This is a genomic window from Caulobacter sp. DWR3-1-2, assembly GCF_049896225.1.
In the GTDB taxonomy this organism is placed as follows: Bacteria; Pseudomonadota; Alphaproteobacteria; order Caulobacterales; family Caulobacteraceae; genus Caulobacter.
Window position 1 is genome coordinate 55,190 of record NZ_JAFCTW010000004.1, and the last position, 55,366, is coordinate 110,555.

The following is a 55,366-nucleotide window of genomic DNA, read 5'->3' on the forward strand; positions in this document are numbered from 1 at the left end:
CTGGTTTCCCAAAACGGCTGCAGGTCGGTGGCGCCCTCGGCGTCGGTGTAGCCGATGCGGGCGTGGAACGTCCAATCGTCGGCGGGACGGTAGGTGGTGTCCAGGTCGACCGAGCGGACCTGGGTGTGGGCGATGCGGTCGATGGCGTCGAACACCACGCCCTGCCCGCCAATGGCGTTGAAGGTGCCCTTGGTCGCGGTGCCGTTGCTGAGTTGCTGGATGTTGAAATTGGCGCCGGGCGTGCCCAGGCCAGAGATCTTGTTGGTGATCCAGGCCATGTAGTTCTGGTTGATATTGTCGGCGTCCATCTTCGAATAGAGGCCGGTCAGGTTCACATCCAGCTTGTCGGTCGGTGACCACTGGACGCCGATGTTGGCGCCGCGGCGTTCGCGGGTCTGCTTGAAGAAAGACGAACCGATCAGGCTGGGGGTCACCGCCGTCTGGCCAGCGGGGAGGCCCGTGACATTGCCCGAGGCGTTGGTGACATTCTCGTAGCCCAGCACCTCGATACCGTCGCGGCGGATCTCGCGCTTGTCATAGATCAGGCCGCCCAGGACGCCGAAGGTCTTGGCGTCGTTGTGCCAGCTGAGCATGGCCGAGGCGGTTGGCGTCTTCTTGTCCGACTTCTCGTCCCACACGCCTTGCACCGAGCCCGAGATCGAGAGCGGCGCCAGGTCCAGCGGGTTGCGGGTGTGCACATTGACGGTCGCGCCCACGCCGCCTTCGTCGATATCGGCGACCGGGCTCTTGAAGACCTCGACCTTGCCGACGATTTCCGATGGCAGCATCAGGTAGTTGAAGCTGCGGCTGGCCTTGAACTGGTCGAGAATGAACCAGTCGGCGGTGGCGACCGCGTGGCCGTTCAGCAGGGTGCGATTGAGGGTCGGGGCGGTGCCGCGAACCGAAATCCGCTCGCCTTCCCCGAACTCGCGTTGAATGGTGACGCCGGGAACGCGCTGCAGCGACTCCGCCACGTTCTTGTCCGGGAACTTGCCGATGTCTTCTGCGGTGATCACGTCGATCACGGCGTCGGCGTTGCGCTTGGCGTCGACCGAAGCCTGGAGTGAAGCGCGAATGCCGGTGACCACGACCTGGTCTACGGTGGTGGTTGTATCCTGCGCGAAGGCGGGCGCTGCGACCATCACCGCCAGCACGCTGGCGGACGTGGTTAGAATTGATTTGTGGAAATTTCTCATACTCGGCCTCTCCCCTTTTTCCAGGCCCTCAGGCCTGGAGCCGAACCCCAAGCCCAATCCGATACCAATTATTCTGCAGACATCCGCAGAACGCGGTACTTCTCAGGCCTCGGAGGTGAACTGTGACGAAAATTTATCGGATGACAAGGCCAAAAAAGAACCAATTACAGACCATGTTCTTATTGGTACCAAAATGGTCATATGCTATCTCGGTGACCACGGGGTGGCGCGGTTTTGCGCGGGGGTGGCGAATTGACGATGTTTTCTGAAAGGATCGGGGGGCTGGACGGAAACGGCCAGGGTCACGCCCCGCTCTATAAGCAGTTGCAGCGCGCGCTCCGGGACGCCATCCAGAAGAAGATCCTGGGGCCCGACGACGCCCTGCCGGCCGAACGCGACATGGCCGAGGAATTCAGCATCTCGCGAATCACCGTTCGCAAGGCGCTGGACGGCCTGGTCAGCGAAGGCCTGCTAACCCGTCGCCAAGGGGCCGGCACCTTCGTCGCCGCCCGGGTGGAAAAGAGCTTCTCCAAGCTGTCGTCCTTTACCGAGGACATGATCTCGCGCGGGCGCACGCCACGCAGCGAATGGATCAGCAAGGCCCAGGGCACCGTCACGCCGGAAGAGTCCATGACCCTGGGCCTGTCGCCCGGCACGCCGGTCTATCGGTTCGCCCGTATCCGCTACGCCGACGGCGCGCCGATGGCGGTGGAATACACCACCGTCGCCGCCTTCGCCCTGCCCTCCGCCGAGGCGGTGGGCACATCGCTCTATGAAGCGCTGGAGGCCACCGGCCACCGGCCCGTTCGCGCCCTGCAGCGGCTGCGCGCGGTGCTGTTCAACGCCGAGCACGCAGAGCTGATGGGCGTGCCCGTCAAGGACGCCGGCCTGCTGATCGAGCGCCGCGGCTTCCTGAAGGATGGCCGGGCCGTCGAGGTCACCCAGTCCTACTACCGCGGCGACGCCTATGACTTCGTCGCCGAACTGAACGCCATCGCCTGATTGGAAGGGGCCCCAAGCGGGTCCTTTGCCAGCGCTCTGATCTAAAGGAACGCCTGCCTTGGAGGCTAACGTCTTGACCCGACCCGCACCCCCCGCCGAGCACTCCACCGGGCATGGGCGGCTGACGGCGGAATCCACCCGCATGTTCCTTGAGGCCGGCCAGGCCTCGCACGTTGTCGCCGCCCAGCTGGGGGCCAACGCCGCCCGGGCCGAGAAGATCGCCGCCCGCCTGCGCGCCAGCCCGCCGCGCGCCGTGGTGACCTGCGCCCGGGGCAGCTCGGACCACGCCGCCACCTTCGCCAAATATCTCGTCGAAACGCGCACCGGCGTCCTGACCTCGTCGGCCGCCCTTTCGGTCAGCTCGGTCTATGCCGCGCCCCAGGGCCTGGATAGCGCGCTCTACCTGGCCATTTCGCAGTCGGGGCAGAGCCCGGACCTGCTGTCGGCCGTGCAGGCCGCCAAGAAGGCCGGCGCCTTCACGATCGCCCTGGTCAATGACGTGAACTCGCCCCTGGCCGCGCTGGTCGACGAAGTGCTGCCGCTGCACGCCGGACCCGAACTGAGCGTCGCGGCCACCAAGTCCTATATCGCCGCCCTGGCCGCCATCGCCCAGCTGGTGGCTGCCTGGACCGAAGACGCCGAGCTGACCGCCGGGCTCGCCACCCTGCCCGCCTTGCTGGCCCAGGCCTGGACCCTGGACTGGACCCCCGCCGTCGAGCGCCTCAAGCTGGCCCGGAACCTCTATGTGCTGGGCCGGGGCGTGGGCTATGGCGTGGCGCAGGAAGCGGCCCTGAAGTTCAAGGAGACCTGCGGCCTGCACGCCGAGGCCTTCAGCGCCGCCGAGGTGCTACACGGCCCAATGGCCCTGGTGAAGCAGGGCTTTCCCGCCCTGGTGTTCGCCCAGAACGACGAGAGCCGGGGCAGCGTCGACGCCATGGCCAAGGGCCTGGCCGCGCGTGGAGCCGACGTGCTCCTGGCCGGCGCCGGTGAAACGGGCGCCGGGGTCCTGCCGGCGCTCGCCGCCCACCCGGTGATCGAGCCGATCCTGATGATCCAGAGCTTCTACCGAATGGCCAATGCGCTGTCGGTGGCGCGCGGCTACGATCCCGACAGTCCGCCCCACCTCAACAAGGTCACAGAAACCGTCTGATGCAGCTTGTTCTCGTTAATGGCCGCATCCTGACGGAAGACGGGATCGTCGATGGCAATGCCGTGACGATCCGCGACGGACGGATCGAAGGCGTCTTGGACAGCGCTGACACGCCAGTCGGCGTGACGCGCCACGACCTGGACGGCGGACTGCTGGTTCCCGGCTTCATCGATACCCAGGTCAATGGCGGCGGCGGGGTGCTGTTCAACGACCACACCACGGTCGAGGCGATCGAAGCGATCGGCGCGGCGCACAGGCCCTATGGCACCACCGGCTTCCTGCCGACCCTGATCAGCGACGACCTGGCCGTGGTCGACGCGGCCATGCGCGCCACTGAACAGGCGATCAAGGCGGGCGTGCCCGGCGTGCTGGGCATCCATATCGAGGGGCCGTTCCTCAATGTGAAGCGCAAGGGCATCCACGACGCCGGCAAGTTCCGGATCCTCGACGACGAGGCCGTGGCGCTGCTGAGCTCGCTCAAGCGCGGCAAGACCCTGGTCACCCTGGCGCCCGAGACCACCACGCCCGACATGGTCCGGCGCCTGGCGGCGGCCGGCGTCACCGTGGCCGCCGGCCACACCAACGCCGCCTATGGAACGGTGCGCAAGGCGCTGGACGCCGGCCTGACCGGCTTCACCCACCTGTTCAACGCCATGTCGCCTCTGACCAGCCGCGAGCCTGGCGTGGTCGGGGCGGCGCTGGAGAGTCTCCACGCCTGGTGCGGGATCATTGTCGATGGCCGCCACGTCGATCCCGTCGTGCTGCGCATCGCGCTGCGCACCCGTCCCTTGAACCGCTTCATGCTGGTGACCGACGCCATGCCGACGGTTGGCATGATCGACAAGAGTTTCGACCTTCAGGGCCGCCACATTCGCGTGGTCGATGGCGTCTGCGTCGATGATCATGGGACCCTGGCGGGCTCGGACCTCGACATGATCGGCGCGGTGCGCAACGCCATCTCGATGATGGGCCTGACCCTGGAAGAAGCGGTGATGATCGCCTCGCGCACTCCGGCCGACTTCCTGGGCCTGGCGGACGAGCGTGGGACCATCGCGGCCGGCATGGTCGCCGATCTCGTGTTGCTCGACGACGCCCTGAACGTGCGCGAAACCTGGATCGACGGGGTCTCCAGCCTCTAGTCCACTGTTCTGGACGGGCTCCCAAGTTTTCCACAAACGCAAAAAAAAGGCGCCGGTTTTCACCGGCGCCCTTGGTCGTTTTCGGGGAGGAAAGGCGACCTAGAACTTGTAGCGCACGCCCAGATAATACTGGCGACCGAAGTGCACGTACTCTTCCGGGCTCATGCGCGTCGAGTCGTCGACCTTGCTGTCTTCCTGATCGGTCAGGTTGATGGCTTCCAGGGTCACCGTGAACTTGTCGAACGAGTAGCTCACCTGGCTGTCGAGGTTGAAGGTCTTTTCCTTGATCCGCACGTCGTTGTTGTTGGTCGCCGTAGGGGCCACTTGGATCAGGTAGGCGTCGCGATAGGAGCCCGAGATCCGAGCCTTGAAGCCGGCGTTTTCATAATAGAGCGTGAGGTTGTAGGCGTCGGGCGACAGGTTGACCAACGGCTGGGTGACCATCACCGCCGGCGTCAGCAGGGTTCGCGGCGTTCCAGCCGGAGATCCAGCAGGCACGCCGTAGGTCGGAGCCCTGATGATGTAGGCGATGTCGCTCTTGACGTGGGTGTAGTTCGCGATCGCGCCAAACTTGTCGAACGGGGCCGGCAGGAAGGTGAACGGACGCTGGGCGCTGAGTTCGAAGCCCTTCAGCTTGCCGCCGGGGCTGTTGACATTGGTCGTCACGGTGAACGGGGTCGAGGTGGTGTTGCCGTTGGTCAGCAAGCTGGCCGGCAGCCCCGTTTCCGAGAACGGCATCACTTCGGCCGTCTGCTGGATGTACGACTTGATGTCCTTCTGGAAGAAGCCCGCCGACAGCAGGGTTTCCTTGTCCGGATACCATTCGAAGCTCAGGTCAAGATTGTTGGCCAACATCGGATCGAGATCCGGATTGCCGCGGGTCAGGGTCTGGGCGGTCTGGCTCTGGGCGGTAAAGCCCGGCGTCAGGTTCTGCAGTTGCGGACGCGTCATCACCTTGGCGGCGGCGAAGCGGATGAAGAAGTTCTCCATCGGCTGAACCGAGACGTTCAAGGCCGGCAGGGTATTGTGGTATTCGCGGCTGACCGACTGGACGGCGTCCGTCGCGAGCTGTTCGGACAGGTTGCCGATCGGAGTGGCGACCGTGACGGGGACGTTCCCGGCGTTGTAGTGGCCGAGCGCGGCCTGGTCGGTCTTCACATAGCGGACGCCGAGATTGCCGCGCACCGGCATGTTGAAGAGGTCGTAGTCAAAGTCACCCTGGATGTAGAAGGCGGTGTCCTTCTCGGTGATTTCACGCAGCGCGCCCAACTGGTTCAGGACGCTGAGACGGAAGTCGCCGTTGGCGTTGATACAGTTGCAGTCGTAACCGATCACCTTCTTCAGCTTGTCGAGGTCGGGCGCGATCCAGGAGGTCGGGACGCCGGCCGGCACGTCGAGGCCACGGCCGAAGCCGGTGATCAGGCGTGAGACGTCGGCGACGGTGACGCCGGCGGGCAAGGCGAAGCCGGCTTCGGCCGTAAAGGTGGTGCCCACGCCCGGGGTCAGATTGCGCGAAAACAGGCGCTGCTCCGACGAGGAGAAGCCGTATTCCTTGTAATCGCCGCCGTAGCGCAGCTTGAAGCCGTTGAAGATCTCGTAATCGACGTCGGCGCGGAGGGTCTTGAAGGTATTGACCGCCTTGCTGGGACGCAGGCGCAGCAGCGAGGAGTCGCCGAGGGTATTTCTGGAGCTGTAGACGAAGTTGGCTGGATTGGTCGGGTCGAAACCGTAGTTCAGGGTCGGGAGATTCTGATCGGCCGAATAGTCGTAGCTATAGCCGTCGGTGTCGTAACGATCGAACGAGAAGGTCGTCTGGACTGGGTTGTCCTGGATTGACCGCGACTGGCCATAAACGACGTTCAAGTGGCCGGCGTCGCCGAACTTGGTGTCATAGGTCAGGGTGAACTGGTTGAACTCGGTCTTCAGGTCGTCGTGGCGATACTCGACGCGCGCGTCGACATCGTCAAACGTGCCCTTGATCAATTGACCCTTGTTGTCGGCCTGGAAGCTGACCACGTCAGTCTGGGGCAGGCCTTGGCCGCTGCGGCTGAACGAGATGGTTTCCAGATAGGTCTCGTCGCGATTGTTGGTGAACTTGGCCAGCAGGGCGTCGAAGCTCAGGGTCGAGTTCTCGGTTGGGCGCCATTGCAGCGAACCGGTCACGCCCAGGCGCTTCTGGTCATATTGCAGGCGACCATAGCGCGGAATGCGTGGGTGCCAGAGGCCGTTGGCCTGCGCGGCCGTCGGCAGGGCTCCCGTCACAGCGCTAATGGTGCCGCAGGCCGCAGAGGTGGCTGCCGTCGGGCCGCCGGGCACGAAGCCGGGGGTCCGCGGATTATAGCCCGAGGTGATCGGCGGCGCGCCCCCCGGCTGGGCCGTCGACACGGTCACGCAGGGGAACGACGTCGCGCTGTTGAAGGCGACGCTGGGGTTTTCCCAACGGCCGGTCGAGGAGCCTTCTTCCAGCGTCTTGCGCTCGGCATAGGCCACTGAGATCAGGGCGCCGATTTCGCCGATGCCGGTGTCCCAGCGATTGCTGGCCAGGAAAGTGAAGCGCGGGTCCTGCTTGCGCGACAGGTCGTTCCAGCCAAGCTTGGCGCCCATGCTCAGGGCCGAGCCGCTGAAGTCGAACGGACGCGAGGCCTGCAGGTCGATGATCGCGCCCAGCGAGCCTTCTTCATTGATGGCCGAGGTCGACTTGCGCACGGTGATGCTGTTGAACAGTTCCGAGGCGAAGATGCTGAAGTCGAACTGGCGACCGCGGTTGGCGCCGCCCGAGCTGTCCTTGCCGCCGGTGGTGGCCAGGGCCTCCAAGCCGTTCAGGCGCACGACGGTGAAATCCGGACCCAGGCCGCGAACGGTGATCGAGCGGCCTTCGCCGCCGTCACGATCGATCGACACGCCCGGCACGCGCTGCAGCGACTCGGCCAGGTTCAGGTCGGGGAAGTCGGCGATATCCTGGGCCTTGATGACATCGACGAGGTCGTTTTCACGACGCTTGATGTCGAGGGCGTTGGCCAGGCTGGCCCGGAAGCCGGTGACGACCACTTCCTCGACCGCCGTATCGTCGGCGGGGGCGGCGGCCGGAGCCGTTTGAGCGGCGGCCGCGCCGGCCATGGCCAGCACCAGGGCGATGGCGCTCGTCGAGACACCGAACTTGAGAGCGCGAGCGCGCCCCTTAAAAACCTGAGACAATGGTTCCTCCTCCCGTAACCACTTTTTTTAAACGACGCTTTCGCGTCGCCCGGCCGAAGTGTGCAATCGCGCTTCCTTCCAGCGCGGCTGCTTCCTCGAGCCGTCTAATTCTGACACCGGTGTCACATCAGCATGTGACGTTGTCCTGACACCGGTAGCAATGAAACCGGTACCAAATGAAACCACCCTCTACAAGATGGCTAGAAGGTGGCGCTGTGTCGCAGCGTGGAAACGTGTCGTTTCGGTCACACGACCCGTAAATGGCTAGTTCGCGTCGTCGAGGCGGTGCTGGCTGACCTTGTTGAGTCCGGCGATCACCGCCTGTCTCTGGTCGGCGGTCAATCCTGCCGTGCGCAGCAGACGCAGGGCGTTGATGTGGACGTCGATCGCGTCCCAACGCCAGGCGTTGGCCTCGATGCAATTGTCCACCAGCGCACAGAACGAGATCGCCGCCTGATCGACGCAGGAACCCGGGAGAAAGCCCGAGACGTCGATGATGCGCAGCGCCAGGACATACAGATCCTGGAAGGTTTCGCCGGCGCGGGTGGCCGAGGCTGGCTTGCCGTAGCGGGCGTCGATCTCGGCCAGGGCGGCGTCGAGCACCGCCATGGACTCGGCCCGCAGGGGCTCGAGCGCCGCCTCGGCCGCCTTCAACGCGTCCTGAGCCATCGGACCGCCGGCGGCCTTGATCAGCATGGACAGGCGGTTGGGGGCGCGGAACTTTCGGACGACGCTCATGAAACGACCTTCGCGGCGGGCGCCGAACCATCGGTCGGGGCTTGGGATTCAGCGGGCGGGCGGCGAGCTTCGGGCGGGTCGTCGCGACGACGGCCCTTGGTGTCAGCAGGCGGTCCATCGTTCTTAAAGCGCCGGTCTGGCCCAAGATAGCTGTCGCATTCTATGAACTGGCGCTCTTCCTTGGCCGCCCAGAGGATGCGCTCAAGCAGCACCTTGGGCGCGATCGGCTTGGCGACCGTGAAATTGGCGCCGGCGTCGCGCGCCTTGAACACCTGGGAGGGCGGCGTGTGGCCCGAGACGAGGATGACCGGCAGGTAGCGGTTGGCCTCCAGCGCGCCGCGCCGCAGCCAACGGACCAGTTCGTAGCCGTCGATCGCGGCCATGTTGGTGGCGCTGATGATCAGGTCGAAGGTGCGCTCGCGCAGCAAGGCCTGAGCGGACTTCGCGTTGTCGGCCCGCTGCAGTTTCTTGATGCCGAACCCAAGGATGATCTGGGCCAGCAGGTTCAGCGACGCGGGGCTGTCGTCGACCAGCAGGACGCCGACCTTCTCCAGATTGATCCGGGCCGAGGCCTTAAGCGCTTCGGGCATGATTTTAGAAGAAGTCGAGTTCGCCGGCTTCGGCGACCCAACCCTTGTGCGGCTCGGCGTTGCGCAGACGGACCACCAGGTCGGCCAGGCCCAGGCCTTCCAGCAGGGGCTCGATGGCCATGTTCCACTCCCCCGAGGCGTGCTGGCTGATCCGCGACAGCACGTCCGACAGGCCGTGCAAGCGCTGGCTCAGCTCGTCGAGGGCCTGCAGGCGCGACAGGCTCTCGAGGGCCGCGCCGCCGCTGGCCAGGTCGCCGGCGATGTGTTCGCAGTCCCGGCAGATCGCCGCCGCCGCCTGCAGTTCCGCCGCCAGCCGACGCGAAAGCTCGCCCACCGGGAGCTGATGGTCCGGGATGACAAGACTGTCGGATAGGGGCAGCGGCTGGGCGATCATGAGGTCAGAACAGCTCCAGGTCGCCGCCGCTCGCGGCGGGCGCGGGGGTGGGACGACGGACTTCGGTCGGGGCGTTGTCGACGGCGACCAGGCGCTGGCGAACCCGGCCGGACGCGGGCCAGAACTCGACCCGCCGGGCCGAAAGCCCGCCGGTGCTGGACGAGACGATCGGAATGCCTTCGTCGCGCAGGAAGCGCTCGGCGAATTCGGCGTTGCTGGCGCCGACGTCCGAGAGGCCGTCGAACAGCTTGCCGCCGCCGAAGATCTTGGCCTCAAGGCGGTCGCGGCGCGCGCCCTTCTTCAGCAGACCGTTGATCAGCAGTTCCATCGCATAGGCGCCGTAACGGACGGCGTCGCCGTTGTCGTTATTGGCCCGGCCGCCGGTATCGGGCAGCAGAAAGTGGTTCATGCCGCCGATACCCGTGGTCGGGTCGCGCAGGCAGGCGGCGATGCACGAGCCCAGCACGGTGGTCATCACCACCGACGGATCGGACGACACATGGCTTTCGCCCTGGGTGACATGGACCTTGATCGCGGGTCCGGAGTCTTCAGCGTGAGCCTGCGCCATCATGTCAGTTGCCCGAAGACTTGTTCGATCTTGTCCCGCAGGCCTTGGACCGTGAAGGGCTTGACGCAATAGTTGTTGACGCCGAACTGCACGGCGCGCTGGACCAGCTCGCGGTCGGCCCGGCCGGTCAGCATGACGAAGGCGGTCTGGCGGATCGGCGGGTGCGAGCGGACCGCGCGCAGCAGGGCCAGGCCGTCCATCTTCGGCATGTTGAAGTCCGAGATGACCAGGTTGGCAGGCTTGGACAGGAGTTGCTTGAGCGCCTCCTCGCCATCCGGCGCTTCGCGGATGTCCTTGAATCCGATCTGCTGCAAGGCGTTGCGGATCAACGCCCGCATGGTCAGCTGGTCATCGACGACGAGAACGGAAATGGTGTTTGCTAGGGGCATGGGTTCATCGCCTCGCGGAGGCCAGATCGAGGATTGTTTGGCCCATGGAGGACAGGGAAACCTGCTTCTCCACCGAGCCGAGCTCAAAAGCCGTTCTGGGCATGCCGTAGACGACGCAACTTTGCTCGTCCTGGCCCAAGGTGCGGGCGCCGGCCTTGCGCATGGTCAGCAGGCCCTGCGCGCCGTCGCGGCCCATGCCGGTCAGGATCGCCCCGACCGCCTTCTCGCCGACGGCCTGGGCCACCGAGTTGAAGAGCACGTCGACCGAGGGCCGGTGACCTGTGACCGGGTCGCCCTGGGTCAGGCGGCAGCGCAGCCCGGCGGAACGGACGACTTCCAGATGGGTGGCGCCGCCCGGAGCGACATAGACCTTGCCCGGCTCCAGCAGGGCGCCGTCGACGGCTTCGGCCACCTTGGCGCCGCTGGCCCGGTCGAGCCGCGCGGCGAAGCTGGCGGTGAAGGTCGCCGGCATGTGCTGGGTGATCACTGTCGGGGGGCAGGTTTCGGGAAACAGGCTGAGGATCGACAGCAGGGCTTCCACCCCGCCGGTCGACGAGCCGATCGCCACGATGTCGCCAGAGGGCACGTAGTCCTTGCGCCGCACGGCCGGCTTGTCGTCGGGCTTGGTGCGGACCGAGGCCCGCGCCGCGGCCTTCACCTTGACGGCGACCTCGTTGAGGGCGTCGGCGGTGTTGGTCGCCAGCGTCGGCTTGGCCACGCAGTCGACCGCGCCGAGCTCCAGGGCCCGCAGGGTCATCTCGGCCCCAGCCTGGGTCAGGCTGGAGACCATGACCACCGGCATCGGGCGCAGGCGCATGATCTTCTCGAGGAACTCAATGCCGTTCATGTTCGGCATCTCGATGTCGAGGGTGACGACGTCAGGGTTCAAGGCCTTGATCATGCCGCGGGCCTCGAACGGGTCGCCGGCGGCGCCGACCACCTCGATGTCGGGGTCACGGTTGAGAGCGGCCGTGATCAGGCCCCGCATGGTGGCGGAGTCGTCGACGACGAGAACGCGAATCTTGGGCATCAGCGAGCTCCTGCCTTGCGATAGGCGGTCAGGCCGGCGCTTTCAAAGGCCGTGACCGAAGCGCCGACGCGCTCGGAATGGCCGACATAGAGCTTGCCATGCGGGGCGACCAGCGGCGCGAAGCGCTGCCAGACCCGCTCCTGGGTGGGCTCGTCGAAATAGATCACCACGTTGCGGCAGAAGATCGCGTCGAACTGACCCTTCATCGGCCAGCTCGGGCCATTGAGGTTCAGCTCGCGGAACGACACCATCTGGCGCGCAGCCTCGCAGACCCGGAAGCTGCGGCGGTCGCTGGCGTCGCGCTCGAAATACTGGTTGCGCATGTTGCCCGGAATGCCTTCGAGGAGTGTCTCCTCGTAGACTGCGGCCCGACCGGTCGCCAGGACGTTGGTGTCGATGTCGGTGCCCAGGATCCGGATGTCGAGGTCGGCCGCGTTCGGCCAGACCGACAGCACGGTAAAGGCCATCGAATACGGCTCCTGGCCCGACGAGCTGGCCGCCGACCACAGGCGCAGGCGGCCGCCGGCCCGCACCTTGTCGGCCATGGGCTCCAGGATGTTGGCGCGCAGGTCGTCGAAGTGGTGGGGCTCACGGAAGAACCGGGTGACGTTTGTCGTCAGAGCCCGCAGCATGTGCTGCTGCTCGTCCACATTGCCGTCCTGCGCCACGAAGCTGCAGTATTCGGTGAAGGTCTTCAGACCCAGGGTGCGCAAACGCTTGGCCAGGCGCGAATAGACCAGCGTCGCCTTGCTGTCGGGCAGGCTGATGCCCGCCTGATCATACAGCAGGGCCGCGATCCGCTTGAAGTCGGCGTTCGTAAAGGCGAACTCGCCATCGACGAGGGCCTCGCGGCGATCCGAAAAGGAGGTTGAAGGCGTGGTCATCTAGGCGGCCAGGGCCTCGCGTTCGGGGAGCAGGCGTTCCAGCGAGATTTCGCTGATCATCCGGCCCTCGATGGAAATGATGTTGCGCACGAAGTGGCGGACGTTCTCGCAGGCGATGTCGGGCGTCGGCTGGCACATCTCGTCGGTGATCGACAGGATGTCGGACACCGCATCGACCAGCAGGCCGACCGTGCGGTCGCCGGCCTGAACCACGATGAACACGCTGCGGACACTGGGCTCGGTGGTCGGCATGCCGATCCGGCAGGCCAGGTCCATGATCGGCAGCACCGCGCCACGCAGGTTGATCACGCCGCGCATGTAGCTGGGCGATTGCGGCAGCGTGGTCGCCGGGCTCCAGCCGCGGATCTCGCGGACGGCCATGATGTCCACGCAGTATTCCTGCTCGCCCACGCGGAACGAGATCAGTTCGCGGGTCGCGGCGCTGGGGGTGGTGTGGTGCTCGTTCATCGGGCTCATTCTGCGGCGATGAGAGTGGGATCGGACGGCAGCGGCGGGCTGCGACGGCGCAGGTTGATCACCGCGTCGACGTCCAGGATCAAGGCCACGCGGCCGTCGCCCAGGATCGTCGCGGCGGCGACGCCCTCGACCTGCTGGTAGTTCTGCTCCAGCGACTTGATGACCACCTGGCGCTGACCGTGGATGGCGTCGGCCACCAGGGCGGCGCGCGAGCCGTCTTCACCTTCGACCAGCAGCACCACGCCCTCGGTCGGCGACGGCGACTTGCTACGGTAGTTCAGGGTCAGGCCCACATCGATCAGCGGTACGAAGCTGTCACGCACGGCCAGGACTGAGCCGGTCGGACCCAGGGGCCGGATTTCCTCGGCCTTGGGCCGCAGGCTCTCGACGATGCAGGCCAGCGGAATGACCAGGGTCTCGCCCGCCACGTCGACCACCATGCCGTCGAGGACGGCCAGGGTCAGGGGCAGGCTGAGGGTGAAGGTCGAGCCCAGGCCGGGGCGCGAGGTGATCGAGATGCGGCCGCCCAGCGCCTGGACGCTGCGCTTGACCACGTCCATGCCGACGCCGCGACCCGAGACGTCCGAAATCTTGTCGGCGGTCGAGAAGCCCGGCAGGAAGATCAGGTTGTCGATCTCCTCGTCGGTCAGGGTGATGTCTGGAGAGATCAGGCCCTTCTTGACGGCGATCGACAGCACCCGCTCGCGGTTGATGCCCTTGCCGTCGTCCTGGACCTCGATGACGATCCGGCCGCTGCGGTGCAGGGCCGCCAGGCGCACGACGCCTTCGGGATTCTTGCCGGCCGCCTTGCGCTCCTCGGGGCTTTCCAGCCCGTGGTCTATGGCGTTGCGCAGCATGTGGGTGATGGGATCGGCCAGACGCTCGATGACCGTTTTGTCGACCTCGGTATTCTCGCCGTCCATCACCAGGCGGGCCTGCTTGCCCGTCATGTTGGCGACTTCGCGGACCAGGCGCGGCATGCGCTGGAATACCGACTTCACCGGTTGGGCGCGGATGGCCATCACGCTGTCCTGGATCTGGCGGGTGAGCTGTTCCAGCTCATCCAGACCCATGGCCAGGTTGGAGGATGGGGCGATGCCGTATTCGCCGACGCGTTGGGCCAGCATGGCCTGGTTGATCACCAACTCGCCGACCAGGTCGATCAGGTGGTCGATGCGCTCGGGATCGACGCGGATCACGGACTGGCCGGGACCGGGCACGTCGATCTGGGCCGGCTTCGCCGCCGAGGGGGCGGCCGCCGGGGCGTTGGCGGCCACGGGCGGCGCGGCGGGCGGCGGCGCGGAAACGGAGGCCGGGGCAACGACGGGGGGAGCGACCGCGACCGGCTCCGGGGCGATTGGCTCAAAAGCGGGCTCTTCAGCGATCGGCGCCGGGGCGTCGATGTCCAGCAGGCCGGCCAGCACGTCGGCGACCGGCGATTCGCCGCGGGTGATTTCCAGTTCGCAGTCGCCGTCGACGAATTCGAAGACTTCGCGGATCGCCTCTTCGCCCTGGTCGGTCTCGACCCGGACGCTCCAGGTGATATAGGCGGCTTCGGCGTCGAGGAATTCCAGGGTCGGCAGGGCGCTGTCGTCCAGGGTCGCCTGGATCGGGCCGAGGCGCGCCAGCTCGCGCAGCAGCAGGCCGGTCTCGTTGGCCTTGCGATAGAGGTCGGACTTCGGGCGGATCGACACGGTCCAGACATTGTCCAGCACGGCGGCGTCCTCGGCCTGGGCGTCCAGGCTGATGGTCATCGGCTGAAAGCCGAAGTCCATGTCGTCGTCGTCCATCCCGTCGTCGGCGCCGACGACGAGGGGGGTGAAGGCGATGCCCATCTCGTCGTCGACCGGGGCGACCAGCGCGGCGACGACGGCGGGGGCCGCCGACGGATCGGTGACAGCCTTCAGCTCAGCGGCCATGGCGGCCGAGGCGTCCATGTCGACCACGCCCAGGCCGCGAGCGGCGTTGACATGGTCGGCCAGCACGTCCGAGGCGCGCAGCAGCAGGGCCGTGAGGTCAGGGCTGCTGGGAATCTCGTTGGAGCGCAGCGCGTCGAGAAGCGTCTCGAACACGTGGGCGAAGCGCACCAGCGGTTCAAGGCCGAAGGCTCCCGCCCCGCCCTTGATCGAGTGCACGGCGCGGAAGACGGCGTTGACGGTGTCGCTATCCTCGTTGCCGTCCTGCATGGTCAAGAGTCCGCCTTCAAGATCCGCGAGGAGTTCCTCGCATTCCTGAAAGAAGGTGACCTTGATGGCCTCTAGCTCGTCCATTCCCCGACTTCCTACAAAGCGTCTTTAGTACCTAGAGCTCGACGATCAGGCCGCGACGCGGCGGATGGCTTCGACCAGCTTCTCGGGGTTGAAGGGTTTGACGATCCAGCCGGTGGCGCCGGCTTCACGGGCCCGCTGCTTCTTGCTGGGGTCGCTTTCGGTGGTCAGGACCAGGATCGGGATGGCGCGATAGTCGTCATCGACCCGCACCGCCTCGATGAATCCGAAGCCGTCCAGCTTGGGCATGTTGATGTCGGTGATGATCACATCGGGTCGGTGGGCCGCGAGGACCTCCAACCCGTGCTCGCCGTCGACGGCTTCGACGACATTGAACCCGGCTCCGGCGAGAGCCATGCGCAGCATGTCCCGCATCGTGCGCGAATCATCGACCGTGAGGACAGTACGCGTCACGATGCAGCTCCTTGGAAATCGGCCTCGAACAACGCCCCTTGGGCGCCAAACAGGCGGGTGGTTTCGATAAAGACCTCCGAAGGGGCCGTGATCGAGAAGGGTTTTCCGTCTTCCGCCCAGGCTTTCCGGGCGGCGATCAGGACTTGTAGGCACAGGCCGCCGAGACGGCGAACCTGGTCGGCGTGGACTTCGATGTCCTGGCCGCGGCGTTCGACGAACGCCTGCTTGAGGGGGCCCGAGGCCTTGAGATCAAGGGTTTCGGGCAAGGCGATGGCTGTCGACATCAGAACTCCTCCCAGCCGTCTCTGGCCGGGGCCGCCGCGCTGGCGGCTCCGCCACGACCGGGTCGTGCGAAGGTGTTGAGGCGGGCCCGCTGCTCGGCCACCGGATTGGCGGCCGGCGCGTGGTAGGCGGGATCGGCCATCTGCGGACGGCCGGTCTGCTGGCGGCCGTCGCCGACCCGGAAGCGACCGATCAGCCGCACCAGCTCGCCGGTCTCGCCCTTGAGAGAGTGGGTGGCGGCGGTCGATTGCTCGACCATCGCGGCGTTCTGCTGAGTGACCTGGTCCATCTGGTTGACGGCCGTGTTCACTTCGTTGAGGCCGGTCGCCTGCTCGGCGGCCGAGGCGGCGATCTCGGTGACCAGGGCGTCGATTTCGCCGACCTTGGTGACAATGCGCTGCAGGGCCTCGCCGGTCTGGCCGACCAGGTTGACACCCGAGGCGACCTGCTGGGTCGAGGAGGAGATCAGGGTCTTGATCTCCTTGGCCGCTTCGGCGGAGCGCTGGGCCAGGGCCCGCACTTCCTGGGCCACGACCGCGAAGCCTCGGCCCGCGTCACCGGCTCGGGCGGCTTCGACGCCGGCGTTCAAGGCCAGAAGGTTGGTCTGGAAGGCGATCTCGTCAATCACACCGATGATCTGGCTGATCGACTGCGAGGACTTCTCGATGGCGCCCATGGCCGAGACGGCCTCGTGCACGACCTGGCCCGAATGGGTGGCTTCACCGCGGGTGCTGGAGACCACTTCCGAGGCCTGCTTGGCTCCGGCGGCGGTGCGGCGCACCGTGGAGGTCAGCTCGTCAAGGGCGGCGGCGGTCTCTTCCAGAGAGGCGGCTTGTTGCTCGGTGCGGCGCGACAGGTCGTCCGAGGCGTGGGCGATCTCGTCGGCGCCGGTGCGCAGGCCATCCGTCGAGGCCGCGATAACCTTGATGGTTTCCTGCAGCTGGGCGATGGCGGCGTTGAAGTCGTCCTTCAGCTTGCCATAGTCGCCCGGGAAGTCGGCGGCCACGCGGAAGGTCAGGTCGCCCTTGGCCAGGTGCTCCAGCGCCTCGGCCAGCGACGACACCACCAGGGCGGTCTCGCGGGAAGCGGCGGCCGTGGACTCTTCCTTGGCGCGACGCTCGTTGGCCGTCATGGCGGCGTTCTTTTCCTGCTCGGCGCGCATCTGCTCCAGATGCAGCTGATTGTCGCGGAACACCTTCAGCGAGCGGACGATGGCGCCCAGCTCGTCGCCGCGGGTCATCTTGTCGAGGTCGATGCTGTTGTCGCCTTGCGAGAGCTTCTCGGTCGCGCCGGCGATGTCGCCGATCGACTTGCGGGTGGTCATGACGGTCAGGAAGGCCAGCGTGCCGACGGCGAGCAGGGTGATCAGCGACATGATAATCGTGGCGCTCATCGCGGCGGCGGCTTCGGCCTGGCGCTTGGTGGCCTGCTGGGTGGCGCGGCCGGCGGCGTCGTCGACGACCTTCTGCAGCTGCGCGGCCATCTTGACATAGGTATCTTCGAAGCTGCCGGCGAAGCTCATGGCCATGCCGGTGTCGACGTCGATCATGCCGCTGACGGTGTCGATGGCGCTGCGGCATTCGTCGAGCGACTTGACCAGCGAGGCGATCTTCGGACGTTCGGAGGCGGGCAGCCGCGCCGAGAGGGCCTTCATTTCCTTGCTCAGGCCATCGAACTCGGCGAGCAAGGCGGTAATGCGCGGTCCGGCCGGCGGCGCCATCGGGTCGGCCTTCGAGGCCAGGATCTGGTAGAGCGTGCCGTGCGCCTTGGTGATGCGACGCGACAGCGACTGGATGTCGCTGTTGATCCGCATGTCCTGCTCGACGACCTGCTTGAGCGCTGCCGACTGGCTCTTCTGCACGACGATCGCGCCACCGGCCATCAGGGCCAGCATCAACAGGGCGAACGCCGGCGCGAAGCCGATTTTGATGATCAATGGAAGATCGACGAGCCGGAAGCGCTTCATCGCAGTTGTCCCCTCTTGCGGTGATCCGTGCGCACGGATCACCAACATCTAGGGGGATCATCACGGTATAATCCTAACAGTTCCTGACTTTGGTTAAGCCTGATTAGCCGCAGGGGGTGTCGCACCCCCGAAAAACACCTCCGACGCCTTTTAAGGAATGGGACCCCACGCCCGCATGCGAGAGTCTTTTAGAGAGTTGTTTCAAGTGAAATCACAGTCGCTGTTGCATTAGACTTGGTTACCGAGAAGTAAAAGAAACATTCTTTCGATGACTCAGAATATTTTAACTCGCACCTGCGAAAAACCTAAGGCGTCCAGACGGACGCGACCGTCCGAAGGGCGTGACAACTCTATTAGGAGCAGCGGGATGAAATATCCGATCGCTTTTGCCGCAGGAATCGCTGGCAGCTTGTTCGTGGCTCAAGCGGCTTCCGCCGCCGGTGGCTTCGAAGACCAAATGGGCCGTTGCCTGCAACAATTCGCCAACACCCGCGACGCCGCCCAGGTGATGCTGGAATGCACCGCCGACGCCGGCAAGCTCTCGGCCTGCAAGGTCGTGGACAACAGCGCCGCGGGCAAGGGCTTCGACAAGGCCGCCATGTGCATCGCTGAAAAGCTGCCGATGGGCGCCAAGACGGGCACCGTGAAGGTTCCTTTCCGCTTCCCGGGCGGCGCGTAACTTCAAGTTCCCTTCCAGCTTTCCGGGGGGATCTGAAACACGCCTCTGCGGGCCCTGCGCGGAGCGTCCTTACCGGGGACGCTCCGCGCAGGGCCCGCAGAGGCGTTTCGCGTTTCTGGGGGGTGTATCAGGCTCCGCCCCGGATGGGGGCGGACAGGCGGCGAAGCCGCCAGGTGGTAGCAAGTGTCTCTCACCGTGCAGCGAACACTTGCCCCCTCCGGGCCTACGGCCTTCCTCCCCCAGAGGGGGAAGAGCTAACCGCCCCGCTTGAGCGTCTCGCGGGCGACGATCAGCTGCTGGATCTGGCTGGTGCCTTCGTAGATCCGGAAGATCCGCACATCGCGATACAGGCGCTCGATGCCGTAGTCGGCGACATAGCCGGCCCCGCCGAAGATCTGCACCGCGCGGTCGGCCACCCGTCCCACCATTTCAGAGGCGAACAGCTTGGCGGCTGCGGCCTCCAGGGTGACGTTGTCGCCGGCGTCGCGCTTGCGGGCTGTCTCGAGAACAAGAGCTCGGGCCGCCAGGGCTTCGGTCTTGCTGTCGGCGATCATCGCCTGGATCAGCTGGAAGCTGGAAATCGGCTGGCCGAACTGCTTGCGCTCGCTGGCATAGGCCACGCAATCAACCAGCAACCGCTCGGCCACGCCGACGCAGACCCCGGCGATGTGCAGCCGCCCGCGGTCCAGCACCTGCATGGCCACCTTGAACCCCTCGCCCTCCTCGCCCAGCCGGTTCCAGGCCGGGACGCGGACATTGTCAAAGGTGACGTCGTGGATATGGGCCCCCTGCTGGCCCATCTTCTTCTCGGGCTTGCTCACGGAAAGACCAGGCAGGCCGCTGGGCACCAGGAAGGCCGAGACGCCCGAACCGCCCTTGGCGTCAGGATTGGTGCGGGCCATCACCGTGAACAGCGACGCCTTGCCGGCATTGGTGATGTAGCGCTTGGAGCCGTTCAGGATGTAGTCGTCGCCGTCGCGAGTGGCGCGGGTCTGGACGGCGGCGCTGTCGGAGCCCGCCTCGGGCTCGGTGAGGGCGAACGAGGTGATGATCTCGCCCGACGCGATGCCCGGCAGCCACTTGGCCTTCTGTTCATCCGTGCCGAACATCACCAGCCCCTGGCTGCCGATGCCGACATTGGTGCCGAACACCGAGCGGAAGGCCGGCGAGGCGCGGCCCAGCTCGATCCCGACCAGGCATTCCTCTTCCATGTTGAGGCCCAGCCCGCCGAAGTCCTCGGGGATCGACAGGCCGAAGAGGCCGAGCCCCTTCATCTCCTCGACGATCTCGGGCGGAACAGCGTCGTCCTCGGCCACCTTGGCCTCGATCGGCCGCAGCCGCTCGGTCACGAAACGGCGGACCATGTCGATCAATTGGTCGCGGGTCTCGAGGTCCATGGCCATGGCGCTTCCTTCCGGCTTCAAACACTTGTTTTGAAGCGACTGTAGCGATGGCGGGGCGGAAGGGAAGAGGTGGGTGCTAACCCGCCCGCGCCAGCACACTCTTGCGCATGCCGTAGGCCACATAGACCAGCGCCCCGATGACATGGGCGCCGAGGAAATAGACCTGGGTCTTCTGAGGCAGGCTGTAGAACAGGTACAGGCAGCCCAGGATGCCCGCCGGCGCCACCACCTGCCACAGGGGCGTCGAGAACACCCGGGGCCGGTTGGGTTCGCGGCGGCGCAGGATGATCACCGAGGCGCCCACGGCGATGAAGGCCGCCAGGGTGCCGGCATTGGCCAGTTCGGCGATCTCCTTCAGCGACAGGAAGCCCGACAGCAGGGCCGACAGGGCGCCGGTCAGCAGGGTCATCAGCACCGGCGTGCCGGTCTTGGCGTTGACCTTGGCCAGGCCGGCGGGCAGCAGGCCGTCGCGGGCCATCACGAAGAAGATCCGGCTCTGGCCATACATGAAGGCCAGGATCACCGTGGGCAAAGCGACCACCGCAGCCAAGGCGACCAGTTGGGCCATCCTGGGATGGCTCAGGGTTTCGAGGATGAAGACCAGCGGGGCCTCGCTCTTGGAGAACACCTCGGCCCGCGACGCGCCGATCGCCACGCCGGCCACGACCATATAGATCAGCGTGCAGATCAGCATCGAACCGACGATGCCGATGGTCAGGTCGCGCTTGGGGTTCTTGGTCTCCTCGGCGGCGGTCGAGACAGCGTCGAAGCCGTAGAAGGCGAAGAAGATCAGGCTGGCGGCGGCCATCACCCCCACCTTGGCGCCGGCCGGCCCGGCGTCCGCCAGGGTGTGGGCGGCGAAGCCGTTGGGCATGAAGGGCGTGAAGTGGCTGGCGTCGAAGGCCGGCAGGGTCAGCACCACGAAGGCCGCCAGGGCCAGGATCTTGATGGCCACCAGCACCAGGTTGACTGTGGCGCTCTCCTTGGTCCCCAGGGCCAGCAGCCCCGCCACGGCGAAGGAAATGATCACCGCCGGCAGGTTGACGATCCCGCCCTGGTGCGGTCCGGCCAGCAGGGCGTGCGGAAAGCCGGCCGCCTGGAACAGGCCCTGGGCGTGGGCCGACCAGCCGACCGCCACGGCCGCGCAGACCAGGGTATATTCAAGGATCAGGCTCCAGCCGACGAACCAGGCCACCGGCTCGCCCATCGCCACATAGCTGTAGGTATAAGCGCTGCCCGAGGCGGGAATCATGGTCGACAGCTCAGCATAGCAGAGCGCCGCGCAGGCGCAGACCGCCCCGGCGATCAGGAAAGACAGGATCACCCCCGGTCCCGCCAGCCCCGCCCCGACGCCGGTCAGGGTGTAGATCCCGGTGCCGACGATGGCCCCGACGCCCAAGGCGATCAGGTGGTACCAGCTGAGCGTCTTCTTCAGGGCGTGGGCGGGATCGCCGGCGGCGGTGTCGATCGCCTTGCGGCGCGTCCAGATGCTCAAGGTGTTCTCCCGACTCTTGGCGGCGAGGATGGGTCAGCGCGGCGGGCTCGCCAAGGGGGAGATTTCGCCGCCGCCAGCGACGCTTTCTGACAGGCCCGTGCAGCGGAAGTCACAAGTCCTCCCCTCGTGGGGGAGGACGTCAGATCACCGCGTCGAAGGCGGCCCAGTTGGGGACCTGCACCTCGGCCCCCGCCTTGCGGCCCCGGTTGGCGATGCGGGTGTAGAGCAGCTTCACGCAGCGGCTGCCGGTGGTCTCGAACAGGAACGGGAAGATCCCGTGGGCGAAACAGGCCAGGCCGCCCAGCAGCATGGGGAAGGCGAAGCTCCAGGCCATGGCCATGTGCTCGCCATAGGTCTCGTCGACCGAGCGCGGATGGCGGGTGAAGGCGTCGAACATGGAAGGTCCCCGGATGAGTCGCCCCATGATCCTCGATTTGCCGAGAATGACATCGTCCCAGATCACCCGTCGTGGCACTAAAGGAGAATTTCGTTCTCCTGATAGGCATGTTTGAAGAATGACCTCACTAGATCAGATCGATCGCCGACTGCTTGCGATCCTGCAGCAGGACGCCACCGTCCCGATCGCCGAACTGGCCGAGCGGGTCGGGCTGTCCCAAACCCCGTGCTGGAAGCGGGTCAAGCGACTGCAGGACAGCGGGGTGATCACCGCCCGCGTCGCCCTGATCGACCGCGAGGCCCTGGACCTGTCGCTGACGGTGTTCGTGGCGGTGAAGACCGGCCGCCACGACGATGACTGGCTGGCGACCTTCGCGGCCGGGGCAAAGGCCCTGCCCGAGGTGGTCGAGTTCTACCGGATGAGCGGCGACGTCGACTATCTGCTGAAGGTCGTGGTCCGCGACATCGCCGCCTATGACCGCTTTTACCGCCGCCTGATCGCCACCGCGCCGCTGACCGACGTGTCGTCGAGCTTCGCCATGGAGCAGATCAAGTTCACGACGGCCCTGCCGATCGCGACGGGATAAGAGTTATCCACAGGGCTGGCGTTGTTCAGCCTCCGTCCCCGTTTGCGGACAGGCCAATGGGCCTGTCCGCCGCCGTCGCACGACACTCTATCCCCAGGCTTCGCGCAACAGACTGTAACGAATCCGGTTACTTACACAAAAACGCAGGTTTCCGATGCTCACCCCTGCGGGATGACCGCATTCTAGGGTCATGACCCAAACCGACATCCCCGCCTGGCGCCAAGCCCTGCAACTCAAGCTCATGGCCGCCCTCGACGCCGCCTGGGCGATCCTCGACTCCAGCGACGACCCGGCGGAAATCCGCCGGGTCCGCGAACGGGCCAAGGCCCTGGGCGACCTGGCCACCCTGGCCCGCAAGGTGGCGCTGATCGTGCCGACGCCCCGCGCCAAGCCGGCGGCGGCCGGCCTGGGATCCGTCTGGGAGGAGGCGAAAACCGTCCTCGCCCCGGTCGCGGCCCAGGCCGAGATCGCCCGGCGGGCGCTGGACAAGCTCAAGGGCGGGCGCCGCGGGCGGATTTAGGCGCGGCGGCTCACGCCCTTGCCCCCCTACGGATCGCTCCGCGATCGTCTTCCCCCATGGGGGGAAGAGCTCAGCCACCAGCGCTGGCGCGAGGCTCCGCCCCCAATGGGGGCGGACAGACCGCGAAGCGGTCAGGTGGGGGCAAGTGGGTGTGATCCCACGCTAAACTTCGCACCCCTCCACCTCCGCCCGCGTCGGCGAGGCCGAGCCTTAAAACCTTTATGGCGAGCTTGCTCTGGCGTCTGGCCGAGTCAAGGACGGCCCGAAGGGCCGCCGCGTGCGGCGACGCGAGAGCGTCGTCCTTGACTCGGCCAGACGCCAGAGCTCCGATCCACCAAGGGTTTAAGGCGCAGCCACATCCGGGGCGGATGGTGGGCTTGCGCCGGGAAGCGGGCGTTCCGAAGGGCTGAGAAGGGTGGGAAGCGGACATCAGCCCTCAAGCGAAGGCCAGTGGCCACGCTTCTGGGTCGTTTTGAGCACAGCTCTGACGCTTACGCTTCGGCCGATGCTGGCGAGTGCGCGAAGAGGGTCGGAACAGCCCGCTTGCGAGCTGTCTCGGCTGGCTCAATACAAATCGGCGCGCAACACCTGTCCAACTGCTGGCGCGGGCCACAAACACAAGGGCCGCAAGTTCAACAGCAAGCGCGAAATCGACTGCCGCCGCCAACGGAATGAGTTCGGGCGCCACGACCGCGAAACCAGCAAGCATCAATGCCGCGACCACATACGCAGCCACGGCAATCGGACCCCGATTTAGGCTTTCCGCAGGCCTCTCCACCAAGGCCTTGTAAAGCGCATCGCCAAGCCACGTGCCCCTGCCGGACAGCACAAGGCCGAATGTCATCGCGAAAAGTAGGGTCAGGATGATCATGGTCGAGCTCCCTAAGCAGCAGGTGGTGATGAAGCTTTGCGTTGCAAGGGAGGCGTATTCCATTCCTAGCATTGACCATTGACGCCCGTCGCCGTGCCTTCAACCGGCTGAAGCGCGAAATGGCAACCTGTTTGGCGGCAGCCAAAGCGGCCTCATTCTCAGGTCCGCAAAGGGTCGAAAGCGGGAATTGGCTCCTAATCCGGCCACAGATCCTGCACATCCCCCTTGCGGTTCAGCATGTGCGTCGCCCGCTTGATCAGCATCAGCAGCCGCTCGCGCCGTCCGTCGCCGTCATAGGTCAGGGTGCTGCGCGCCAGTCCCTCCAGCATGAACCGCGCCAGATCCCGGCTGGCCTGGAAGCGCGGCCCCGCCCCGGCGTGGAGGATCTTCAGGAAGTGGTCCCCCGCCTGGGCGCGGTCGAACTCGGCCTGGGCCGGGGCCAGCAAGGCCTGGACGGCGGGGTCGGTGCGGCCGGCCAGTTCGAGCTCTGCGAAGGCCATGAATGGGATGCTGTGCAGCAGGTCCCAATAGGAGTCGATCGCGTGCTCGGTGACGTCGGCGCCGGACGGCAGGGTGTCGGCGGCGGCGCGGAACAGGGTCGAGCGCTCGGCCTGGACATGGGCGACGGCGGCCTCGACCAGGGCCTCGCGGGTGGGGAAGTGGTAGAGCATCGCCCCGCGCGTCAAGCCGGCCGCCTCGGCGATCACGGGATTGCTGGCCGCGTGGTAGCCCAGCTCAGCGATCAGCCGCATGGCGCAGTCGAGAATCCGCGCCCGGGTCTTCAACGACTTGGGCGTATCCTTGGCGAGGCGGGCGGCGTCCATGGCCTTTGATCTAGTCAAACGGATGTTGCACCGCAACAGCCCATCGCCCCTAGGCTGGGCCTTGTCGCGGAAGATTTATCCGATGGTGAAATTCCAGGCGTTGCTGCGACGCGGCGTTACGCGGGCCCATGCATTCGGGTGGTTTCATCAAAGCGACATGCAATCAGCTTAATCGCCGCAGGTGCTCGCCTTGGTCGCGATCGGTCCGGGGGCGGACCGTTCGGTGAAGGCCATGGGCGCCGCTTGGGACCCCGCTTGGGGCAACCGCTTGAGGGGCAAGCCATGGTCACCGACACCGACATCGAAATTCGACGTTACCGCTCGATCTTCATCAGCGACGTGCACTTGGGCACCCGCGGTTGCCAGGCCGAGCTGTTGCTCGACTTCATCCGCCACGTGGAATGCGACCGGCTCTATCTGGTCGGCGACATCATCGACGGCTGGAAGCTGCGCAGTGGCTGGTACTGGCCGCAGAGCCACAATGACGTGGTCCAGAAGATCCTGCGCCTGGCCCGCAAGGGCGTCGAGGTGATCTACATCCCCGGCAACCACGACGACCGCATCCGCGACTTCTGCGGCACCCACTTCGGCGGGGTGGTGGTGGCCCGCGACGTGATCCACGAGGCCGCCGACGGCAAGCGCTATTTGGTGGTGCATGGCGACGAGTTCGACGGGGTGGTGCAGCACGCCAAGTGGCTCGCCTTCCTCGGGGATTGGTCCTATAGAACCGTCCTGATGCTGAACACCTTGCTGAACCGCGCGCGTCGCAGGATGGGTTTCGGCTATTGGAGCCTGTCGGCCTATCTGAAGGTCAAGGTAAAGAACGCCCTGCAATTCATCGAGAATTTCGAGGCCGCGGTCGCCGACGAGGCCCGCCGGCGCGGCGTCGACGGCGTCATCTGCGGACATATCCACAAGGCGGAGATGCGCGAGATCGACGGTGTGCTCTATGTCAATGACGGTGACTGGGTGGAAAGCTGCACCGCGCTCGTGGAACATATGGACGGACGGCTCGAAATATTGGAATGGTCCAAGCTTAGGTCCTGGTCGGTGATCGATCGGGCGCGGGCGCTCTCCTTCGAGCCCCCTCTTGCGGAGCCTGCCGCCGCCTGATGCGGATACTACTTGCCACCGATGCTTGGGAACCGCAGGTCAATGGCGTGGTTCGCACACTCACCAAGGTGATGGGCGAGCTGAAAGCCATGGGCCATGAGGTCGATGTCGTCAGTCCCGACCAGTTCCCCACCTTCCCGCTGCCGACCTATCCGGAGATCAAGCTGGCCATCGGCGCCTATGAGCCGGTGATGGAGCGCTTCAAGTCGTTCGAGCCCGAGGCGATCCACATCGCCACCGAGGGTCCGATCGGCCTGGCCGCCCGCCGCATCTGCCTGGAATGGAAGCTGCCGTTCACCACCAGCTACCACACGCGGTTTCCCGAATATGTCTCGGCCCGCCTGCCGTTGCCGCTGTCGGCCGGCTACACCTACATGCGCTGGTTCCACAAGCCGTCGGGCCGGCTGATGGTGGCCACCCCCACCATGCGCGACGAGCTGATCCGCCACGGCTTCCGCAACATCTCGCCCTGGACGCGCGGCGTCGACACCGACGTGTTCAAGCCGCGCCAGCCCGGCGAGCCGGACGTGTTCGAGGGGATGCCGCGGCCGATCTTCCTCAATGTGGGCCGCGTGGCCGTCGAGAAGAACATCGAGGCCTTCGCCGGCCTGGATCTGCCCGGCACCACGGTGATCGTCGGCGACGGCCCGCAGCGCGAGGAACTGGCCGAGAAATACCCCGACGTGGTGTTCGCCGGCGCCAAGTTCGGCGAGGAGCTGGCGCGCTATTTCGCCTGCGCCGACGTGTTCTGCTTCCCGTCCCTGACCGACACCTTCGGCCTGGTGATCCTCGAGGCCATGGCCGCCGGCGTGCCGGTCGCGGCCTTCTCGGCGCCGGGGCCGATCGACATCATCCCCGGCTCGGGGGCCGGCATGCTGGCGCCGGGCCAGACCGACGGCCTGCGCGAGGCGTGCCTGGCGTGCCTGGACCTCGACCACGCGGTGGTGCGAAAGTTCGCCGAGGGCTTCTCGTGGCGGGCGTGCGCCGAGGAGTTCTTCAAGAACCTCCAGCCCTATCCGGAGCCGGAAAAGACCCGGTTCTGGCGGCGGCTGCGACGGCTGGCGCGGCTGCGGCGTAGGCCGGCGGCCTAGGCGGCTCACGCCCTTGCCCCCCTACGGGTCGCTGCGCGACCGTCTTTCCCCATAGGGGGAAAAGCCTGATGCGCGGGGCTCCGCCCCCTTGGGGCGGACAGACGGCGTAGCCGTCAGGTGGGGGCAAGTGGGTGTGATCCCGCGCCCTCCCGCCACCGCAGGATCAGCGTCCGATCCCGCACCTCGAACGACGCCAGCTCGTCCAGGAAACTCATCCCCAGCAGAGAGCCGCCCATCGGGGCCTTGTTGACCACCATCGGGAAGGCGCCGAGCTCAAGGCCTCCCACGGCCAGGCGATCGGCGGTCCAGGCCGCGCCAGAACCCAGGCCATTGGCCGTCTCGGCGGTCTGGTCGTAGTTCAGATGCTCGACATCGATCCCCACCCGCCTGGCGTCGGCCGGGCTGAGCACGGTGTCCGTAGCGCCGGTGTCGACCATGAACAGCACGGGCTGGCCATTGACCTGGCCCACGATCACGAAGGCCCCGCCCTCGGTCTGGGCCACGCGCAGCTCCCGCTCCCCCGTCGCCACCGGCGCCCCGACGTTCAGGGCCATGCGCAGGCGCAGCGGCGCCTCGGCCAGTTCGGCGCGGTAGAGGTAGCCGAAGGCCAGCAGGCCAACGACCGCCACCCAAATCGCCGCATGGCTGACGCCCTTGAGAATGTCGCCGCGACGGGCCGTCATCAGACCCAGCGACATCAGCAGCAGGAAACCGCCCCACATCACTACGAATGTCCAGTCGTATCCGGTGCGCAGCGCCCAGGGCGCGACGTATAGCAGGATCGCCGCCAGCGCGCCGCCGCCGATCACGAAGACCAGCCACAGCAGCCGGCGGCGCCAGGAGGCGGGCGGCGCGTGCGCGGGCTTGGCCGGAGGCGGCGGGGCGCCCCAGGGGCCAGGATCGGTCATCGGGTTTTCCGTGGTGGATTTGCGGCGAAGCTAGGGGCGCGGCGGCGAGGGCGCAACTTGGGATCTTTGGTCAGCGGCTCACGCCCTTGCCCCCTACGGATCGCTTCGCGATCGTCTTCCCCCATAGGGGGAAGAGTTCCAGGTGCGCGAGGCTCCGCCCCCTCGCCGCTGACAGACGGCGAAGCCGTCAGGTGGGGGCAAGTGGATGTGATCCCACATCCGAAGCCGCGCCTTTTCACGAACTGCTCGCCTCGGCAAGGCCCCGCCCGGAAACCTTGATGGCGAGCATGCTCTGGCGTCTGACCGCGTCAAGGACCGCCCCCGGCGTCCGCGTCGCGGCGACGCTACGCGTCGTCCCTGACCCGGCCAGACGCCAGAGCTCCGATCCACCAAGGGTTTAAGGCGTGGCCCATCCGGGGCGGATGCACGGCCTGTCCAACCGCTCTACTTGCGATCCGGCAGCTTGGCGATCGCCAAGAGACATAGTCCACCAATCAGGAATACGGCTGCGAGCCGAAGCCAAATCGAAAGATCGACACCGGCTTCCTGCGCCCACTCCCACGCCGTCTGATGCCGATTGCCGAAGGCCCATATGAACATGCCGGCGCCTGCGCTCATCAAGATAACCGCTGCCCAGCCGCCAACCTTTTTCGTCACGCCCTTCATAGACACGGGACCCTTTAGTTCGGCCGGCTCAACCTACTCCCCCTTCACCGGCACGCACCGCAGGATCACCTTGTCGATCCGCGAGCCGTCCATATCCACCACCTCGGCGTCGAAGCCGCCCAGCTCGACGATCTCGCCCTCGCGGGGGATCCGTCCCAGCCGGTCGAGCAGCAGGCCGGCCACCGTGTGATAGCCGCCCTCGGCCTCGAAGTTCTCGCCCAAGGCGTCGTTGAGCTCGAGAATGTCGACGCGGGCGTCGACCAGCCAGGTGCCATCCTCGCGGCGCAGGATGCGGGTCTCGGTCTCGTCGTGGTCCTCGGGGAAGTCGCCGGCGATCATTTCCAGCAGATCCAAAGGCGTGATCACCCCCTGGATCGAGCCGAACTCGTCGACCACCAAGGCCATGTGCAGCGGCGTCTGCTTGAACACCGCCATGGCCCGGAGCAGCGACATGGTCTCGGGAATGGCGATGGGCTGCTGGATGTGGCCGCGGATGTCGATCTCGGCGCCGCCCAGGCAGGCGTCCAGCAGGTCCTTCTTGAGGATCACGCCGATCTCGCCGTCCAGATCGTCCTCGCTGGCCACCACAATGCGCGAATAGGGGCAGGCGCGGATTTCGGCCAGGATCTCTTCCTGGGTGTCGGACAGCGAGATCCAGAACAGGTCGCGGCGCGGGGTCATGGCCACGCGGACCGGGCGGTCGCCCAGTCGCATGACCTCATTGATCATCGCCCGCTCCTCGGGCTCGATCAAGCCGGCGTCGGCGCCCTCGGCCAGCACGGTCTCGACCTCTTCGGCGGTCATGTCATTGGTCCGCTCGTCGCGCACGCCCATCAGCTTGAGGATGGCGGCGGTCGAGACGGTGAGCACGGTGACGAATGGGCGCAGCACCGTGGCCATCAAGGCCAGGAACGGCGACATGCGGCGGGCGATGACGTCCGGGAACAGCAGGGCCAGGCGCTTGGGCACCAGCTCGCCGAGGATCACCGAGACGTAGGTCAGGCCGATGACGACGAGGGTGGTGGCGATAGCCTCGGAATGGGGGCCGACGACGGGCTTGTCGTGTAGCCAGACGTCAAGCGCTCCGGCGATGGTGGCCTGGCCATAGGCGCCGGCCAGGATGCCGATCAAGGTGATGCCGACCTGCACGGCCGACAGGAACCGCGTGGGGTGCTCGGCCATGGCCAAGGCGAGCCTGGCGCCCTTGTCGCCCCTGTCGGCGAAGGTCTGGAGCCGTGCGCGGCGGGCCGACACCACCGCAAGTTCGGACATGGACAGAACCCCGTTCAACAGAACGAGGAAGAAGACGACGACGAGCGCGAGGAGGATCATGGTCCCTGGGCGGGTGAAGCGGCCGGGCAGGCCGCGATCCCCCCACTATACAAAAGAAAACGCCGCGGCCCACTGGGGACCGCGGCGCTGTCTTGTTTAAGCTCGGAGCGCCTGGTGACAGGCGCCTCGAAGCCCCGCTCATACAGAGCCGGCTTACAGAGCCGGCTTACAGAGCCGGACGCGGCATCGTCGTCTTGTTGTTGCCGACGGCCTTCTGGGCTTCGTGCTGGCCGGGGGGCAGCGGGATCAGGCCGCGGCCTTGCAGATAGCCGCCACGACCGGTGGCCGCATCCGAGGTGAACTCGGTCACGAACTCGGCCAGGCCCGGCGTCACGCCGATATTGGCCTTCTTGACGTAGATGTAGAGGCTACGCGACAGCGGGTAGGAGCCGTCGGCGATGGTCTGGGGCGAGGGACGCACGCCGTTGACCGAGGAGCCCTTGATCTTGTCCATGTTCTCTTCGAGATAGGACCAGCCGAAGACGCCCAGCGAGCCGGGGGTCTTGGTCAGGGTGCCGACGATGGCGTTGTCGTTCTCGCCAGCGTCGATCCAGCCGTCGTTCCGCAGCGGATCGACCAGCGACTTGAACTTCTTTTCGTTGTCCGAGCGCAGGGCGTCGGCGGTCGGGAACTTGCGGGCGCCGGCTTCGATGGCCAGTTCCACGAAGGCGTCGCGGGTGCCCGAGGTGGGCGGCGGGCCATAGACCTGGATACGGTTGCCGGGCAGGCCGGCCCCGACGTCATCCCAGTTGTGATAAGGGTTGGCGACGAACTGGCCACCCTTCAGCACGGTCTTGGCCAAGCCCATATACAGGTGCTCGGTCTTGAAATTGTAGTCGGCGCCGTCCTTGTCGGTGGCGATGACGATGCCGTCGAAGCCGACCTTGATGGCGACGATGCCCTTGACGCCCTTGGCGGCGCAGGCGTCGAATTCCGACTTCTTCATCGGACGCGACGCGTTGGCGATGTCGGGGAAGCCTTCGCCCGTGCCCGAGCAGAACAGCTTGATGCCGCCGCCGGTGCCCAGGCTTTCGACCTTCGGAGCCTTCTTGCCGGACTTCTTGGCGAAGTTTTCGGCGGTGCGGGTGGCGAACGGGAACACGGTCGACGAACCGGCGGCCCAGACATAGTCACGGGCGGCGAAGGCGGGGGCGGCGGCGAAGCCCGAGAGGGCGACGGCGGCGGCCGCGCAGGAAAGCAGCTTTTTCATGGAGGACTCCTGGAAGTCTCAAGTGCTGAAAAGGAAGACGGGCCGGCCTGGCGGCCGGCCCGTCGGTCTTAGAAGTCCAGCTGGGCGCGGAACTGCAGTTGCTTGATGTCCGAACCGCGGCCGACGACGACGGGGTCAACCGAGCCGTCGGTGTAGTTAGCCATGAAGCGCACATAGGCGGTCGGGTAGTAGTTCACGCCCAGGGTCCAGGCGGTGTACTTGCCGGCGTCTTGCGACAGGGTCCGACCGGCGGCGGTCGAAGCGGTGTCGTAGGCGTCGTTCAGGTCGGCATAGTCGTAGCGCAGGCCCAGTTCCACGCCGCCGAAGCCGCCAGCGGTGATCGGGTTGAGGATCTTCGGACGCTTCATTTCGCCAGCGGCCGGATCGTAGTTGCGGGTCTCGCCCGTCGGCCAGAAGCTGACGAAGGCGTAGCCGACCTTGATGTCCGCGTTCGAACCCGGAGCCACCGTGGCCAGACGCTTGACCTTGATGTCCGAGAATTCGCTCTGGATCGACAGGTTGTTGTGGATCCAGGCGCCTTCGGCGGCGAAGGTCTGGTCGGAGTCGCCGATCGCGCCCGTGCTGTAGTAACGGCCCGAGTTGCCGTAGTTGGTGTCGGTGCGGCCTTGATAGGCGAAGGCGGCTTCGTTGCCGTGGTTGCGGCTGCGGGCCGACAGGGCCAGGTGGACCTTGTCGGTGTCGGTCAGGATCGGGGCGTAATGGCCGCGAAGGGTGAAGCCCAGACGCTCGTTGGAGTTCTGGTTGGTGGTCAGGCTGGCGGCGGTGTTATTGATGTCAGCGTTGTTGATGCTGTCGCCCTGGACGGCGCCGGTGACGCTCCAGTTGGGACCATTGACCTTGCCGACGACGCTGAGCAGGTAGCTGTCGACGCCGAAGTCACCATAGGGACCGCGGTCCATGAAGGTGGTGAAACGGGTGGAGGTCAGGTTTTCGAGGCCGGCGGCCTTGATGTTACCAAACAGGATCGAGCTGAACTCGGTCGGCTTGAGCTCGATGACCACGTCGTCCCAGGACCAGCCGCCGCCGTTCACCGCACCGCCTTCGGCCTTGTAGGCGATGGCGTTGTTCAGCTTGCCTTCGACGCCGAGGAACACCTGGCGACCGCGAATGTTGCTGGTCTTGTAGTCGGTGGCCGCGCCGTTGCGATTGACGTCCTGGAACACGCCGTCGAGCAGGATCCGACCGCGGACCTTGAAATAGACGTCGTCATTGGTCCATTGCGGCGCGCCCTTCCAGGCGACCGTGGTGTCTTGCGCGTGAGCCGCGACGCCGAGGCCGCAGGCGAGCATGGCGCCCAGCGCCGCGCCACTGACCAGCGAGGTCTTGATCCGCATGTGAGAAATCCCCTTAGGCTTTGCCCCCTGTCCGTTGGTCCGGATCAGGTAGGAGCGCTTTACGGGGGACCCGTGACGGTTCCGCCACCCTTTGATGACAGCTGCGTGACACGGCTTTTCAAGGTGTTAACTGTTGCCAGAGGGCCACAGGATCGGACGCGGCATCGTCCGTTCACGGGCGGGTTTTCTGATCGCCCCGCCCTCCAAATTCCGCTCATCCCGGCGAATGTTGGGACCCAGATCCCAGCGCGGTGTGGATGATTGGAAGGACTCAGAGCGCCTGGCGTAAGCCCCAAAGCCATTCCAGCTGGGTCCCGACTTTTGTCGGGATGAAAGGATATAGAGGAAGCCTACAGCAGCCGTGTGCGGATGATCTGCGACAGCAGGTCGATCAAGGATACGGCCACCACGATGACCAGTACGATGCAGCCGGTCTGGTCGTACTGGAAGCCGTTGATCGAATCCAGCAGCACCTGGCCGACACCCCCGGCGCCGATCAGCCCCAGGACCGTCGCCGAACGGCTGGAGGACTCGAAGCGGTAGAGCGCATAGCTGGTCCACAGCGGCGCGACCTGCGGGATCACCCCCCAGACCACTTCCTGCAGCTTGCCCGCTCCGGTGGCGCGCACGCCCTCGACCGGGCCCTTGTCGATCGACTCGACCGCCTCGGCGAACAGCTTGGCCAGCACGCCGCCGGTATTGAACATCAGGGCCATGACGCCCGCGAAGGGACCAAGGCCCACGGCGGTGATGAAGATCAGCGCCACCACCAGGTCGGGCAACGAGCGGATGATGTCGAGCAGGCGGCGAACAGGCTGCTGGATCCACCATGGGCTGATGTTGCGCGCGCCCAGCAAACCGAGCGGGATGGCGACGATGATCGCCAGGGCCGTGCCCCACAGCGCCATCTGGATGGTCTGCCACATCTTGCCGATATAGAGGGGCCAGTCGGCGGCCAGAAACGCCTGGCGATCAACGAACGGCGAGAAGAAGCCACGCCCGAACTCCTGCATCTTGCCGGCTTCGATGAAGAGTTGCGGGAACTTGTCGATTTCGGCCGGCTTGAAACTGATCACCAGCAAGGCGATGACGCCGCCCCACAGCAGGACGTCGAAGGCCCGCGCCGAGATCGGCTTGCTCGGCGGCGGGGGAACGGCGCTCATCGCGGTGTTGGACATTGGGCGATCAGTTGGCCGGGGCGGAGACGCCGGCCTTGCCGTCGGCGATCACGCGCTCGGCCTTGATGCCTGCCAGCGTCTTCTCGGCGGCCGCCAGCTTGGCGGGATCGCCGGCTTCGCGGGCCAGGCCGACGTTTTCCAGGGCTTCCATTTCGCGCACCACAAGCAAGTGGCTGTCATCGGCGGCCTTGAAGCCGCCCATGCTAAGGCGCTTGAGATTGGCGCGTTGCTGGGCCGCGGCCGGAGTGTCGCCCTGGCCATAGGTCAGGAAAAACTGACGCAGCTTTTCCTTGATCACTGGGTCGAGGTCCTTGCGCCAGACGATGGGGTCTTCCGGCAAGGTGGGTGACTCCCAGATCACCTTGACCTTGTTGGCCTGGGCGCCGCCCTTGGCCAGGCGGTTGAGGCCCAGCGCGGTGGAGTTGTTTGTTGAGGCGTCCAGCTTGTGATTGGCCACCGCGAACAGATTGGCGTCATGGCTGGCGCTGAGCACGGTCTTGAAACAGGTCTCGGGCTTCTTGTTGGCCGGGATGAACAGATAGGTCATCGGGGCCAGGGTGCCCGAGGTCGATTTCTTGTCGCCGATCCCGAAGTTCAGGGTCTTGTCGCATTTAAGCAGCCCCTCGACGGTGAGATTGCTGTCGGCCGGCACGATGATCACCGACTTGTAGCCGTCGACGCCCGACGGGTCGAAGGTGCGGGCGAAGACCTCGCCGTTCGAGCGGCGCACGGCCTCCAGGCCCGACTGGTTGGAGAACCAGCCGACGTCGGTCTGTTTGGCGCCCATGGCGACGATCAGCGACGAATAGTTGGACGAGAAGAACGGCTTCACCTTCATGCCGGTCGACGTCTCCATGTCGGCCAGGATGGGCTTCCAGTAGCCCTCCATGTTCTGGGCCGACTCGGTGGACAGGATCGAGAAGGTGATGGTGTCCTTGGCCTTGGGGACCTCGGATTTCGGCGCGCAGCCGGCCAGGGCCAGGGTGGCGACAGCGGCGGCGAGGCCGGCCATAGCAGTGCGGCAGCGGATCATTGCGGAGCTCCTTCCCAGAATACGTCCTCGAATTCCGGGCCGTAAATGTCGATGAGTTTGGCGCGGTCAAGACCGTCGGTCGGGCCGTCATAGACCTTTTGGCCGGCCTTCAGCGCCACCACGCGGTCGCAATAGCGCAGGGCGTAATCGACCTGGTGCAGGGTGACCACGACGGTCAGGCCATCGGACTTGTTCAGATCACGGAGGATCTCCATGACCTTGCGGGCCGAGACGGGGTCGAGCGAGGCGACCGGTTCATCGGCGAGGATGATCTTGGCCTTCTGGACCAGGGCCCGGGCGATGGCGCCGCGCTGCTGCTGGCCGCCCGACAGGGTGTTGGCGCGCTGGGCGGCATAGTCGGCGACGCCGACCCGGTGCAGGGCCGCCATGGCCGCCAGCCGCGTCTCGGCCGGCCAGGCGCCGAAGAAACCGCGCACCGGACCAATCCGCCCCAGCGAGCCCAGGGCGACGTTGGTAAATAACGAGAGGCGTCCGACCAGATTGAACTGCTGGGCGATGAAGCCGATGCGAACCCGGGCCTTGCGGACATGGTCGCTGACCCGTCCCTTGGCCTGCACCGGGCCGCCGAACGCGGTGATCACGCCCTCGCCCTCCTTGCCGTTCAGAGGGGCATCCACCGTCTGCAACCCGTCGATCGAGCGCAAAAGCGTCGATTTGCCCGAACCCGACGGACCGATGAGCGCTATCATCTCGCCGCGACTCACATCGAGCGAAACGGCGTCCAGCGCCCTGCGCGACCCGAAGGTCTTGGAGGCGGCGCGGATCGAGAGAACGGGTTCCGACATCATGGTCGGGGCGAATCCTTAACGAGGTTTCTGGCGCAGGGAAGTGCGTTCGTCGGTTTGGGGCACGGACGCAATGGATTTGTGACGGCCCGTGGAACAATTCACCTGCCAACGGCCGGAACCCCCGCCTCCGAAACACTCTTTACATCAAGGAGCGATGACCCTATTTCGCTCCCTCCGGCGGACCCGAAGTCCTCATAAGCGCTGCTAACGCCGGCCTGGGTTTAACTTTTGCAGGGGTCTACGTGAATTGCACACGTACCATAACCCCCTGGACCTGGTCCGTGAGCGGTCACCGGAACGTCCCGTCGCACTCGTGCGACCCGACGCGGTGTCCGTAGCGGCGCGCTGGTTCCAGGCTGAATTCAAGGGCGACGTCTTTTACGCGGTGAAGGCCAATCCTTCACCGTGGGTTCTCCGCGAGCTCGTGGAGGCCGGCGTCCGCTCGTTCGACGTGGCCTCGCTCAACGAGATCGAGCTGGTGGGCGAACACGCCCCAGGCTCGCGCATGGCATTCATGCACCCGGTGAAAAGCCGCGTGGCGATCTCGGCGGCCTATTTCGATCACGGCGTGCGAACCTTCTCGTTCGACACCCATGAAGAGCTTGCCAAGATCCAGGACGCGACGGGCAACGCCAAGGACCTCAACCTGATCGTCCGCATGGGCGTCCAGGCCGAGGGCGCGGCCTACAGCCTGTCGGGCAAGTTCGGCGTCGAGCCGCACAATGCCCCCGAACTGCTGCTGGCCGCCCGCCGCGCGACCCAGGACCTGATGGGCGTTTCCTTCCATGTCGGCAGCCAGTGCATGCGCCCCACCGCCTACCAGGCGGCGATGGCCCAGGCCTCCCGCGCGCTGGTTCGCGCCGGCGTGCTGGCCGATGTCGTCGACGTGGGCGGCGGTTTTCCCTCGATCTATCCGGGCATGGTGCCGCCCGACATGTCGGAATATCTGGCCGCCATCGACCGCGGCTTCAACGACATGATGGTCCACGAGACCACGAAGCTGTGGTGCGAACCCGGTCGGGCCCTGGTGGCCGAGGCCTCGTCCCTGCTGGTCAAGGTCGAGCTGAAGAAGGGCGACGCGCTCTATCTGAACGACGGCTCCTACGGCTCGCTGTTCGACGCGGCGCACATGAAGTGGCCCTTTCCGGTCAAGCCCTACCGCAGGGACGGCGCCGAGGCGGCGGAGGAGGCCTTGCGCCCCTTCCGCTTCTACGGCCCCACCTGCGACAGCGTCGACCACATGCCGGGCCCCTTCTACCTGCCCGACAGCATCGACGAGGGCGACTATATCGAGATCGGCATGCTGGGCGCTTACGGCGTGGCGATGTCGACCCGCTTCAACGGCTTTGGCGAGATCGACACCGTCGAGGTACAGGACGCCCCGATGGCCTCGATGTACGGTCTGGCCAAGCGCTCGATCCCCACGCCCCGGCCCGAGGCCGAGGAACGCAAGATCGTCCGCTTCTCGAGGCCCAAGGGCGCGGCGGGCAAGAAGCGCCGTCGTCGCTGATCCGTCGCGGTTTTGTCCTAAACCCGCCCTGAGCTTTGTTGCTCGAGCTCTAACGCCGTCTCCCCGGCCCTCAGGTCGCGCGTAGCGCGCGCCTCAGGGCAAACTCCGGCCGGGCCCAGGTGAAGCCCAGAGCCTCTCTGGATGAATCTGGGTCGCGGCCTTCGCAGGGAAAACGGGGTTGGGTGTCTGGCGATAACAGATTAGAACCCCACCCGCTCGCAGGACGTTTGTCCGTCCGCGCCAATGCTATCGCCCCCACCGGTCGCTCCGTCCCGGTGGATGGCCACTTCTAACGACGGGCGTCCAAAGTCAGGGAAACCGAAGCGATGAACGCTCCCGTTCCGAACAACACCAAGGCCGAGCTACTCCAGAACGTCGTCGAGCACATCGACATCGCCAGCTTCGACGCGCGCCCGATCATCGACGCCATGCGCAAGATGAGCTTCTCCAGCCGCGACACCGCCCGCGCCGCCGACATCTTCAACATGGCCCTGGCCGACCGCGACTGCTCGCCATGGCTGATCCTGGCCGGTTCCACCTCGGCCGGCGGCTGCATGCACGTCTATCGCGACATGGTGAAGAACGGCATGATTGACGCCGTGGTCGCCACCGGCGCCTCGATCGTCGACATGGATTTCTTCGAGGCCCTGGGCTTCAAGCACTACCAGGCCGCCGGCCCGGTCGACGACAACGTGCTGCGCGACAACTATATCGACCGCATCTACGACACCTATATCGACGAGGAAGAGCTCCAGAACTGCGACCACACGATCCTGGAGATCTGCAATCGCCTTGAGCCGCGCGCCTATTCCTCGCGGGAATTCATCTGGGAAATGGGCAAGTGGCTCAGTGAGGGCAACGCCAAGAAGCCCGGCTCGCTGATCCAGACCGCCCATGAGGAAGGCGTGCCGATCTTCTGCCCGGCCTTCGTCGACAGCTCGGCGGGTTTTGGCCTGGTCAAGCACCAGAAGGAACGCATCGCGGCCAAGCAGCCCTATCTGATGATCGACGCGGTGGCGGACTTCCGTGAACTGACGGATATCAAGATCGCGGCCGGCACCACCGGCCTGTTCATGGTCGGCGGCGGAGTGCCCAAGAATTTCGCCCAGGACACCGTGGTCTGCGCCGAGATCCTCGGCGTCGAGGCCGAGATGCACAAGTACGCCATCCAGATCACCGTGGCCGACGTGCGCGACGGCGCCTGCTCGTCCTCGACGCTGAAGGAGGCCGCCTCCTGGGGCAAGGTCAACACCACCTACGAGCAGATGGTGTTCGCCGAAGCCACCACCGTGGTGCCGCTGATCGCCTCGGACGCCTATCACCGCGAGGCCTGGAAGGGCCGCGAAAAGCCCCGGTGGCAGAAGCTGTTCGCGAAATAGTTTTGGTTTCAGCTCTGGGTGACACCCCAACATCCGTCTTCCCGACCAAGGCCGGGGAGGCGGAAATGGGTTGAGTATTCAGGCTGGAAATTCGCTCGACTCCTCCAAGGTCCCGGCCCCGGCGGAAAAGGTTCTTCCCTTGTGGGATCGGTGGGGAGGAGTTGCGCCCAACGTCCCAGACCTCTACCTCTTGCCCCATGGCCCACGCCGCTTGCGACCACGATCATCATAACCACGGCGTCGTCGGCGACGGCCTGGCGGCGGAACTCGCCGCCGCCGAGGCGCGCTGCGCGACGGCCGACCAGCGACTGACCGCGCCGCGCCGCCGGGTGCTGGAACTTCTGCTCCAGGCCGGTCAGCCGGTGAAGGCCTATGACCTGATCGCCAGCTACGCCATTGATGGTCCACCTGCGAAGCCGCCGACCGTCTATCGGGCCCTGGACTTCCTTGAGAAACAGGGTTTCGCCCACCGCATCGAGAGCCTCAACGCCTATGTCGCCTGCCGCAAGGAGGCTGACGGCCACGCCGCCGCGTTCCTGATCTGCGACTGTTGCGGCGCCACCCGAGAGATCGAGCCCAGGGCTAGCGCCGAGATCATCGCCGCCGGGGCGAGCGCGGGCTACGCCCTGACGGCGGTGACGATCGAAGCGCACGGGCTATGCGGGGATTGTCGGGGTTAGACTTTCAGCCTCGGCGGATGGGTGTGTGTCCCCGTCCAATCCAAGGCGCCGTCCGTCCTGATTGCGAATAGGCCGCGAACCCCGCTAGGGTCCAGCCACCCGTTCCATCGCCGAGACTCCGCCCCATGACGTCCACCGAGACCTACCCCGGCGTCGAGATCTGGCGCGGCGGGGTCAATACCTGGGACTGCGACGAGATGGGGCACATGAACGTGCGCTTCTACGTCGCGCGGGCCATGGAGGGCCTGGCGGGACTCGCGGCCGAGCTGGCCCTGCCCCACGCCTTTTCGCCCTATGCCAACGCCACGATCTTGGTTCGCGAGCAGCACATCCGCTTCCTGCGCGAGGCCCATGCCGGCGCGACCCTGCATATGCTGGGCGGGGTGATCGAGATCACCGACACCGAGGCTCGGCTGTTGCAACTGTTGATCCACACCGCCACTGGCCAGCTCGCCGCCACGTTCCAGACCACGGTCGCCCATGTCACGCCGCGCGAGGGCGAGGCCTTCCCGTGGCCGTCGGTGACCCGGGAACGCGCGCGGGTCCTGAAGGTCGAGGTTCCGGAGATGGCCCGGGCCCGCAGCCTGGAGCTGGGGCCGATCGAGACCACCGCCAGCCTGGCGCGCGCAGACGCCCTGGGCCTGCAACGCATCAGCCTGGGCGCCCTGGCCGCCACCGATTGCGACGTGTTCGGACGCATGCGCGCCGAGCAATTCATCGGCCGCGTGTCGGACGGCATCGGCAGCTTCATCGGCCCTTTCCGCGACACGGTGGTCGAACACGCCGAATCTCCACCCGCCCAGGTCGGCGGGGCCGTGCTGGAATACCGCATCGCCCAGCTGGCCTGGCCCCGGGCGGGCGACCGGGTAGAGATTCGTTCGGGCCTGGTCGGCACGACGGGCGCCGCCATGCGGGTGGTCCACTGGATGCTCGACCCGACGACGGGCCGCCCCTGGGGGACCTCCGAGGCGGTGGCGATCGCCTTCGACCTCGACGCGCGCAAGGTGGTGCCGATTTCGGACGCGGCGCGCGCGGCGCTGGGTGAGAAGTCTGTCGAGGGGCTGGCGCTGTGATTTCTGAGACCCTCTTCCAGAGGGGTTTTAAAAACTAGGTCGCCATCTCGAAGATCGCTTCCCGCACCAGGTCGGGCCGTTCCATCGGCAGGAAGTGGCTCGCGCCTTCCACGGTCTCGACCGACACCTTCGGATAGCGCCGCGCCAGCCGTTCGGGGTCGCCGACCCGGCAGGTCGAGCCCCGCTCAGCCCGCAGGATCCGCGCTTGGCAGCGCAGCCGCGCCATTGCTCGCCAGGGATCGTGCGCCTGGGCGCTGTAGTTGGAGGCCTCCCAGGCCGGGGCGCAGGCCAGTTCGACCGCGCCGTCGTCGCGATCCTTGAAGCCGCCGCCGACATAGTCGGTCAGCATGGCCTCGGGCCAGGTCTTGAAGGCGCCGCGGCCGCGATAGGCGCTGAACGCGGTCTCGCGATTGTCGAACACTGCCCGCCGGCGCAGGGCGCCTTGGACCATCGGCATGCGCTTCCACAGCGCGCCCGAGGTCCACGGCAGGTGGGCGTAGAGCGCCAGGAGCCGCGGCATGATCACGGGGTCGAGCAGCACCAGACCGCTGACCGCCTTGGGCGCCTCGGCGGCCGTCAGCAGGCTGACGGTGCCGCCCATCGAATGGCCGGCCAGCACCACCGGCGCCTGGTCGAGCACCACCAGCAGGGCCAGCAGGTCGTCGCGCAGGTCCAGCCAGTTTCGACGACGAGCGGGATCGGCGGCCAGCCGGCTGGAGCCGTGTCCGCGCTGGTCGACCGCCATCACCCGCAGGCCCGCCGACAGCGGCGCCAGCAGGGCGCGGTAGGTCTGGGCGTTGAAGCCGTTGGCGTGGACGAAGACCACGTCGACCGGGCGATCGGCCGGACCGAACTCCAGCACCGCCATCTCGCCAGCCCCGGCCCGGCTGTCGATCGGGATGAAACGTCGTCGGGGATCCCGAAACACGGCCGCGTCCATGGCGAAAAGCTCCCGTTGCGGCCACTGGAGCCCAAACTAGGCTCGCCGCGTTGCCTCGTCCATGGAGCCCGCCATGAAAAATCGCCTCGCGACCATCGGCTACCAGACTGACACCCAGGCCGGGATGATCGCCCGGCTCAAGGCGGCCGGGGTCGAGACGGTCGTCGACGTGCGGGCCGTGGCCTCGTCGCGCAAGGCGGGGTTCTCCAAGACCCTGCTGGGTAACAGCCTCAAGGCCGAGGGCATCGACTACGTGCACCTGCGCCCGCTGGGCACGCCCAAGGCCGGACGCGACGCGGCGCGGGCGGGGCGGACCGACGAGATGCGCGAGATCTTCCACGCCCATCTGGCCGAGCCGTCGGCCCAGGTCGCCCTGGGCGAGGCGATCGACCTGGCGGGACGCAAACGCATCGCCCTGCTCTGTTACGAGGACGACGCCCGCTGCTGTCACCGCGCCATCGTGGCCGACGAGATCCGCCAGCGGTTGAAGTGCGAGGTGGTGGACCTCTAGGTCATCACGCCACGTGGTGACTTTCACAGACCCGCTCATGGGTCTAGCCTCCCCGTAAGCCTGGGGAGGTCGCGATGAAATATCTACGCTGGCTATTGGCCGCAGCCGTGGCGTTGTACGCCCTCATGGTCGCCGTGCCGGCCACCTTCACCCTACTCTACAAACTTCGCCTGCTGGTCCTGACCGACATCGTCAAGTCGCACGAAGCCCTGATGGACACCCTGTCCTGGCCGCGCGTGATCCTGCTGTGCGCGGTGGTCATCCTCTACTTCGTCGCCGCCTGGCGGCTGGCCCTGGCCAAGGGGCGGGCCTGGCTGGTGTTCGCCATCGCCTACGTCGGCGACGCCCTGGGCTGGCTGTGGATGCAGGGACCGGTCTATGACGCCACCTTCCCGCCCGGCCAGCGCCAGTCGAACCTGACGATCATCGCCGTGATGGCGGTCGTCGGCCTGCTGATCGCCTGGGTGGACTTGAGCAAGACACGAGCAAACTGAGCCTTTAGCGCTCTGTGGGTTGATCCTTGGGACGAAGGCGCTAGGAAGTACGCGCGCGCGCCGCCCCTTGGGAAACCGGGGTGCAGGCCCCATTTTTTTGTCCGGCGCCATTCGCGGCGCGTCTCAAGGCGAAGATCCATGGCTCAATACGACGTCGTCATCATCGGGGGCGGCCCCGGCGGCTACAACGGCGCGATCCGCGCCGGGCAACTGGGTCTGAAGACCGCCATCGTCGAAGGTCGCGGCAAGCTGGGCGGCACCTGCCTGAACGTCGGCTGCATGCCGTCCAAGGCGCTGCTGCACGCTTCGGAAATGTTCGACGCCGCGACCAATGGCGAGTTCGCCAAGCTGGGCATCGAGGTGAAGCCCAAGCTGAACCTGCCGCAGATGATGGCCCAGAAGGCCGAGAGCGTCGAAGCCCTGACCAAGGGCGTCGAGTTCCTGATGAAGAAGAACAAGGTCGACTACATCAAGGGCTGGGGCCGCATCGACGGACACACTCCTGAAGGTTTGGGCAAGGTGGTCGTCAAGGCCGAGGACGGCAGCGAGACCGTGCTCGAGGCCAAGAACATCGTCATCGCCACGGGCTCGGAGCCCACCCCGCTGCCGGGCGTGACCATCGACAACAAACGGATCGTCGACTCGACCGGCGCGCTCAGCCTGCCGGAAGTGCCCAAGAGCCTGATCGTCGTGGGCGCCGGCGTCATCGGGCTGGAACTGGGCTCGGTGTGGAAGCGCCTGGGCGCCGAGGTCACCGTGGTCGAATATCTGGACCGCATCATTCCGGGCACCGACACCGAAGTGGCCACCGCCTTCCAGAAGATCCTCACCAAGCAGGGTTTCAAGTTCAAGCTGGGCTCGAAGATCACCGGCGCGACCTCGACCGACAAGCAGGTGCAGGTCACCGTCGAGCCCGCCGCCGGCGGCCTGGCCGAGACCCTGCAGGCCGACTATGTGCTGGTGGCCATTGGCCGCCGTCCGTTTACCCAAGGCCTGGGCCTGGAGACGGTGGGCATTACGCCCGACAAGCGCGGCGTGATCGCCAACGACCATTTCAAGACCTCGGCGCCGGGCGTCTGGGTGGTCGGTGACGTCACCAGCGGCCCGATGCTGGCTCACAAGGCCGAGGACGAGGCCATCGCCTGCATGGAGCTGATCGCCGGCAAGGCGGGTCACGTGAACTACGGCATCATCCCGGGTGTCATCTACACCAAGCCTGAGGTCGCCACCGTGGGTCAGACCGAGGACGAACTGAAGGCCGCGGGCGTCGCCTACAAGGTCGGCAAGTTCCCGTTCCTGGCCAACAGCCGGGCCAAGATCAACCACGAGACCGAGGGCTTCGTGAAGGTGCTGGCTGACGCCAAGACCGACCGCATCCTCGGCGCCCACATGGTGGGTCCGAGCGTCGGCGACATGATCGCCGAATATTGCCTGGCCATGGAGTTTGGCGGGTCGTCGGAAGACGTGGCCCGCACCTGCCATCCCCACCCCACCCGCTCCGAGGCCCTGCGCCAGGCGGCCATGGGCGTCGAGGGCTGGGTGACGCAAGCTTAGGCGGTCCAAATGTAGTGAGCACGCGAGCTAAAATGGGTGCATGGCGGGGTCCCGGAAACGGGCCCCGCCACTTTTCTGCTGGCTATCCTGCTGAAGGGCTTGGTGCTCAAGTCTTCTTCAACGCCGCGCAATGGTCATTAAGCGTGTGAGGGTTTCGGACGGCGGAACCACCGGCGCGGGCGACGCTTGTGGCGCCGAACGTGCTCCAGGTGGCCGTCACGGATGCGGTCGTAGTTCCGCACAGGCACAGTGTAGTCGGGTCCCATCGCGTTTTCTCCGCGGTAAATGGGGTTGAAAAACCGACCGAGACGTGCGACGATCTTGGCTCTTGGAGAGCTATGTCTATCGCCGTTTCTCGGTCGTAGTCATTGCACGAGCGGCCCTTAGTCCTTGCACGGACTTTGGGTCGTTTTCGTTTGTGCCATCAGCGCTTCGCTGGCGTTACAAACCCCCATAATCCTCCTCATCATCGTCATTTTCAGAGGCGGCCGAGGCACCTGCCTCCATCAACGATGCATTTTCCTCAGCGTTGTCGATTGCTCGCGTCCAGCCACTCCGTCCGTGGGTTTGGAAGAGTGGGGAATGGTGCAACATCGCGCTCAGATTACTTAGAGGTACGGTCCCGGCTACAGGAATGCCCAACTCGCCAAGGTGCGTGAGGATTTCCGCCGTCCGCGTTGGTAACGTGCGTTCTGCGATGTATTCGGCTGCAGCATTCAAGGCGCGCTCGCGGTCTGGGTTCGAGCGCCTCAAAACTAAGCGGGCGTTCTTGGGGTGTACCGGAGCCTCGGCATTTGCGTACGCTACAGGGCGAACTGGCGCCGGCGTTGCCGACACAGGTGTATGGCCTCCGTAAACAGCCAAGAGATCCTTGATAGCCTTTATTTTTTGGTAGCGCGGGTCTGACGCAAGCGAAAGCTCAAGCGCCGCCAATTCAGCTACAGCTGCCTCCCTCAAATCCGTCATCGACTCGCTCCGAATTTGCCACATCTCTCGCTTGCCACAATTCCAGTGTGGGTACAAGTGTGCGAGGCATCAAGCGACGATATAGGGTCGAGAAGCAGTGTGAGAGTTTGTGTGGGTAAATCCAAGCGAGGCTAGCTAGATGCCACATCTGGGGCGAGGTCGCCTTCCGTGGGAAGGTCGCCCCAGTGAAGCGAAGCCGGTGAGCGAACTCGCGGTGTGACGGGGGCCAACTTAAAAAGGCCCCGCCGGGGCGAACCGGCGGGGCCTTCCTAAAAGTCCTCGAGGGGAGGAGACGCCCTCAGTCACGCGAGGGCGGTACGCTTACTGAACCCTAGAATTCTTCCCAATCGTCCGAGGACGGCTGGGCCGAGCCGGCGAATGCGGCGACCTTGGCCTGGGCGGCGCGGACCGGATTGGCGCCCGGACGGCTGGCCGAGGAGGCCGGCGACAGCACCGGACGGGCCGGGGCGCGGGTCACCTGGGTGGGCGGGGCGGCGCGGCGCGTGGTGGTGGTGCGGGCCACCTGGGCGCCGCTGACCTGGAAACGGCCGATCATCTGCATCAGGCTGTTGGCCTCGCCCTTCAGGGCGTGGCTGGCCGCCGTCGACTGCTCGACCATGGCGGCGTTCTGCTGGACGGTCTGGTCCATCTGATTGACAGCGGCGTTGACCTCGTTGAGGCCGGTGGCCTGCTCGGCGCCGCCGGCGGCGATCTCGCTGACCAGGGCGTCGATCTCGCTGACCTTGCCGACGATGGCCTGCAGGGCCTCGCCGGTCTGGCCGACCAGGTTGACGCCCGAGGCGACCTGTTGGGTCGAGGACGAGATCAGGGTCTTGATCTCCTTGGCGGCGTCGGCCGAGCGTTGGGCCAGGGCGCGAACTTCCTGGGCGACGACCGCGAAGCCGCGGCCCGCGTCACCGGCCCGGGCGGCTTCGACGCCGGCGTTCAGGGCCAGCAGGTTGGTCTGGAAGGCGATCTCGTCGATGACGCCGATGATCTGGCTGATCGACTGCGACGACTTCTCGATCTGGTTCATGGCGTCGACGGCGCCGCGCACCACCACCGACGAGCGTTCGGCGTCGGAACGGGTCGAGGTGACGACGCGCGAGGCCTCGACGGCGCCGGCCGACGAGCGCTTCACCGTGGCGGTGATCTCGTCCAGGGCGGCGGCGGTTTCTTCCAGGCTGGCGGCCTGCTGCTCGCTGCGGCGCGACAGGTCGTCGGCGGCCGAGGCGATCTCGTCGGAGCCAGAGCCGATGCTATTGGCGGCCTGAACGATGGTGCGCATCGCCTCTTCCATCTGGGTGATGGCGCCGTTGAAATCGCTCTGCAGGCGCTGATAGGCCGGCGGGAACTGGGCGTCGACGCGATAGGTCAGGTCGCCTTCCGCCAGGCGGGTCAAGCCGGTGGCGATGTTTTCCATGACAAAGGCCTGTTCGCGGGCGGCGATCTCGGCGGCTTCCTGGTTGCGCTGACGTTCGGCTTCCGTCTCGGCGCTGACGCGCTGCTGCGCGGCCTCTGCGGTGCGCAGGGCCAGGGCGTTGTCCTTGAACACCTGGACCGAACGGGCCATGCCGCCGACCTCGTCCTTGCGCTGGGCGCCGACGACTTCGACATCGACGCTGCCCTGGGCGAGAACTTCCATGGTGCGTGACAGGTTGGTCAGCGGGGCCGAGATCTTCGAGCGGCCGATCCACAGGGCGAAGATCATGGCGGCGGCCGAGGCGATCACGCCGAACAGGATGCTCGCCAGCGAACCCGCGGCCGACGCCTTGGCGGCCTTGGCCACCATCGCCTTGGTATCGTCATTGTGGTGGTTATTGAAGGCGGTGACGTCCTTGTTGAGGCTGGCGATGTCGGGATCGATGACCCCCATCACCATCTTTGCGGCGTCATTGGCGTCCTGAAGACCCAGGTCGGCTCCTTGGCGGGCGCTGGAATAGATGGCGTCCAGGCGGGTTTGAAAGCCAGCGACCGCCTTGGTGGTCGAGGGATCGGCTTTCTTGATATTGGCCAGGTTGTCCTTGGCGTCTTTATAGGCCTTGTCGATCTCGCCGCTGGCCTCCTTGGCTTCGGCCGAGGCCCCGCTATTGGAAACGGTGCGATAGGCCGCATATCCGATACCGGTGATGCGGCGGTTGAACCGCGCGGCTTCCAACTCGGCCGGCGCGCGCTGCTCGACCAGCACCCTGGTGGTGGTTTCGGATTTCTTGGCCTGCCAGGCGCCCACGCCGGTGATGGACAGCGCCACCACGGTCAGGATGACGGCCGGCAGGGCCACCTTGGTCGAAATCTTCAGATCGTCGAACTTCATCACAAACCCCATGTCCGGGCGCGTCCGAGAAGGAGGACGATTTCCGGTCTTGAACCTACAAGCGCTGAACGCCGTAAAAACGCGGTTAATAGCAGCGCTGTGGGCGAGCTCGCGTGACGGAATGTCACATCGCCGCCACTCAGGCCCGCGGGTGGGCCTTGCCATAGGCGGCCAGCAGGCCGGCGGCGTCGACCTGGGTGTAGCGTTGGGTGGTCGAGAGCGAGGCGTGGCCCAGCAGGTCCTGGATCGAGCGCAGGTCGGCGCCGGCTCCCAGCAGGTGGGTGGCGAAGGAGTGGCGCAGGGCGTGCGGGGTGGCGCGGTCCGAGAGGCCCAGACGGCCGCGCAACGTCTGCATCGTGGCCTGGACGTGGCGCGGCGACAGCGGCCCGCCCCGCTTGGCGCGAAATAGCGGTTCGTCGGGCGTCAGGGCGAAGGGCAGGACGGCGACATAGGCTTCGATCCCGGCCCGCACGGCGTCGAGCACCGGCACGATGCGGGTCTTGCCGCCCTTGCCGGTGATCCGCAGTATCTCGCCCAGCGGCGCGTCCTTGCGCAGCAGAGACAGGGCCTCGGAAATCCGCAGGCCGCAGCCCCACAGCAGGGTCAGCACCGCCTGGTCGCGGACGACCTCCCAATCGTCGCGGTCGGGGTCGAGGCCGAGCTCGGCGATCAGGCCATGAGCCTGGTCCTCGGTCACGGGGCGCGGAGCCCCGACCTTAATACGCGGCCCGCGCACCAGGCCAATGGCGGCGTTGGGGGTGTCCAGCCGGTGGTCGAGATAGCGGTGGAAGGCGCGGATCGACGACAGGCTCTGCGACAGCGAGCGGGAGGAGAGGCCCTCCCCGTCTTGAGAGAGGGAACCGCCGCGTCGAAAGGCCAGATAGGCCCGCAGCTCGGCGGCGGTGACCGCGCCGAGGTCGGCGACCGACTGGGCCTCGCCGCGATGGCGCTCCATGAAATTCAGATAGGCTGTCACGTTGTCGCCATAGGCCCGCACGGTGCGCGGCGAGGCGCGGCGCTCGTGGGCCAGGTGCTCGAGCCAGGCGGCCAGGGCGGCGCGGGCGGTGTTGGGGGGGGTCACTTCCTCCCTCGCGCAGCGGGGGAGGTGGCGCGATGCGAATACGCATCGTGACGGAGGGCGCGTTGCGGCGGCGGGAACGCCCCCTCCGTCCACTTCGCGTCCACCTCCCCCGTTTTACGGGGGAGGAGAAGAGGACTCACAGCACCGGCCAACGCTCGGCCGTGCGTTCGACGACTCGGGCCAGGAACGAGACCAGCTCGGTTCCCATGTCGGCGGAGAAGCCGTCGGGGTCGGCCGAGCCGAAAGCCAGCAGGCCTTGGCGTGACGGCTCCCAGACGGCCAGGCGGACCAGGGCCATGCTCTTGATGGTGTCGAGGCGGTCGCCGAACAGGCCTAGGGCCGGGGCGTGGAAGCCCATGCGGGCGACGCCGTGGTCGCCCATGATCATGTCGATCTGGCCGTCGATCAGGGCGTGCCAGCCGGCCGGCACGCGGCCAGGGCCTTCCAGCACCACCACGCCGGCGGCCAGGCCAAAGCGCAGGGCGGCCATGTCGTCGACGCGCCGGGCGAGATCGGAATGGTTGCGCGCGTCAAGCAGGTCGATCACCGCCGCGTGGGTCTGGGCCTGGGCCGAGAAATTGGCGCGGGCCGTGGCCTCGATCTCGCGGCGGACCCCCGCCTCACGCTGATGGGCGGCGGCGGCGCGGGCCAGGGCCAGGGGTCCGAAATCGACGACATTGCTGGCGTTGGCGCGAAGGCCCAGGTCGCTGAGCAGGTCGGGATCCCGATGCAGAAAGTCGGGCTCGGCGCGCAGGAAGTCGCGGACGGCGTCGGCGTGGACGGGATGAGGCGACATCGCCTGGGTCGCGTCGGTCATGGTCGCTCTACTCCATCCACACTGAGTCCCCATATGCTGGGCAGGCGGGGACAACCCTGATGAAGCCCCAGGTTCGGTTAACAGCCGCTTATGGGCGACGACGCGCCGTCTCGACCTGGGAACGTTTCCAAGGCAGAACCCGAACTCCGCCCATGTCAGGTCCCATGCCCCGCATCGCCTCCGTCCTGCTGCCCATGCCGCTGCCCGAGGCCTTCGACTATGTCGAGCCGGAGGGCCTGGGGCTGGTGGTCGGCGACCATGTGACCGTTCCGTTGGGTCCAAGAGTGATTCGCGGCGTGGTCACCGCCATGCGCGACGGCGCCGGTCAGAACCGGCCGCTCAAGCCGGTTCTGGAGCGGGTGGACGACCCGCCCCTGCCGCCCGGCGTGCTGACCTTCATCGACTGGGCGGCGCGCTATTCGGTCGATATCCCAGCCTGGCCCCTGGCCATGGCCCTGCGCGGCCTGCGCCATCCCGCCGCCAAGCCCGACAAGGCCCTGGTGTTGACCGGAACACAGCCCGCGCGCATGACGCCCGCCCGGCTGAAGGTGCTGGCCGCCGCCCAGGCTGGCCCTATCGCTTCGGGCGCCCTGGCCACGGCGGCGGGCGTCTCGACCGGCGTGGTCAAGGGGCTGGTCGACGAGGGCGCGCTGGCCGTGACCTGGATAGAGCCCGACCAAAGCTTTCCCCAGCCCGACCTCTCCCTGCCGGCCCAGACCCTCAATCCCAGCCAGCAGGCCTCGGCCGACGTACTGGCCCAGATGCTGGCGGCCGGCGGCTTCCAGGCGGCCCTGCTGGACGGGGTAACGGGCTCGGGCAAGACCGAGGTCTATCTGGAGGCCGTCGCCGCCGCCTTGGCCGCCGACCCGCAGAGCCAGGTGCTGATCCTGCTGCCCGAGATCGCCCTGACCCAGGCGGTGATCGCCCGCTTCGAGCAGCGGTTCGGCGTCGCGCCGGTCGAGTGGCACTCGGGCGTCTCGCCGCCCAGGCGCCGACGGGCCTGGGAGGGCGTGGCCACCGGCCAGGCGCGGATCGTGGTCGGGGCCCGCTCGGCCCTGTTTCTGCCGTTCAAAAGCCTGCGCCTGGTGATCGTCGACGAGGAGCACGACGGCTCGTTCAAGCAGGAAGAGGGCTTCATCTACCAGGCCCGCGACCTGGCCGTGGCCCGCGCCAAGATCGAGGGGGCGCTGGTGGTGCTGGCCTCGGCGACGCCGTCACTGGAGAGCCTGTGGAACGCCCAGCAGGGTCGCTATCGCTGGCTGCGCCTCAGCGCCCGCCACGGCGCGGCGCAACTTCCGGACATTGACCTGATCGACATGCGCGAGACCCCGCCGGAGCCCGGCCGCTGGCTGTCGCCGCCGCTGGTCAAGGCCGTGTCGCTGGCCCTGTCGCGCGGCGAGCAATCCTTGCTGTTCCTCAATCGCCGGGGCTATGCGCCACTCGTTTTGTGCCGGGCTTGCGGCGAGAAGATGAAGTCGCCCGACACCGACAGCTGGCTGGTCGAGCACCGCTATACCGGCCGCTTGGTCTGCCACCTGACCGGCTTCTCGATGAAGAAGCCCGAGGCCTGCCCCCACTGCCATGCCAAGCATAGCCTGGTGTCGATCGGTCCGGGCGTCGAGCGGGTGGAGGAGGAGGCGCGCCACCTGTGGCCCGACGCGCGGGTGGCGGTGTTCTCGTCCGATACGGTGTTCGACGCGGCCGGGGCGCGGGCGCTGGTCGAGACCATGGCGGCGGGCGACATCGACATTCTCGTGGCCACCCAGGCCGCCGCCAAGGGCCACAACTTTCCCAACCTCACCTTGGTGGGCGTGGTCGACGCCGACCTGTCCCTGCGCGGCGGCGACCTGAGGGCCGGGGAACGGACGTTCCAACTGCTGGCCCAGGCGGCCGGGCGGGCGGGCCGCCACGAGAAGCCCGGTCGGGCGCTTCTCCAGACCTACGCGCCGGAGCATGGCGTGCTGCAGGCCCTGAAGGCCCAGGACCGCGACGCCTTCGTCGAGGCCGAGATGGCCATGCGCCAGGAGGCCGGCCTGCCGCCGTTCGGCCGCCTGGCGGCGGTGATCGCCTCGGGGCCGGACGCCGCCGCCCTGGAAGCCTATTGCCAGGCCCTGGCGGCGGCGACGCCCAATGCCGAAGGGGTGGAGGTGTTTGGCCCCGCCGACGCGCCCCTGGCCCTGGTGCGCGGCCGGCGACGCAAGCGGTTCCTGGTCCGGGCGGATCGCTCAGTGGACCTGCAGGGCTTTCTGGCGGCCTGGCGGGCGCGGGCCAAGGTCCCGAACTCGGTGCGGGTGGTGTTCGACGTGGATCCGTACAGCTTCTTGTAGAGATCCGGGGCGCAAGTGCGGGTCCGGGCAGGATTGGGGACCGGCGCATGGGCCTGTCCCCAGCCGAGATGTTCCCAGCCAAGACGGGGGCTAGAGCATTTTTCGAGCGAAGCGGTTCCGGTTCGCGTGAAGAAAAATGCGTCAAAACAAAAGATTAGAGCTCACGGCCTGACGCAGTCAGGTCGGGAAATGCTCTAGTGGCCCTTTCCGCCGCCCTTCTTGCGCGACATCATGTTCAGCCCCTCGACCCCGCCCGAGAAGGCCATGGCCGCGTAGATGTAGCCCTTGGGCACATGGACGCCGAAGCCCTCGGCGATCAGCACGGCGCCGATCATCAGCAGGAAGCCCAGGGCCAGCATGACCACGGTGGGATTGTTGTTGATGAAATTGCCCAGCGGGTCGGCGGCCACCATCATCAGGCCCACGGCCACGACCACGGCGATGATCATGATCGGCAGGTGATCGGTCATGCCCACGGCGGTCAGGATCGAGTCGATCGAAAACACGATGTCCAGCAGGATGATCTGGAAGATCGCGCCGCCGACATTGGAGATCGCCGCCGTCTTCACGTCGGGCGCGGACTCGTCCTTGGCCGGATCGACGCTGTGGTGGATTTCCTTGGTGGCCTTCCAGATCAGGAACAGGCCGCCGGCCAGCAGGATCAGGTCGCGCCACGAGAAGGCGGTCTCGAAGCTGGGTTCGCCATGGGCGTTCAGCGGTCCGACGATCCCCAGGTCGATCACCGGGTGAACCAGGCCGACGATGAAGGCGATGGTCGACAGCAGGACCAGCCGCATGATCAAGGCCATAGAGATGCCGATCTTGCGCACCCGGCCACGGTCGGCCTCGGGCAACTTGTTGGACAGGATCGAGATGAACACCAGGTTGTCGATGCCGAGCACGACCTCCATGACGATCAGGGTGACCAGGGCGGCCCAGGCGGCCGGATCTGCGGCGAGGTCAAGGAGTTCGTTCATCGTACCGTTCTAACTTCGGTGTGGAAAACGCGTCTGCGCCTCCCCCACAAGAGGCGCCGTCCATGCAAGGGACGCGACGGAAGCCCCCAGGCTTCGCCAAACCAAGAGTCGAGATGATGCCCGACGCCGCCAATATCAAGCCCCTGACGGCCCTTCGGTTCTTCGCGGCCTTCTGGGTGGTGATGTATCACTACTGGCCAAACCTCTCGGCGGCCCTCCCGCCGGCGATTATTGGCAAGGGCTATCTGGGCGTCGAGGCCTTCTTCACCCTGTCGGGCTTCATCCTCTGCCACGTCTATCTGCAGGGCTTCGGCGCGGGAACGTTCCGCTATCGCGACTTCCTTTGGAACCGGATGGCGCGGGTCTATCCGCTGCATCTGGTCACCCTGGTCGGCGTGGGTCTGATGGCGGCCGCCGCCGGCCTGGCCGGCATCGCCGTCGATCACAACATGCTGGCCTGGAGCGCCCTGCCCGCCAACCTGCTGCTGGTCCAGGCCTGGGGCTTCGCGCCGGTGGCCGGCTGGAACCATCCGTCGTGGTCGATCTCGGCCGAGTGGTTCGCCTATCTCAGTTTCCCGATCTTCGCCCTGGCCGCGTGGCGGCTGCGCGACCGGCCACGGGTCGCCGTTGGCCTGGCCCTGGCCCTGATCGCCGCCCTATATCCCGCCTTCCAGGCCCTGGCCGGCTTTCCGCTGACCGAGGCCACCATCCGCTGGGGGTTCCTGCGCATCGTGCCGTGCTTCGCCTATGGCTGCGCCCTGCACGCCCTGTGGCGCTCGGGCGCCGTGACCGGACGATTCTCAGGGCTGGCTGCCTGTTTCGCGGGCGCCGCGGTCCTTCTGGCCGTGCATTTCGGCGCCCCGGACCAGATCATCGTCATGACCCTGGGGGGGCTGATCGTCACCCTCGCGGGCATGGCCGCCGCAGGGTCACGCTTTGCGACCCAAGCCCCGCTCGTGTACTTGGGCGAGATCAGCTACTCGACCTACATGATCTGCATCCCCTGGAAGATCCTGGCGGGCAATGCAGCGGCCAGGCTTTTGAAGATCGAGGGCGAGCAACTGCCCCTCTATGCTTGGCTGGCGATTGTTCTGGCGCTGGTCCCGCTGTCGGCGATGTCGTATCACCTCATCGAGAAACCGGCCCGCGAACGCATGAAAGCTTGGGCGCGAGGCTGGCGGTCGCGACGCCCTGCCACGATTAGCGCCGGATAAACAGACTTTTCATATCTGTCTGTCAGGGTTATCCCTTGGCTCAGTGACGCGGGGGAGCACCCAAAGCATGACGAAACGGACGAGAACCTTCTGGGGTTCCCTGGCCGCGGCCGCCATGATCAGCCTTGTGCCGATGACCGGCGCGCAGGCTGACGGGTATTGGCAGTGCGTCCCGTTCGCGCGTCTGATGTCGGGCATCCAAATCTTTGGCGACGCCCGCACTTGGTGGACCCAGGCGGTCGGCAAGTACGACACCGGCTTCATGCCCCGCTCCGGCGCCGTTCTCTGTTTCAAGCCCACCGCCCGCATGAATCTTGGCCACGTCGCCTTCGTCAGCCAAGTGCTGACCGATCGGGTGATCCAGGTGACCCACGCCAACTGGTCGATCATCGACGGCGGCCGCGGCCAAGTCGAAAAAGACGTCACCGTGGTCGACGTCTCGCCAGCCGGCGACTGGAGCGCGGTGAAGGTCTGGTACGACCCGATTCGAGATCTGGGCACCACCGTCTATCCGACCCACGGCTTCATTTACCAGAACGCCCAGGCCACCACGATCGCCGCCGCCACCTCGAAACTGGCCTTGGCCCAGAACGCCGCCGTCTCGCTGGCCAAGTCGGCCGCCAACCAGGTCGCCGCCTCGGTCCGCGCCAGCTCGCCGCTGGACATGATCAACCAGGCCGCCGATTCGACCGACCGCATCGCCGCCCTGATCGCCTCCTCGCAAGACAACGACAAGCCGCAAGCGCGTTGACCTGAGGCGCGCGCTGGGCCATGCCCGGCGCGTGAACAAAGCGACCCTTCCATGCTGAGAGTGCTGCGCCATGGCGCGCCGGGCTTCGAGTCGGGCGGCTTGAAGCCCGACTGGCGGCTGCCCGACGACGCGGTGTGGATCGAGTTGGTCGATCCTACCCGCGCCGAAGAAGTGGCGGTCGAGAAATCGATCGGCCTGCTGCTGCCCACCCGCGAGGAGATGGCCGAGATCGAGGCCTCCTCGCGCCTCTATCAGGAGGATGGCGGCACCTTCATGACCGCCACGGTTCTGGCCCACGCCGACAGCGACCTGCCCACCGCCGCCCCCGTGACCTTCGTGCTGACCGGCCAGCGGCTGGTCACGATCCGTTATGTCGAGCCGAAAGCCTTCGCGGTGTTCGCCGCCCAGGCCGAGCGCCAGCCCAGCCTGTGCCCCAGCGGCGCCCAGACCTTCCTGGGCCTGCTGGACGCGGTGATCGACCGCACCGCCGACATTCTCGAGCGCACGGCGGGCGAGGTCGAGGTCCAGTCGCGGATCATCTTCAGCCGCCCGCGCGGCGCGGCGTTCGAGGCGATCCTCAACCGCTTGGGCCGGGCCCAGATCATCAATTCTAAGGCTCGCGACAGCCTGGTCAGTCTGGCCCGCCTGCTCAGCTTCGCCAGCCTGGCCGACCAGTTCGAGGGCGACCGGGAACTGCGCGACCACCTCAAATCGCTGCAACGTGACGTCCAGTCGATCACCGACCATTCCAACTACCTGTCGGGCAACATCACCTTCCTGCTCGATGCGGCGCTAGGCTTTATCAACATCGAGCAGAACGCGATCTTCAAGATCTTCTCGGTCTTCTCGGTGATGTTCCTGCCGCCGACCCTGGTGGCGGGGATCTACGGCATGAACTTTCAGCACATGCCGGAGCTCGCCTGGCTGCACGGCTACCCGTTCGCCATCTTCTTGATGATCGCCGCCGCCGCCGGACCGCTGCTGTGGTTCAGACGTCGCGGATGGCTTTGACTTTTCTGGGCAAATCGAACCTTTCCTTAAAGCCGACATGACAGGGTTCGGCGAAAAGAGCCCACCAGAATGTCCGCCGCCGCCCCCTCCGCTCAAGCCGGCCTGATCCGAACCCTTCCGCTTCGGGCGTTGAAGGCCATGGTCGAGGCCCACGCGCGCTACCTGAAGGGCCAGCCGGGCGGGACCCGGGCCAACCTCTCCTATGTCGATCTCGACAACGTCAATCTGGAAGGCGTCAATCTTTCGGAAGCCGACCTGACGGGCGCACGGCTGTCGGGCGCCCTGATGGCCCGCGCCGTCCTGACCCGCGCCACCCTCTACGGAGCCGACCTGCGCGACGCCGACCTGCGCGAAACCGACCTGTCACGGTGCGACCTGCGCGGGGCCTGCCTGCGCGGGGCCAACCTGTCGGGGGCCGACCTGTCGGGCTGCGACCTGCGCGAGGGCGTCACCGCCACCCAGGACGCCGCCGAGGGCTTCAAGATCCTCCAGCACCGCGCGCGGCGCGGCGAGTTGGACCATGCGGTGGCCCGCGGCGCCAACCTGGCCGGCGCCCAGATGAGCGGCGATTTCGCCCGGGCCGCCGACCTGACCGACGCCGACCTGACCGGCGTCA

53 protein-coding genes (2 of these 53 cut by a window edge) are annotated in these 55,366 nt (G+C 66.5%); 20 read left to right on the forward strand and 33 right to left on the reverse strand.

What is annotated here, in order from left to right; genetic code table 11:
* Nucleotides 1-1,196: the start of a TonB-dependent receptor gene (locus ACP696_RS06805; RefSeq protein WP_426011009.1), read on the reverse strand. It extends 1,591 nt beyond the left edge of the window; 1,196 of the gene's 2,787 nt are visible here — the first part of the coding sequence; its start codon is at nt 1,194-1,196; the stop codon falls past the left edge of the window.
* Nucleotides 1,197-1,454: 258 nt separating this feature from the next.
* Here ACP696_RS06805 and ACP696_RS06810 point away from each other — a divergent pair, with 258 nt between their 5' ends.
* From ACP696_RS06810 to nagA, 3 genes are read left to right on the forward strand one after another with little or no spacing between them, the layout of a single operon-like run.
* Nucleotides 1,455-2,198: a GntR family transcriptional regulator gene (locus ACP696_RS06810; protein ID WP_426011008.1), complete on the forward strand. Its 744-nt coding sequence runs from the start codon at nt 1,455-1,457 to the stop codon at nt 2,196-2,198.
* 58 nt (nt 2,199-2,256) lie between these two features.
* A complete protein-coding gene (locus tag ACP696_RS06815; protein WP_426011006.1) occupies nt 2,257-3,348 on the forward strand; it encodes an SIS domain-containing protein in 1,092 nt (363 codons plus the stop codon).
* A complete protein-coding gene (nagA, locus tag ACP696_RS06820) occupies nt 3,348-4,487 on the forward strand; it encodes an N-acetylglucosamine-6-phosphate deacetylase (protein ID WP_426011004.1) in 1,140 nt (379 codons plus the stop codon). The genes ACP696_RS06815 and nagA overlap by 1 nt, the downstream gene beginning before the upstream one ends.
* Before the next feature lie 99 nt (nt 4,488-4,586).
* On the opposite strand, the gene ACP696_RS06825 is transcribed toward nagA, so the two are convergent.
* From ACP696_RS06825 to ACP696_RS06885, 13 genes are all read right to left on the reverse strand, one after another.
* The gene (locus tag ACP696_RS06825; RefSeq protein ID WP_426043662.1) at nt 4,587-7,604 is read right to left on the reverse strand and encodes a TonB-dependent receptor; all 3,018 of its coding nucleotides are present in this window, start codon (nt 7,602-7,604) and stop codon (nt 4,587-4,589) included.
* A gap of 342 nt (nt 7,605-7,946) precedes the next feature.
* Complete coding sequence (locus ACP696_RS06830; protein WP_426029909.1) at nt 7,947-8,420, reverse strand: chemotaxis protein CheE; 474 nt, start codon at nt 8,418-8,420, stop codon at nt 7,947-7,949.
* The gene (locus ACP696_RS06835) at nt 8,417-9,010 is read right to left on the reverse strand and encodes a response regulator (protein ID WP_426011000.1); all 594 of its coding nucleotides are present in this window, start codon (nt 9,008-9,010) and stop codon (nt 8,417-8,419) included. The genes ACP696_RS06830 and ACP696_RS06835 overlap by 4 nt, the downstream gene beginning before the upstream one ends.
* 4 nt (nt 9,011-9,014) lie before the next feature.
* Nucleotides 9,015-9,404: a chemotaxis protein CheU gene (locus ACP696_RS06840; RefSeq protein WP_426029910.1), complete on the reverse strand. Its 390-nt coding sequence runs from the start codon at nt 9,402-9,404 to the stop codon at nt 9,015-9,017.
* Nucleotides 9,405-9,408: 4 nt separating this feature from the next.
* A complete protein-coding gene (locus ACP696_RS06845) occupies nt 9,409-9,972 on the reverse strand; it encodes a chemotaxis protein CheD (RefSeq protein WP_426011300.1) in 564 nt (187 codons plus the stop codon).
* Complete coding sequence (locus tag ACP696_RS06850; RefSeq protein ID WP_426010998.1) at nt 9,972-10,361, reverse strand: response regulator; 390 nt, start codon at nt 10,359-10,361, stop codon at nt 9,972-9,974. Before ACP696_RS06850 ends, ACP696_RS06845 begins: the two co-directional genes overlap by 1 nt.
* Before the next feature lie 4 nt (nt 10,362-10,365).
* Nucleotides 10,366-11,391 carry a protein-glutamate methylesterase/protein-glutamine glutaminase gene (locus tag ACP696_RS06855; protein ID WP_426010997.1) on the reverse strand — a complete coding sequence of 342 codons (1,026 nt, stop codon included), beginning with the start codon at nt 11,389-11,391 and terminating at the stop codon, nt 10,366-10,368.
* Complete coding sequence (locus ACP696_RS06860) at nt 11,391-12,275, reverse strand: CheR family methyltransferase (protein WP_426010996.1); 885 nt, start codon at nt 12,273-12,275, stop codon at nt 11,391-11,393. Before ACP696_RS06860 ends, ACP696_RS06855 begins: the two co-directional genes overlap by 1 nt.
* The gene (locus ACP696_RS06865; protein WP_426010995.1) at nt 12,276-12,743 is read right to left on the reverse strand and encodes a chemotaxis protein CheW; all 468 of its coding nucleotides are present in this window, start codon (nt 12,741-12,743) and stop codon (nt 12,276-12,278) included.
* A 5-nt stretch (nt 12,744-12,748) separates the two neighbouring features.
* Nucleotides 12,749-15,022 (reverse strand): chemotaxis protein CheA, encoded by a 2,274-nt coding sequence (locus ACP696_RS06870; protein ID WP_426043597.1) that lies wholly within the window; start codon nt 15,020-15,022, stop codon nt 12,749-12,751.
* Between the two features lie 45 nt (nt 15,023-15,067).
* On the reverse strand, nt 15,068-15,433 hold the full coding sequence (locus tag ACP696_RS06875; RefSeq protein WP_426010992.1) for a response regulator: 366 nt from the start codon (nt 15,431-15,433) through the stop codon (nt 15,068-15,070).
* Complete coding sequence (locus ACP696_RS06880) at nt 15,430-15,717, reverse strand: STAS domain-containing protein (protein ID WP_426010991.1); 288 nt, start codon at nt 15,715-15,717, stop codon at nt 15,430-15,432. Before ACP696_RS06880 ends, ACP696_RS06875 begins: the two co-directional genes overlap by 4 nt.
* Nucleotides 15,717-17,681 carry a methyl-accepting chemotaxis protein gene (locus ACP696_RS06885; RefSeq protein ID WP_426043598.1) on the reverse strand — a complete coding sequence of 655 codons (1,965 nt, stop codon included), beginning with the start codon at nt 17,679-17,681 and terminating at the stop codon, nt 15,717-15,719. The genes ACP696_RS06880 and ACP696_RS06885 overlap by 1 nt, the downstream gene beginning before the upstream one ends.
* Nucleotides 17,682-18,048: 367 nt before the next feature.
* Here ACP696_RS06885 and ACP696_RS06890 point away from each other — a divergent pair, with 367 nt between their 5' ends.
* A complete protein-coding gene (locus ACP696_RS06890) occupies nt 18,049-18,360 on the forward strand; it encodes a hypothetical protein (protein WP_426010988.1) in 312 nt (103 codons plus the stop codon).
* A 254-nt stretch (nt 18,361-18,614) separates the two neighbouring features.
* Here the strand turns inward: ACP696_RS06890 and ACP696_RS06895 are convergent, their stop codons facing one another.
* From ACP696_RS06895 to ACP696_RS06905, 3 genes are all read right to left on the reverse strand, one after another.
* Nucleotides 18,615-19,763, reverse strand: a complete 1,149-nt coding sequence (locus ACP696_RS06895; protein WP_426010987.1) for an acyl-CoA dehydrogenase family protein — start codon at nt 19,761-19,763, stop codon at nt 18,615-18,617.
* Nucleotides 19,764-19,839: 76 nt separating this feature from the next.
* Entirely contained in the window at nt 19,840-21,258 is a 1,419-nt protein-coding gene (locus ACP696_RS06900) for an amino acid permease (protein ID WP_426010985.1), read from the reverse strand.
* Between the two features lie 139 nt (nt 21,259-21,397).
* Nucleotides 21,398-21,655, reverse strand: coding sequence for a DUF6356 family protein (locus ACP696_RS06905; protein ID WP_426010983.1), 258 nt, complete (start codon nt 21,653-21,655; stop codon nt 21,398-21,400).
* A 118-nt stretch (nt 21,656-21,773) separates the two neighbouring features.
* Between ACP696_RS06905 and ACP696_RS06910 the strand changes: the two genes are divergently transcribed.
* Nucleotides 21,774-22,241, forward strand: a complete 468-nt coding sequence (locus ACP696_RS06910) for an Lrp/AsnC family transcriptional regulator (protein ID WP_426010982.1) — start codon at nt 21,774-21,776, stop codon at nt 22,239-22,241.
* Between the two features lie 190 nt (nt 22,242-22,431).
* On the forward strand, nt 22,432-22,761 hold the full coding sequence (locus ACP696_RS06915) for a hypothetical protein (protein ID WP_426010980.1): 330 nt from the start codon (nt 22,432-22,434) through the stop codon (nt 22,759-22,761).
* Nucleotides 22,762-23,197: 436 nt separating this feature from the next.
* Here the strand turns inward: ACP696_RS06915 and ACP696_RS06920 are convergent, their stop codons facing one another.
* Nucleotides 23,198-23,632, reverse strand: a complete 435-nt coding sequence (locus tag ACP696_RS06920; protein ID WP_425996007.1) for a hypothetical protein — start codon at nt 23,630-23,632, stop codon at nt 23,198-23,200.
* A gap of 194 nt (nt 23,633-23,826) precedes the next feature.
* The gene (locus tag ACP696_RS06925) at nt 23,827-24,456 is read right to left on the reverse strand and encodes a TetR/AcrR family transcriptional regulator (RefSeq protein ID WP_426010977.1); all 630 of its coding nucleotides are present in this window, start codon (nt 24,454-24,456) and stop codon (nt 23,827-23,829) included.
* A gap of 282 nt (nt 24,457-24,738) precedes the next feature.
* Between ACP696_RS06925 and ACP696_RS06930 the strand changes: the two genes are divergently transcribed.
* Together ACP696_RS06930 and ACP696_RS06935 are read left to right on the forward strand one after the other, a co-directional pair.
* Nucleotides 24,739-25,569, forward strand: coding sequence for a UDP-2,3-diacylglucosamine diphosphatase (locus tag ACP696_RS06930; RefSeq protein WP_426010975.1), 831 nt, complete (start codon nt 24,739-24,741; stop codon nt 25,567-25,569).
* Nucleotides 25,569-26,660, forward strand: a complete 1,092-nt coding sequence (locus tag ACP696_RS06935; RefSeq protein ID WP_426043599.1) for a glycosyltransferase family 4 protein — start codon at nt 25,569-25,571, stop codon at nt 26,658-26,660. The genes ACP696_RS06930 and ACP696_RS06935 overlap by 1 nt, the downstream gene beginning before the upstream one ends.
* Before the next feature lie 113 nt (nt 26,661-26,773).
* Here ACP696_RS06935 and ACP696_RS06940 read toward each other — a convergent pair whose 3' ends face one another.
* The 8 genes from ACP696_RS06940 to phnC all read right to left on the reverse strand — a co-directional run bounded on the left by ACP696_RS06940 (nt 26,774) and on the right by phnC (nt 35,151).
* A complete protein-coding gene (locus ACP696_RS06940; protein ID WP_426043600.1) occupies nt 26,774-27,568 on the reverse strand; it encodes a retropepsin-like aspartic protease family protein in 795 nt (264 codons plus the stop codon).
* Nucleotides 27,569-28,012: 444 nt separating this feature from the next.
* Nucleotides 28,013-28,234 (reverse strand): hypothetical protein, encoded by a 222-nt coding sequence (locus ACP696_RS06945; RefSeq protein WP_426043601.1) that lies wholly within the window; start codon nt 28,232-28,234, stop codon nt 28,013-28,015.
* Between the two features lie 33 nt (nt 28,235-28,267).
* Entirely contained in the window at nt 28,268-29,566 is a 1,299-nt protein-coding gene (locus tag ACP696_RS06950; protein ID WP_426043602.1) for a hemolysin family protein, read from the reverse strand.
* 166 nt (nt 29,567-29,732) lie between these two features.
* The gene (locus tag ACP696_RS06955) at nt 29,733-30,776 is read right to left on the reverse strand and encodes a substrate-binding domain-containing protein (RefSeq protein ID WP_426043603.1); all 1,044 of its coding nucleotides are present in this window, start codon (nt 30,774-30,776) and stop codon (nt 29,733-29,735) included.
* A 68-nt stretch (nt 30,777-30,844) separates the two neighbouring features.
* Complete coding sequence (locus tag ACP696_RS06960) at nt 30,845-32,131, reverse strand: OprO/OprP family phosphate-selective porin (RefSeq protein WP_426010966.1); 1,287 nt, start codon at nt 32,129-32,131, stop codon at nt 30,845-30,847.
* 350 nt (nt 32,132-32,481) lie between these two features.
* On the reverse strand, nt 32,482-33,309 hold the full coding sequence (gene phnE / locus ACP696_RS06965; RefSeq protein ID WP_426010965.1) for a phosphonate ABC transporter, permease protein PhnE: 828 nt from the start codon (nt 33,307-33,309) through the stop codon (nt 32,482-32,484).
* Between the two features lie 7 nt (nt 33,310-33,316).
* On the reverse strand, nt 33,317-34,342 hold the full coding sequence (gene phnD / locus ACP696_RS06970; RefSeq protein ID WP_426010964.1) for a phosphate/phosphite/phosphonate ABC transporter substrate-binding protein: 1,026 nt from the start codon (nt 34,340-34,342) through the stop codon (nt 33,317-33,319).
* Nucleotides 34,339-35,151: a phosphonate ABC transporter ATP-binding protein gene (gene phnC, locus ACP696_RS06975; RefSeq protein ID WP_426010963.1), complete on the reverse strand. Its 813-nt coding sequence runs from the start codon at nt 35,149-35,151 to the stop codon at nt 34,339-34,341. The genes phnD and phnC overlap by 4 nt, the downstream gene beginning before the upstream one ends.
* 247 nt (nt 35,152-35,398) lie before the next feature.
* Between phnC and ACP696_RS06980 the strand changes: the two genes are divergently transcribed.
* The 4 genes from ACP696_RS06980 (at nt 35,399) to ACP696_RS06995 (ending at nt 39,793) form a co-directional block, all read left to right on the forward strand.
* On the forward strand, nt 35,399-36,661 hold the full coding sequence (locus ACP696_RS06980; protein ID WP_426010961.1) for a type III PLP-dependent enzyme: 1,263 nt from the start codon (nt 35,399-35,401) through the stop codon (nt 36,659-36,661).
* Between the two features lie 326 nt (nt 36,662-36,987).
* On the forward strand, nt 36,988-38,040 hold the full coding sequence (locus tag ACP696_RS06985) for a 1,9-bis(guanidino)-5-aza-nonane synthase (RefSeq protein ID WP_426043604.1): 1,053 nt from the start codon (nt 36,988-36,990) through the stop codon (nt 38,038-38,040).
* Nucleotides 38,041-38,237: 197 nt separating this feature from the next.
* Nucleotides 38,238-38,720 carry a transcriptional repressor gene (locus ACP696_RS06990; protein ID WP_426043605.1) on the forward strand — a complete coding sequence of 161 codons (483 nt, stop codon included), beginning with the start codon at nt 38,238-38,240 and terminating at the stop codon, nt 38,718-38,720.
* Nucleotides 38,721-38,845: 125 nt separating this feature from the next.
* The gene (locus ACP696_RS06995; protein WP_426010957.1) at nt 38,846-39,793 is read left to right on the forward strand and encodes a thioesterase family protein; all 948 of its coding nucleotides are present in this window, start codon (nt 38,846-38,848) and stop codon (nt 39,791-39,793) included.
* A 34-nt stretch (nt 39,794-39,827) separates the two neighbouring features.
* Here ACP696_RS06995 and ACP696_RS07000 read toward each other — a convergent pair whose 3' ends face one another.
* Entirely contained in the window at nt 39,828-40,733 is a 906-nt protein-coding gene (locus ACP696_RS07000) for an alpha/beta fold hydrolase (RefSeq protein WP_426010954.1), read from the reverse strand.
* A 73-nt stretch (nt 40,734-40,806) separates the two neighbouring features.
* Here ACP696_RS07000 and ACP696_RS07005 point away from each other — a divergent pair, with 73 nt between their 5' ends.
* The 3 genes from ACP696_RS07005 to lpdA all read left to right on the forward strand — a co-directional run bounded on the left by ACP696_RS07005 (nt 40,807) and on the right by lpdA (nt 43,292).
* A complete protein-coding gene (locus ACP696_RS07005) occupies nt 40,807-41,244 on the forward strand; it encodes a DUF488 family protein (protein WP_426010953.1) in 438 nt (145 codons plus the stop codon).
* Nucleotides 41,245-41,318: 74 nt separating this feature from the next.
* Complete coding sequence (locus ACP696_RS07010) at nt 41,319-41,738, forward strand: hypothetical protein (protein WP_426010951.1); 420 nt, start codon at nt 41,319-41,321, stop codon at nt 41,736-41,738.
* A 138-nt stretch (nt 41,739-41,876) separates the two neighbouring features.
* Complete coding sequence (gene lpdA, locus ACP696_RS07015) at nt 41,877-43,292, forward strand: dihydrolipoyl dehydrogenase (protein WP_426010950.1); 1,416 nt, start codon at nt 41,877-41,879, stop codon at nt 43,290-43,292.
* Between the two features lie 441 nt (nt 43,293-43,733).
* Here lpdA and ACP696_RS07020 read toward each other — a convergent pair whose 3' ends face one another.
* The 4 genes from ACP696_RS07020 to ACP696_RS07035 all read right to left on the reverse strand — a co-directional run bounded on the left by ACP696_RS07020 (nt 43,734) and on the right by ACP696_RS07035 (nt 48,470).
* Nucleotides 43,734-44,258: a hypothetical protein gene (locus ACP696_RS07020; protein WP_426010948.1), complete on the reverse strand. Its 525-nt coding sequence runs from the start codon at nt 44,256-44,258 to the stop codon at nt 43,734-43,736.
* Nucleotides 44,259-44,589: 331 nt separating this feature from the next.
* Nucleotides 44,590-46,572, reverse strand: a complete 1,983-nt coding sequence (locus ACP696_RS07025) for a methyl-accepting chemotaxis protein (protein WP_426010946.1) — start codon at nt 46,570-46,572, stop codon at nt 44,590-44,592.
* Between the two features lie 139 nt (nt 46,573-46,711).
* On the reverse strand, nt 46,712-47,653 hold the full coding sequence (locus ACP696_RS07030) for a tyrosine recombinase XerC (RefSeq protein WP_426010944.1): 942 nt from the start codon (nt 47,651-47,653) through the stop codon (nt 46,712-46,714).
* Between the two features lie 136 nt (nt 47,654-47,789).
* Entirely contained in the window at nt 47,790-48,470 is a 681-nt protein-coding gene (locus tag ACP696_RS07035; protein WP_426043606.1) for a DUF484 family protein, read from the reverse strand.
* A 164-nt stretch (nt 48,471-48,634) separates the two neighbouring features.
* Between ACP696_RS07035 and ACP696_RS07040 the strand changes: the two genes are divergently transcribed.
* The gene (locus tag ACP696_RS07040; RefSeq protein ID WP_426043663.1) at nt 48,635-50,797 is read left to right on the forward strand and encodes a primosomal protein N'; all 2,163 of its coding nucleotides are present in this window, start codon (nt 48,635-48,637) and stop codon (nt 50,795-50,797) included.
* Between the two features lie 194 nt (nt 50,798-50,991).
* On the opposite strand, the gene ACP696_RS07045 is transcribed toward ACP696_RS07040, so the two are convergent.
* The gene (locus tag ACP696_RS07045; RefSeq protein WP_426010941.1) at nt 50,992-51,774 is read right to left on the reverse strand and encodes a TerC family protein; all 783 of its coding nucleotides are present in this window, start codon (nt 51,772-51,774) and stop codon (nt 50,992-50,994) included.
* A 116-nt stretch (nt 51,775-51,890) separates the two neighbouring features.
* Here ACP696_RS07045 and ACP696_RS07050 point away from each other — a divergent pair, with 116 nt between their 5' ends.
* The 4 genes from ACP696_RS07050 to ACP696_RS07065 form a co-directional block, all read left to right on the forward strand.
* Complete coding sequence (locus tag ACP696_RS07050) at nt 51,891-52,988, forward strand: acyltransferase family protein (protein ID WP_426043664.1); 1,098 nt, start codon at nt 51,891-51,893, stop codon at nt 52,986-52,988.
* A gap of 67 nt (nt 52,989-53,055) precedes the next feature.
* Nucleotides 53,056-53,739, forward strand: a complete 684-nt coding sequence (locus tag ACP696_RS07055) for a CHAP domain-containing protein (RefSeq protein ID WP_426010939.1) — start codon at nt 53,056-53,058, stop codon at nt 53,737-53,739.
* Nucleotides 53,740-53,790: 51 nt separating this feature from the next.
* Nucleotides 53,791-54,750, forward strand: coding sequence for a magnesium transporter CorA family protein (locus ACP696_RS07060; RefSeq protein ID WP_426010937.1), 960 nt, complete (start codon nt 53,791-53,793; stop codon nt 54,748-54,750).
* Nucleotides 54,751-54,819: 69 nt separating this feature from the next.
* Nucleotides 54,820-55,366, forward strand: partial view of a pentapeptide repeat-containing protein gene (locus ACP696_RS07065; RefSeq protein ID WP_426010935.1) — the 5' portion only. It continues 725 nt past the right edge of the window; only the first 547 of its 1,272 coding nucleotides appear in the window; its start codon is at nt 54,820-54,822; its stop codon lies beyond the right edge, outside the window.

What these genes read in the sequence shown, in the direction of transcription:
- ACP696_RS07025 (WP_426010946.1), bottom strand. Translation starts at nt 46,572, where the DNA reads ATGAAGTTCGACGATCTGAAGATTTCGACCAAGGTGGCCCTGCCGGCC.
- ACP696_RS06885 (WP_426043598.1), bottom strand. Translation starts at nt 17,681, where the DNA reads ATGAAGCGCTTCCGGCTCGTCGATCTTCCATTGATCATCAAAATCGGC.
- ACP696_RS06910 (WP_426010982.1), top strand. Translation starts at nt 21,774, where the DNA reads ATGACCTCACTAGATCAGATCGATCGCCGACTGCTTGCGATCCTGCAG.
- ACP696_RS06960 (WP_426010966.1), bottom strand. Translation starts at nt 32,131, where the DNA reads ATGCGGATCAAGACCTCGCTGGTCAGTGGCGCGGCGCTGGGCGCCATG.
- ACP696_RS06880 (WP_426010991.1), bottom strand. Translation starts at nt 15,717, where the DNA reads ATGTCGACAGCCATCGCCTTGCCCGAAACCCTTGATCTCAAGGCCTCG.
- ACP696_RS06990 (WP_426043605.1), top strand. Translation starts at nt 38,238, where the DNA reads ATGGCCCACGCCGCTTGCGACCACGATCATCATAACCACGGCGTCGTC.
- ACP696_RS07040 (WP_426043663.1), top strand. Translation starts at nt 48,635, where the DNA reads ATGCCCCGCATCGCCTCCGTCCTGCTGCCCATGCCGCTGCCCGAGGCC.
- ACP696_RS06945 (WP_426043601.1), bottom strand. Translation starts at nt 28,234, where the DNA reads ATGAAGGGCGTGACGAAAAAGGTTGGCGGCTGGGCAGCGGTTATCTTG.
- nagA (WP_426011004.1), top strand. Translation starts at nt 3,348, where the DNA reads ATGCAGCTTGTTCTCGTTAATGGCCGCATCCTGACGGAAGACGGGATC.
- ACP696_RS07045 (WP_426010941.1), bottom strand. Translation starts at nt 51,774, where the DNA reads ATGAACGAACTCCTTGACCTCGCCGCAGATCCGGCCGCCTGGGCCGCC.
- ACP696_RS06930 (WP_426010975.1), top strand. Translation starts at nt 24,739, where the DNA reads ATGGTCACCGACACCGACATCGAAATTCGACGTTACCGCTCGATCTTC.
- ACP696_RS06830 (WP_426029909.1), bottom strand. Translation starts at nt 8,420, where the DNA reads ATGAGCGTCGTCCGAAAGTTCCGCGCCCCCAACCGCCTGTCCATGCTG.
- ACP696_RS06870 (WP_426043597.1), bottom strand. Translation starts at nt 15,022, where the DNA reads ATGGACGAGCTAGAGGCCATCAAGGTCACCTTCTTTCAGGAATGCGAG.
- ACP696_RS06925 (WP_426010977.1), bottom strand. Translation starts at nt 24,456, where the DNA reads ATGGACGCCGCCCGCCTCGCCAAGGATACGCCCAAGTCGTTGAAGACC.
- lpdA (WP_426010950.1), top strand. Translation starts at nt 41,877, where the DNA reads ATGGCTCAATACGACGTCGTCATCATCGGGGGCGGCCCCGGCGGCTAC.
- ACP696_RS07000 (WP_426010954.1), bottom strand. Translation starts at nt 40,733, where the DNA reads ATGGACGCGGCCGTGTTTCGGGATCCCCGACGACGTTTCATCCCGATC.
- phnC (WP_426010963.1), bottom strand. Translation starts at nt 35,151, where the DNA reads ATGATGTCGGAACCCGTTCTCTCGATCCGCGCCGCCTCCAAGACCTTC.
- ACP696_RS06950 (WP_426043602.1), bottom strand. Translation starts at nt 29,566, where the DNA reads ATGATCCTCCTCGCGCTCGTCGTCGTCTTCTTCCTCGTTCTGTTGAAC.
- ACP696_RS06955 (WP_426043603.1), bottom strand. Translation starts at nt 30,776, where the DNA reads ATGAAAAAGCTGCTTTCCTGCGCGGCCGCCGCCGTCGCCCTCTCGGGC.
- ACP696_RS06920 (WP_425996007.1), bottom strand. Translation starts at nt 23,632, where the DNA reads ATGATCATCCTGACCCTACTTTTCGCGATGACATTCGGCCTTGTGCTG.
- ACP696_RS06935 (WP_426043599.1), top strand. Translation starts at nt 25,569, where the DNA reads ATGCGGATACTACTTGCCACCGATGCTTGGGAACCGCAGGTCAATGGC.
- ACP696_RS06850 (WP_426010998.1), bottom strand. Translation starts at nt 10,361, where the DNA reads ATGCCCCTAGCAAACACCATTTCCGTTCTCGTCGTCGATGACCAGCTG.
- ACP696_RS06890 (WP_426010988.1), top strand. Translation starts at nt 18,049, where the DNA reads ATGAAATATCCGATCGCTTTTGCCGCAGGAATCGCTGGCAGCTTGTTC.
- ACP696_RS06825 (WP_426043662.1), bottom strand. Translation starts at nt 7,604, where the DNA reads ATGGCCGGCGCGGCCGCCGCTCAAACGGCTCCGGCCGCCGCCCCCGCC.
- phnE (WP_426010965.1), bottom strand. Translation starts at nt 33,309, where the DNA reads ATGTCCAACACCGCGATGAGCGCCGTTCCCCCGCCGCCGAGCAAGCCG.
- ACP696_RS06905 (WP_426010983.1), bottom strand. Translation starts at nt 21,655, where the DNA reads ATGTTCGACGCCTTCACCCGCCATCCGCGCTCGGTCGACGAGACCTAT.
- phnD (WP_426010964.1), bottom strand. Translation starts at nt 34,342, where the DNA reads ATGATCCGCTGCCGCACTGCTATGGCCGGCCTCGCCGCCGCTGTCGCC.
- ACP696_RS07055 (WP_426010939.1), top strand. Translation starts at nt 53,056, where the DNA reads ATGACGAAACGGACGAGAACCTTCTGGGGTTCCCTGGCCGCGGCCGCC.
- ACP696_RS06985 (WP_426043604.1), top strand. Translation starts at nt 36,988, where the DNA reads ATGAACGCTCCCGTTCCGAACAACACCAAGGCCGAGCTACTCCAGAAC.
- ACP696_RS06855 (WP_426010997.1), bottom strand. Translation starts at nt 11,391, where the DNA reads ATGCCCAAGATTCGCGTTCTCGTCGTCGACGACTCCGCCACCATGCGG.
- ACP696_RS07005 (WP_426010953.1), top strand. Translation starts at nt 40,807, where the DNA reads ATGAAAAATCGCCTCGCGACCATCGGCTACCAGACTGACACCCAGGCC.
- ACP696_RS07010 (WP_426010951.1), top strand. Translation starts at nt 41,319, where the DNA reads ATGAAATATCTACGCTGGCTATTGGCCGCAGCCGTGGCGTTGTACGCC.
- ACP696_RS07050 (WP_426043664.1), top strand. Translation starts at nt 51,891, where the DNA reads ATGCCCGACGCCGCCAATATCAAGCCCCTGACGGCCCTTCGGTTCTTC.
- ACP696_RS07020 (WP_426010948.1), bottom strand. Translation starts at nt 44,258, where the DNA reads ATGACGGATTTGAGGGAGGCAGCTGTAGCTGAATTGGCGGCGCTTGAG.
- ACP696_RS06995 (WP_426010957.1), top strand. Translation starts at nt 38,846, where the DNA reads ATGACGTCCACCGAGACCTACCCCGGCGTCGAGATCTGGCGCGGCGGG.
- ACP696_RS06865 (WP_426010995.1), bottom strand. Translation starts at nt 12,743, where the DNA reads ATGAACGAGCACCACACCACCCCCAGCGCCGCGACCCGCGAACTGATC.
- ACP696_RS06860 (WP_426010996.1), bottom strand. Translation starts at nt 12,275, where the DNA reads ATGACCACGCCTTCAACCTCCTTTTCGGATCGCCGCGAGGCCCTCGTC.
- ACP696_RS06845 (WP_426011300.1), bottom strand. Translation starts at nt 9,972, where the DNA reads ATGGCGCAGGCTCACGCTGAAGACTCCGGACCCGCGATCAAGGTCCAT.
- ACP696_RS07060 (WP_426010937.1), top strand. Translation starts at nt 53,791, where the DNA reads ATGCTGAGAGTGCTGCGCCATGGCGCGCCGGGCTTCGAGTCGGGCGGC.
- ACP696_RS06915 (WP_426010980.1), top strand. Translation starts at nt 22,432, where the DNA reads ATGACCCAAACCGACATCCCCGCCTGGCGCCAAGCCCTGCAACTCAAG.
- ACP696_RS06810 (WP_426011008.1), top strand. Translation starts at nt 1,455, where the DNA reads ATGTTTTCTGAAAGGATCGGGGGGCTGGACGGAAACGGCCAGGGTCAC.
- ACP696_RS07035 (WP_426043606.1), bottom strand. Translation starts at nt 48,470, where the DNA reads ATGACCGACGCGACCCAGGCGATGTCGCCTCATCCCGTCCACGCCGAC.
- ACP696_RS06940 (WP_426043600.1), bottom strand. Translation starts at nt 27,568, where the DNA reads ATGACCGATCCTGGCCCCTGGGGCGCCCCGCCGCCTCCGGCCAAGCCC.
- ACP696_RS06835 (WP_426011000.1), bottom strand. Translation starts at nt 9,010, where the DNA reads ATGCCCGAAGCGCTTAAGGCCTCGGCCCGGATCAATCTGGAGAAGGTC.
- ACP696_RS06895 (WP_426010987.1), bottom strand. Translation starts at nt 19,763, where the DNA reads ATGGCCATGGACCTCGAGACCCGCGACCAATTGATCGACATGGTCCGC.
- ACP696_RS06840 (WP_426029910.1), bottom strand. Translation starts at nt 9,404, where the DNA reads ATGATCGCCCAGCCGCTGCCCCTATCCGACAGTCTTGTCATCCCGGAC.